Here is a 56,003-nt window from a genome sequence, read left to right on the forward strand (position 1 = left end):
GAAAAGTTTGAGCGCACGAAGCCGCACGTGAACATTGGCACGATTGGCCACGTTGACCACGGCAAGACGACGCTGACCGCAGCGATCACCATGACGCTGGCGGAAGTTGGCGGTGCAGTTGCCAAGGCCTATGACCAGATCGACGCAGCGCCGGAAGAAAAGGCCCGCGGCATCACGATCTCCACGGCCCACGTCGAGTACGAGACGGCCAACCGTCACTACGCGCACGTCGACTGCCCGGGTCACGCCGACTACGTCAAGAACATGATCACCGGTGCCGCCCAGATGGACGGCGCGATCCTGGTGTGCTCGGCCGCCGACGGCCCGATGCCGCAGACCCGCGAGCACATCCTGCTCGCCCGTCAGGTCGGCGTGCCGGCTCTGGTGGTGTTCATGAACAAGGTCGACCAGGTCGACGACGAAGAGCTGCTGGAACTCGTCGAGATGGAGCTGCGCGAGCTGCTGTCGTCCTACGACTTCCCGGGCGACGACATTCCGATCGTCAAGGGCTCGGCCCTGGCGGCTGTCGAAAACCGTGACGCTGCCATCGGCCGCGACGCTGTTCGCGCCCTGATGGACGCAGTCGACGCCTACATCCCGACCCCGGAGCGTCCGATCGACCAGCCGTTCCTGATGCCGATCGAAGACGTGTTCTCGATCTCCGGCCGTGGCACCGTGGTGACCGGGCGTGTCGAGCGCGGCATCGTCAAGGTTGGCGAGGAAGTCGAAGTCGTCGGCATCCGCGACACCCGCAAGACGACCGTGACCGGCGTTGAAATGTTCCGCAAGCTGCTCGATCAGGGCCAGGCTGGCGACAACATCGGCGCTCTGGTTCGTGGCGTTGGCCGCGAGGACGTTGAGCGTGGTCAGGTTCTGTGCAAGCCGGGTACGGTCAAGCCGCACAAGAAGTTCAAGGCTGAGGCCTACATCCTGACCAAGGAAGAAGGCGGCCGTCATACGCCGTTCTTCACGAACTACCGTCCGCAGTTCTACTTCCGCACGACCGACGTGACGGGCATCGTTGAACTGCCGGAAGGCACCGAAATGGTCATGCCGGGCGACAACATCTCTGTCGTCGTCACGCTGATCGTTCCGATCGCCATGGAAGACGGCCTGCGCTTCGCAATTCGTGAAGGCGGCCGTACCGTCGGCGCCGGCGTCGTTGCTTCCATCATCGAGTAAGGTGATGCTGGTGCCAGCTGCAGAGCTGGCACCGCCTAGTCCCTGATTTTGCTTGCCTAACTGGCAAGGCAGGGGCTAAACACTAGCGAGATAGGGCGGTGGTTCGCCATCGCCCGTGCAGGGGTATAGCTCAGTTGGTAGAGCGGCGGTCTCCAAAACCGCAGGTCGCGGGTTCGAGCCCTGCTGCCCCTGCCATTTTGTTCTTGCAGATTGGCCGCCGAGGCCTTAAAGAGGACCACTCGGGCGGGGCGCGCGGATGATTCTGCGCGCCCGCTCGTCGTGAAAAAATCGGGACCGGAATGGCCAAGACCAATCCATTTACGTTTATCCAGCAGGTGCGCTCCGAGGCTTCGAAGGTTATCTGGCCGACCCGCCGGGAAACCGTCGTCACGACCATCATGGTGTTCCTGATGGTTCTCGTCGCCTCGATATTCTTCCTGGTGGCCGATCAGCTGATGAGCTGGGGTGTCAGTCTGTTGCTCGGCCTCGGCAACTGACGACCGGTAACCTCGATACAAGATGCGGATCTGATCTCATGCCCAAGCGCTGGTACATTGTGCACGCCTATTCCAATTTCGAGAAGAAGGTGGCCGATTCCATTCGCGAAAAAGCCGCGCAGAAGGGCTTGTCCGATCTCTTCGAGGAAATTCTCGTTCCGATGGAGAAGGTCGTTGAGGTGCGCCGGGGTCGTAAGGTCGATGCCGAGCGCAAGTTTTTCCCGGGCTATGTCCTGGTGAAGATGGATATGACCGACGAGGCGTTCCATCTCATCAAGAACACCCCGAAGGTCACCGGTTTCCTCGGCGCCGAACAGAAGCCGATGCCGATCTCGGAAAAGGAAGCCCTGCGCATCCTGAACCAGGTCCAGGAAGGCGTCGACCGTCCGAAGCCGTCCGTGAGCTTCGAGGTCGGCGAGCAGGTGCGTGTGTCCGACGGTCCGTTCGCGTCCTTCTCCGGCCTTGTCGAGGAAGTTGATGATGAGCGTGCGCGTCTCAAGGTGGCGGTTTCGATCTTTGGTCGTCCGACCCCGGTTGAACTTGAATTCGGTCAGGTCGACAAGCTCGGCTGACCCGAACGGCAGCCCGCGTGGCTGCAGCAGGCGGAGTTCCGCCTGCCAGTAAAGGGTGGCAGGAAAAGCGGGCCTTCGCCGGGCCGCCAATCCATACCACCACTCCTGAACGCCGGTCGCCCGGCATGCTTAATAGGAGAGCAGTATGGCGAAGAAAATTGAAGGTTACATCAAGCTGCAGGTGGCTGCTGGTTCTGCCACGCCGTCGCCCCCGATCGGTCCGGCGCTGGGTCAGCGCGGCCTCAACATCATGGAGTTCTGCAAGGCGTTCAACGCCCAGACCCAGGATATCGAGAAGGGCGCTCCGTGCCCGGTCGTCATCACGTATTTCTCTGACCGCTCCTTCACCTTCGAGATCAAGACAGCTCCGGTGAGCTTCTTCCTCAAGAAGGCCGCAGGCATCAAGTCCGGTTCCAAGACCCCGGGCAAGGGAACTGTCGGTTCGGTGACCAAGGCGCAGGTTCGCGACATCGCTCTGGCCAAGATGAAGCATCTCAACGCCAACGATGTTGAGGCTGCAATGCTCATGGTTGAGGGTTCTGCCCGTTCGATGGGCCTCGAGGTCACGGAGTAAGTACAATGGCGAAGATTGGTAAGCGCATCCGTGCGGCTCGCGAAGGCATCGACCGCAACAAGACCTACGCCCTGAATGACGCCCTGGTCATGATCAAGGACCGGGCCAAGGTGAAGTTCGACGAGACCGTCGAAATCGCCATCAACCTGGGCGTTGATCCGCGTCACGCCGACCAGATGGTCCGCGGCGTCTGCGTGCTGCCGAACGGCACCGGCAAGACGGTTCGCGTCGCCGTGTTCGCACGTGGCGACAAGGCTGACGAAGCCAAGGCTGCTGGTGCCGACATCGTCGGTGCAGAAGAGCTGGTCAACGAAGTCCAGGGCGGCAAGATCGATTTCGATCGCTGCATTGCGACCCCGGACATGATGCCGCTCGTCGGCCGCCTCGGTAAGGTTCTCGGCCCGCGCGGCCTGATGCCGAACCCGAAGGTTGGTACGGTGACCCCGGACGTGGCTTCGGCCGTGCGTGACGCCAAGGGCGGCGCAGTGCAGTTCCGCGTCGAGAAGGCTGGTATCATCCACGCCGGCATCGGCAAGCTGTCGTTCTCCCAGGATGCCCTGGTCGAGAACATCCGCGCGCTGCTAGATGCCGTCCAGAAGGCAAAGCCGTCCGGCTCCAAGGGTCAGTACCTGCGCCGCGTCGCGCTGTCCTCGACCATGGGCCCGGGCGTCAAGGTCGAGCTGGCCTCGATCAACGGCTAAGCCGCAACGAAGTTCCCCCCGGTAACCCCGGGGGGATCTGGCCCGACCGCAAGGCCGGGTCATCCCTGTCCGAGACTGCAGGTGCCGGGAAACCGGTTTAAGCCGAATGGGCCTGCATAGATGGGTAAGAACAGAGGTTTCATCGCCCAAAAGGCGTCAGAACCCGTTCGAACCAACTGCCTTGCCGCGCTGCCTGCGAGGCGAGGGGGGACAGGAACCCTGAGCGTCGTCTCGCGTGTGGTCCGGACAACCGGCCCTGGCGCGGAACGGCAAAGGCAAACCGGTGGCGGCAACGCCACCAATTGGAGTAGGCAAGTGGAAAGAGCGGAAAAGCACGAGTTCGTGACGTCCCTCAACGAAGTGCTGTCTGGCACTACGGTTGTGGTCGTTGCGCACTATGCGGGTCTCTCGGTTGCCCAGATGACCGCCCTGCGGTCTAAGGTGCGCGAATCCGGCGGGTCCGTCAGAGTTGCCAAGAACCGCCTTGTGAAACTTGCCCTTCAAGGCACTGAACTGGAGCACATCGGCGGCCTGTTCAAGGGCCCGACCCTGATCGCGTTTTCAAACGATCCGGTCGCGGCCCCGAAGGCAATGGTCGAATTCGCCAAGACGACGGACAAGTTCGTCATCCTCGGCGGTGCTCTGGGTAAGACCAACCTGAATGCGGAAGGCGTCAAGTCTCTCGCCACGATGCCGTCGCTCGATGAGCTGCGTGCACGCCTGGTGGGCATGATCCAGACCCCTGCAACCCGTATCGCCCAGGTTGTCAACGCTCCGGCCGGGCAGCTTGCCCGCGTCTTCGGCGCGTATGCCAAGAAGGACGAGGCCGCATAAGGCGCCCCACCCAAACAACACTGTCTGTAAAAAGACTATTGGTTCGAACGTAAGGTAAATAAAATGACTGATCTGAACAAGCTGGTCGAAGACCTGTCCGCACTGACCGTCATGGAAGCTGCTGAGCTGTCCAAGATGCTCGAAGAGAAGTGGGGCGTGTCCGCCGCTGCTCCGGTGGCCGTTGCTGCCGTTGCCGCTGCTCCGGCTGCTGCCGTTGAAGAACAGACCGAATTCGACGTCGTCCTGGCTGACGCTGGCGACAAGAAGATCAACGTGATCAAGGAAGTCCGTGCGATCACCGGTCTCGGCCTGAAGGAAGCCAAGGAACTCGTCGAAGGCGCCCCGAAGGTTGTCAAGGAGCAGGTCTCCAAGGCTGAAGCTGAAGACCTGAAGAAGAAGCTTGAAGAAGCTGGCGCTAAGGTCGAACTGAAGTAATCGACTTCAGATGAAATCGCGGTCCCGGGGCTCCCGGGACCGCATATCCAGCCCCGGCGGGTGCCACCCGTTTCCGGGGCGTCAGTCCCAGATAGGGGACGGTTATCCGAAGCGCCTGGACCCAGTGGGTCCGATTGGATAAGGGGCGTTGCGGACAGCCGTCACCCAGGCGATGCGAGGAGCGACAATGACTCTTACGTTCAACGGTCGCAAGCGTGTCCGGAAGTTTTTCGGATCGATCCGCGATGTCACGGCCATGCCCAACCTCATCGAGGTGCAGAAGGCTTCGTACGACCAGTTCCTGCAGGTCGACGAGCCCAAGGGCGGGCGTGGGGATGAAGGCCTCCAGGCGGTCTTCAGTTCCGTATTCCCGATCTCCGATTTTGCCGGCACGGCTTTGCTCGAATTCGTGAAGTATGAATTCGATACCCCCAAGTACGACGTTGACGAGTGCCGTCAGCGTGGCATGACCTTTGCTGCCCCGCTGAAGGTGACGCTCCGCCTCATCGTGTTTGATGTCGATGAAGACACCGGCGCCAAGTCCGTCAAGGACATCAAGGAGCAGGACGTCTACATGGGCGACATGCCCTTCATGACGCACAACGGCACCTTTGTCGTCAACGGCACCGAGCGTGTGATCGTCTCGCAGATGCACCGCTCGCCGGGCGTATTCTTCGATCATGACAAGGGCAAGACACACTCTTCCGGCAAGTTGCTGTTTGCTGCCCGCGTGATCCCGTATCGCGGGTCCTGGCTCGACATCGAGTTCGACGCCAAGGACATCGTCTATGCGCGTATCGACCGCCGCCGCAAGATCCCGGTTTCCTCCCTGCTGATGGCGCTCGGCCTCGACGGCGAAGAAATCCTGAACACCTTCTATGAGCGCGTCGAATACAAGCGGTCGGGCAAGGGCGCCTGGCGCATGCCGTTCGATGGCGATCGCCTGAAGGGCAATAAGACCTTCTATGATCTGGTCGACGCCGACACCGGCGAAGTCGTGATCGAGGCTGGCCGCAAGGTCACCGCGCGCACGATCAAGCAGCTGGTCGAAAAGGGCGTGACCGCGCTGAAGGTCACTGACGAGGACCTGCACGGCCAGTATCTGGCCGAGGACGTCGTCGACTACGTGACCGGTGAGATCTACGCCGAAGCCGGCGACGAGATCACCGCGAAGATGCTCGATGAACTGGTGCAGCGTGGCTATGAAGAGCTGTCCGTGCTCGACATCGACCATGTCAACACCGGTCCGTATATCCGCAACACGCTGACCGTTGACAAGAACGAGTCGCGTGAGGACGCGCTCTTCGACATCTATCGCGTCATGCGTCCGGGCGAGCCGCCCACGCTGGACAGCGCCGAGGCGATGTTCCAGTCGCTGTTCTTTGACGCAGAGCGCTATGACCTGTCGGCCGTCGGCCGCGTCAAGATGAACATGCGTCTTGATCTCGACTGCCCGGACACCGTGCGCACCCTGCGCAAGGAGGACATCCTTGCCGTCATCAAGCTGCTGCTGGCCCTGCGTGATGGCCGCGGCGAGATCGACGACATCGACAACCTCGGCAACCGCCGCGTCCGCTCTGTCGGCGAGCTGATGGAAAACCAGTACCGCGTCGGCCTCTTGCGCATGGAACGTGCGATCAAGGAGCGCATGAGCTCCGTCGAGATCGACACGGTGATGCCGCAGGATCTGATCAACGCGAAACCGGCGGCTGCCGCCGTGCGCGAGTTCTTCGGTTCCTCGCAGCTGTCGCAGTTCATGGACCAGACCAACCCGCTGTCCGAAGTGACGCACAAGCGCCGCCTGTCGGCCCTTGGACCTGGTGGTCTGACCCGCGAGCGCGCCGGCTTCGAAGTCCGCGACGTGCATCCGACGCACTACGGCCGTATCTGCCCGATCGAGACGCCGGAAGGCCCAAACATCGGTCTGATCAACTCGCTGGCGACCTTTGCCCGTGTCAACAAGTACGGCTTCATCGAAAGCCCGTACCGCAAGGTGAAGGACGGCGTCGTATCGAATGACGTGGTCTATCTGTCGGCCATGGAAGAGGCGAAGCACTACGTCGCCCAGTCCAACGCCCAGATGGACGAGACTGGCCGCTTTGTGAACGAACTGGTCACCTGCCGTCACGCCGGTGAAAACATGCTCGTTCCGTCCGAGCGCGTTGACCTTATGGACGTGTCGCCGAAGCAGCTCGTATCTGTTGCAGCCGCGCTCATTCCGTTCCTTGAGAACGATGACGCGAACCGCGCGCTCATGGGCTCGAACATGCAGCGTCAGGCCGTTCCGCTGGTTCGCGCCGAAGCTCCGTTCGTCGGCACCGGCATGGAGCCGATCGTGGCCCGTGACTCCGGCGCTGCCATCGGTGCGCGCCGCGGCGGTGTGGTCGATCAGGTCGATGCGACTCGTATCGTTATCCGCGCCACGGAAGATCTCGATCCGTCCAAGTCGGGCGTCGACATCTACCGCCTGATGAAGTTCCAGCGTTCGAACCAGAACACCTGTATCAACCAGCGTCCGCTGGTGCGGGTGGGCGACGTGATCGGCAAGGGCGACATCATCGCCGACGGCCCGTCGACCGATCTGGGTGATCTGGCGCTCGGCCGCAACGTGCTCGTCGCGTTCATGCCGTGGAACGGCTACAACTTCGAGGACTCCATCCTCCTGTCCGAACGCATCGTGTCTGATGACGTCTTCACCTCTATCCACCTGGAAGAGTTTGAAGTCGCCGCCCGTGACACCAAGCTTGGGCCGGAAGAAATCACGCGCGACATCCCGAACGTTTCGGAAGAAGCGCTGAAGAACCTCGACGAAGCCGGCATCGTCTACATCGGCGCCGAAGTGAAGCCGGGCGACATCCTCGTCGGCAAGATCACGCCGAAGGGCGAAAGCCCGATGACGCCGGAAGAAAAGCTCCTGCGCGCCATCTTCGGCGAGAAGGCTTCTGACGTGCGCGACACGTCCCTGCGCCTGCCGCCCGGCGTGACCGGAACGGTCGTCGAAGTCCGCGTGTTCAACCGTCACGGCGTCGAAAAGGACGAGCGTGCGATGGCCATCGAGCGCGAGGAAATCGAGCGCCTGGCCAAGGACCGTGATGACGAGCAGGCCATTCTGGACCGCAACGTCTACGGCCGCCTGGCAGAGATGCTGCGTGGCAGGACCGCCATCTCCGGTCCGAAGGGCTCGAAGAAGGACACGGTTCTCTCCGGCGAAGTGCTGGCCGAGTTCCCGCGGTCGCAGTGGTGGCAGTTTGCCGTGGACGATGAAAAGTTCATGAGCGAGATCGAAGCCCTGCGCGGTCAGTATGACGAGAGCCGCAAGCGTCTCGAACAGCGGTTCATCGACAAGGTCGACAAGCTGCAGCGCGGTGACGAGCTGCCCCCGGGCGTCATGAAGATGGTCAAGGTCTTCGTCGCCGTGAAGCGCAAGATCCAGCCGGGCGACAAGATGGCCGGCCGCCATGGTAACAAGGGTGTGGTCTCCAAGATCAACCCGAACGAGGACATGCCGTTCCTCGCCGATGGCACTCATGTGGACATCGTTCTGAACCCGCTCGGCGTGCCTTCGCGCATGAACGTTGGTCAGATCCTTGAAACCCACCTGGGCTGGGCCTGTGCGGGCATGGGTCGCAAGATCGGCGAACTCTATGACGAGTATCGCAAGTCGGGCGAAATCCAGGCGCTGAAGGGCCAGATCGTCGAGATCTATGGCGACAACATCAAGGGCGATGCGGTCAAGGACTACGACGACCAGAGCGTCGTGCTTCTGGCAGAGCAGGTCCGTCGGGGTGTGTCCATCGCAACGCCGGTGTTCGACGGTGCGCATGAGCCTGACATCGTCGACATGCTGAACATTGCCGGTCTCGATCCGAGCGGGCAGTCGACGCTGTATGACGGGCGCACGGGTGAAACCTTCGATCGCAAGGTCACCGTGGGCTACATCTACATGCTCAAGCTGCACCACCTGGTGGACGACAAGATCCACGCCCGTTCGATCGGACCTTACTCGCTCGTGACCCAGCAGCCGCTGGGTGGCAAGGCGCAGTTCGGCGGCCAGCGCTTCGGTGAAATGGAGGTCTGGGCACTCGAGGCCTATGGTGCAGCCTATACGCTGCAGGAAATGCTGACGGTGAAGTCGGATGACGTCGCCGGGCGTACCAAGGTCTACGAGGCTATCGTTCGCGGCGACGACACGTTCGAGGCGGGCATTCCGGAGAGCTTCAACGTTCTCGTGAAGGAAATGCGTTCGCTCGGTCTCAATGTCGAACTGCAGCAGAACGAACTCTTGAACAATGACGAGCCCGCGGCTGACGCGGCGGAGTGAACTCCGCGGGCATGACAACGATTGATACAAGATATACCGTGCCGGGTAAGGGGAGCGGGCTGTTCAGCCCGCTCCCTATCCGCGCATCGAAGGAGAGAGCCCATGAATCATGAGGTCATGAACCTGTTCAACCAGCAGGCTCCCGCGCAGACCTTCGACCAGATCCGGATCTCCCTCGCCAGCCCCGAAAAGATCATGTCGTGGTCTTTTGGCGAGATCAAAAAGCCGGAAACGATCAACTACCGTACGTTCAAGCCTGAACGCGACGGTCTGTTCTGTGCGCGCATCTTTGGCCCGATCAAGGACTACGAGTGCTTGTGCGGCAAGTACAAGCGCATGAAGTACAAGGGCGTCATCTGCGAAAAGTGCGGCGTGGAAGTCACGCTGTCGCGCGTGCGCCGTGAGCGCATGGGCCATATCGAGTTGGCCGCTCCGGTGGCGCACATCTGGTTCCTGAAGTCGCTGCCGTCGCGCATCGGCCTTCTGCTGGACATGACGCTCAAGGATCTGGAGCGCGTCCTGTATTTCGAGAACTATGTCGTTCTCGAGCCGGGTCTGACCCCGCTGAAGCAGCATCAGCTGCTCTCGGAAGAAGACTATCTGACGGCGCAGGACGAGTACGGCGAGGACAGCTTCACCGCCATGATTGGCGCGGAAGCGATCCGCGAGCTTCTGATGGCGCTCGACATGGACCGCGAAAGCGAGCGCCTGCGTGTCGAGATCGCCGAGGCAACGACCGAGCTGAAGCCGAAGAAGCTGGCCAAGCGCCTGAAGATCATCGAAGCCTTCCAGCAGTCCGGCAACCGGCCTGAATGGATGATCATGACCGTCATTCCGGTCATTCCGCCGGATCTTCGCCCGCTGGTTCCGCTGGATGGCGGCCGGTTCGCGACATCGGATCTGAACGATCTGTACCGCCGCGTGATCAACCGCAACAACCGCCTGAAGCGCCTGATCGAGCTGCGTGCGCCGGATATCATCATCCGCAACGAAAAGCGCATGCTGCAGGAATCCGTTGACGCCCTGTTCGACAACGGCCGCCGTGGCCGTGTGATCACCGGTGCCAACAAGCGTCCGCTGAAGTCGCTGTCCGACATGCTCAAGGGCAAGCAGGGCCGCTTCCGTCAGAACCTGCTCGGCAAGCGCGTCGACTATTCCGGCCGTTCGGTCATCACCGTGGGCCCGGAACTGAAGCTGCACCAGTGTGGTCTTCCGAAGAAGATGGCACTGGAGCTGTTCAAGCCGTTCATCTACTCGCGTCTCGACGCCAAGGGCTTCTCTTCGACTGTGAAGCAGGCGAAGAAGCTGGTGGAGAAGGAGCGTCCGGAAGTCTGGGATATCCTCGACGAGGTGATCCGCGAACATCCGGTGCTGCTGAACCGCGCGCCGACGCTGCACCGTCTGGGCATCCAGGCTTTCGAGCCAACCCTGATCGAGGGCAAGGCGATCCAGTTGCACCCGCTCGTCTGCTCGGCCTTCAACGCCGACTTCGACGGTGACCAGATGGCCGTGCACGTTCCGCTCTCGCTGGAAGCTCAGCTCGAAGCGCGCACGTTGATGATGTCGACCAACAACATCCTGCATCCGGCGAACGGTGGCCCGATCATCGTTCCCTCGCAGGACATCGTTCTTGGCCTCTATTACCTGTCGATCATGGCGGAGAAAGAGCCGGGCGAGGGCATGGTGTTCGGCAACATGGGCGAGCTTCAGCACGCCCTGGCCAACAAGGTCATCACGCTGCACACCAAGATCCGTGGCCGCTTCAAGACCGTGGATGCCGATGGCAATCCGGTTTCGCAGATCCATGAGACCACCCCTGGCCGCATGATGATCGCCGAACTGCTGCCGAAGCATTTCGAGGTTCCCTTCGACACCTGCAACAAGCTGATGACGAAGAAGGAAGTCTCGCGGATGATCGACACCGTCTACCGCGCCTGCGGTCAGAAGGAGACGGTCATCTTCTGCGATCGGATCATGCAGCTCGGGTTCGTCAACGCCTGCCGCGCCGGCATTTCGTTCGGCAAGGACGACATGGTGATCCCGGAGACCAAGCAGAAGCTGGTCGGCGAGACGGCCGCGATGGTTGCCGAGTACGAGCAGCAGTACAATGACGGTCTGATCACCCAGGGTGAGAAGTACAACAAGGTCGTTGACGCCTGGGCCAAGTGCACCGACCGCGTCGCCGACGAGATGATGAAGCGCATTCAGGCGGTTCAGATCGACGAGGAGACTGGTCGTCAGAAGCCGATGAACTCGGTCTACATGATGTCGCACTCCGGTGCGCGTGGTTCTCCGGCCCAGATGAAGCAGCTGGCCGGTATGCGCGGTCTGATGGCCAAGCCGTCGGGCGAGATCATCGAAAACCCGATCATCTCGAACTTCAAGGAAGGCCTGTCGGTTCTCGAGTACTTCAACTCCACTCACGGCGCCCGCAAGGGTCTGGCCGATACGGCGTTGAAGACCGCGAACTCGGGTTACCTGACCCGCCGTCTCGTCGACGTGGCGCAGGACTCGATCATCATCGAGCGGGATTGCGGTTCGGAGAACGGCATTACCGTGCAGGCGATTGTCGATGCCGGCCAGGTTATCGCCAGCCTTGGACAGCGCGTCCTCGGCCGTACGGTGGCGGAAGACGTGTTCAACCATGCGACCGGCGAGATCATCGTCCCGCGTGGCCGGATGATCGACGAGAAGGACGTGGAAGTGATCGAGGCTGCCAAGGTGCAGCAGATCAAGATCCGCTCCGTGCTGACCTGCGAGACCGAGACCGGCGTTTGCGGCACCTGCTATGGCCGTGACCTGGCACGCGGTACGCCTGTCAACATGGGTGAGGCTGTCGGCGTTATTGCCGCGCAGTCGATCGGTGAGCCGGGTACCCAGCTGACCATGCGTACCTTCCACATCGGTGGTACGGCCCAGGTGGTGGACTCGTCCTTCATCGAATCCAACGTCGATGGCACGATCCGCATGCGCAATCGGTCGGTGGCGCGCGACAGCGATGGCAACCTCATCGCCATGGTCCGCAACATGTCGATGGTCGTTGTCGACAGCGATGGCAACGAGCGCGCCGTGCACCGCATCACATATGGCTCCAAGCTGCATGTCGATGATGGTGATGCGGTCAAGCGTGGCCAGCGCATTGCAGAGTGGGATCCGTATACCCGTCCGATGCTGTCGGAAGTGGATGGCGTGGTCGACTTCGAGGACCTCCTGGACGGTGCATCGGTACAGGAAACGACCGACGAGGCGACCGGCATCACCAAGCGCGTCGTCATTGACTGGCGTACGTCGCAGCGTGGCCAGGACCTGAAGCCGGCCGTCGTGGTCAAGACCGAGAACGGCACAATCGCCAAGGTGGCCCGTGGCACGGACGCGCGTCTGCTCCTGTCCGTGGACGCCATTCTCTCGGTTCAGCCGGGCAGCCGTGTGAAGGCAGGTGACGTGCTCGCACGTATCCCGCTGGAAAGTGCCAAGACCAAGGACATCACCGGTGGTCTGCCGCGCGTGGCGGAACTGTTCGAAGCCCGTCGTCCGAAGGATCACGCGATCATCGCCGAGATCAGCGGTACCATCCGCTTCGGCCGCGACTACAAGAACAAGCGTCGCGTGATCGTCGAGCCGAATGACGAGGGGATGGAACCGGTTGAATACCTGATCCCGAAGGGCAAGCACTTCCACCTGCAGGAAGGTGATGCCATCGAGAAGGGCGAATACATCCTCGACGGCAACCCGGCCCCGCATGACATTCTTGCGGTCAAGGGCGTCGAGGCGCTGGCGGCCTATCTCGTCAATGAGATCCAGGAAGTCTACCGGCTCCAGGGCGTGGTGATCAACGACAAGCACATCGAGGTGATCGTTCGCCAGATGCTGCAGAAGATCGAGATCACCGATTCCGGCGAGACCGAGTTCTTCCCCGGCGAACAGGTTGACCGGATCGACTTCGAGGAAGTCAACGAGCGCATCGTTGACGAGGCGAAGACACCGGCCAAGGGCGTGCCGGTTCTCCTTGGTATCACCAAGGCGAGCTTGCAGACCCGTTCGTTCTTCTCTGCCGCCTCCTTCCAGGAGACGACGCGCGTCCTCACCGAGGCCGCCGTCAATGGCAAGACCGATCCGCTGGTCGGCCTGAAGGAGAACGTAATCGTCGGCCGTCTGATCCCCGCCGGCACAGGCGGCGTGATGAAGCGGATCCGCCAGATCGCGACGCACCGCGACGATCTCATCCTGGACGAGCGCCGCAAGCGCTCCGATGGCAGCGCGGCCGAAGGCCTGCTGGAAGATCTGTCCGGCGCGGCCGAGTAAGTCAGATCATCTGGAAAGGCCGCCGCACTGGCGGCCTTTCTTTTTGACAAACAGGGAGGCCGCGATGGCTATGAATGACAATGACGCCGCCGACGAGCCGATCGTCTTTATCGTTGTCGGTCGGGTGTGGGAGGATCAGGAGGGTGCTTCCCAGGATGCCATCGCCGTGCATGTGCTGCTGACGGGCCCCGATGAAGAGACGGCCATCCAGCGGGCGCTGGAAGCGCTGTCGGCCAATGGCTATGCGCTTGCCGAACTCGATCAGATCGGCGTGCTGGCCGGTGAGCCCGACGACGAGACATATGACGATGCCTATCAGGATGCGCTCGATGGCAATGTCGCCGTGATCGCCTTCAAGAGCGAGTAGACCGTTCACCCGGACTGCGGATAGAGGCCCTGCGCTCAGCGCGGGGCCTTTTTGCTGTCTTGGGGGCAGGGACTCAGGCGCTGCGCCCAGGGCGAGCCTGGAGCAGCTTCTGGCATGCGTGAATCAGGCATTTACGCCCCTGCTGCGATTCCTGGGGCAGGGACTCAGTCAGCGTTAACCAGCAAAGCAAAAAGCAGGACCAGAATCAGCGCAAATGCGGGGGTGTCCGGCGAATCTGCCTTAATAATGGGGTGGCTGCGCCGCATGGCTGACCTGCGCCGGGTGACGGTCCACTCCGCCGAGGGACATAAAATTGCGTGAAACACGGGCAAAAGTGGGCATTAATGCTCTATGTGACGGACGTGGCCTGGAAATCAGGCTCTGTCGGAGCCAGAGCCCTCGAGCCCAAGGAATTCCTGAGATTTCCCTTGACGTGAGGCGGGGGCGTGGGTAGTTTCCGCGCATCCCGATGGCAGGCGGTAAGTCCTGATGTGTTCCAGCGACCTAGCAAGGAACCTGAAAACTTAAACGCTGCCGGGTTCAAAGGCGAATACGCGTCGATTGCATGACCGCGAGTAACATCGTGGTCCTCTGGTTTTCGCAGCGCCTCCCATGCCGTTTGGCATGGCTGAGGCGCGATTCCGTTTGACTGGAATCTGCGAGAAGCAGAGTTGCAGATGAATTTTGGATGGCAAAGGTAAAGGGCACAGAATGCCGACCATCAACCAGCTGATCCGCAAGCCGCGGAAGGACCCGCCGAAGCGGAACAAGGTGCCGGCCATGCAGGCCTGCCCGCAGAAGCGTGGCGTGTGCACCCGTGTTTACACGACGACGCCGAAGAAGCCGAACTCGGCGCTTCGTAAGGTCGCCAAGGTGCGTCTGACCAATGGCTTCGAAGTCATCGGCTACATTCCGGGCGAAGGCCACAACCTGCAGGAACACTCTGTCGTGATGATCCGCGGCGGCCGCGTCAAGGATTTGCCGGGCGTTCGCTACCACATCATCCGCGGCGTGCTCGACACGCAGGGCGTCAAGAACCGTAAGCAGCGTCGTTCGAAGTACGGCGCGAAGCGGCCGAAGTAAGGAGCGTTAGATGTCCCGTCGTCATAGCGCCGAGAAGCGTGAAATCATTCCGGACCCGAAGTTCGGTGACATCATCGTCACGAAGTTCATGAATTCCATCATGTACGATGGCAAGAAGTCGACCGCTGAACGTATCGTTTACGGCGCCTTCGACGTCATCGAGAAGAAGGCACGTGTGAACCCGATCGAGGTGTTCCATGCCGCTCTCGAGAACGTCATGCCGCAGGTGGAAGTTCGCTCCCGCCGCGTCGGTGGTGCAACCTACCAGGTTCCCGTAGAAGTTCGTGCTGATCGTCGCCAGGCCTTGGCGATCCGCTGGCTGATCAATGCGGCCCGCAATCGCAACGAGACCACGATGGTTGACCGTCTGTCGGGCGAAGTCCTCGACGCCGCCAACAACCGTGGCTCGGCCGTCAAGAAGCGCGAAGATACGCACCGCATGGCGGACGCGAACCGCGCCTTCTCGCACTACCGCTGGTAATCCTAGAGTTAAAGGGCTGACGCCATGTCTCGTACGCACAAGATCGAGGACTACCGCAACTTCGGCATCATGGCTCACATTGATGCCGGCAAGACCACGACCACCGAGCGTATCCTGTTTTACACGGGTAAGAGCCACAAGATCGGTGAAGTCCATGACGGCGCTGCCACCATGGACTGGATGGAACAGGAACAGGAACGCGGCATCACCATCACGTCGGCCGCGACCACCGCTTTCTGGAATGAAAAGCGCCTGAACATCATCGACACCCCGGGTCACGTGGACTTCACCATTGAGGTGGAGCGCTCCCTGCGCGTGCTTGACGGTGCGGTCGCCCTTCTGGATGCGAACGCTGGCGTCGAGCCGCAGACCGAGACCGTGTGGCGCCAGGCGGACAAGTACCGCGTGCCGCGCATGATCTTCGTCAACAAGATGGACAAGCTCGGTGCGGACTTCTACCGCTGCGTCGAGATGGTCAAGACCCGTCTGGGTGCCAAGCCGATCTGCGTGCAGATCCCTGTAGGTGCCGAGAACGAGTTCGCCGGTGTTGTCGATCTGATCAAGATGAAGGCTCTGATCTGGCGCGATGAAACCCTGGGCGCTGCCTGGGATGAAGTCGAGATCCCGGCTGACCTCGTCGACAAGGCCAAGGAATTCCGCGACCTCATGATCGAGACGGCTGTCGAGGTCGATGAGGCTGCTATGGAAGCCTACCTGGAAGGCGTCGAGCCGGACAACGAGACGCTGCATGCTCTGATCCGCAAGGGTACGATCAACGCAGACTTCATTCCGATCTTCTGCGGCTCGGCCTTCAAGAACAAGGGCGTTCAGCCGCTGCTGGATGGCGTTGTGGCCTACCTGCCGTGCCCGCTGGACGTTCCGGCGATCAAGGGCATCGACCCGAAGACCGAGGGTGAAGTGACCCGCAAGTCCTCGGACGAAGAGCCGCTGTCCATGCTGGCGTTCAAGATCATGAACGACCCGTTCGTCGGTTCGCTTACCTTCTGCCGTATCTACTCGGGCGTTCTGAGCAAGGGCACGTCCCTGCAGAACACCGTTAAGGACAAGAAGGAGCGCGTCGGCCGCATGATGCAGATGCACTCCAACAGCCGTGACGACATCGAAATCGCCTATGCAGGTGACATCGTTGCCATCGCAGGTCTGAAGGACACCACGACGGGTGACACCCTGTGTGACCCGACCAAGCCGGTGATCCTGGAGCGCATGGAATTCCCCGAGCCGGTGATCGAGATCGCCGTCGAGCCGAAGACCAAGGGCGACCAGGAAAAGATGGGCCTCGCGCTCAACCGCCTGGCTGCTGAAGATCCGTCCTTCCGCGTCAAGACCGACGAGGAAAGCGGCCAGACGATCATCGCCGGCATGGGTGAACTTCACCTCGACATCATCGTCGACCGCATGCGTCGTGAATTCAAGGTGGAAGCCAACATCGGCGCTCCGCAGGTGGCCTATCGCGAGACGATCACCCGCCGTGCCGAAGTGGACTACACCCACAAGAAGCAGACCGGTGGTACCGGCCAGTTCGCCCGCATCAAGCTGGTGATCGAGCCGAACGAAGTTGGCGCAGGCTATGCCTTCGAAAGCTCGATCGTCGGTGGTTCGGTTCCGAAGGAATACATCCCGGGCGTCACCAAGGGCATCGAGAGCGTCATGTCCTCGGGTCCGATCGCCGGCTTCCCGATGGTCGACATCAAGGCGACCCTCACGGATGGTGCGTATCACGATGTGGACTCCTCGGTCCTGGCCTTCGAAATCGCCGCACGCGCCGGTTTCCGTGAGGGCATTGCCAAGGCTGGTCCGAAGCTGCTCGAACCCATCATGAAGGTCGAGGTCGTAACCCCGGCTGACTACATGGGCGACGTCATCGGCGACCTGAACTCCCGCCGTGGGCAGATCAACGGTACGGAAGATCGTGGTGTCGTCACCGCGATCACCGCGATGGTCCCGCTGGCCAACATGTTTGGCTACGTGAACAACCTGCGCTCGATGTCGCAGGGCCGCGCTCAGTACTCGATGGTCTTCGATCACTACGAGCAGGTGCCGCAGGCCGTGGCCGACCAGGTTCAGGCGAAGTACGCCTGAACCACCCACCGTCTTTGACAAGAAATTAAAGAAAGCGGAGCAATCCGATGGCAAAAGAAAAGTTTGAGCGCACGAAGCCGCACGTGAACATTGGCACGATTGGCCACGTTGACCACGGCAAGACGACGCTGACCGCAGCGATCACCATGACGCTGGCGGAAGTTGGCGGTGCAGTTGCCAAGGCCTATGACCAGATCGACGCAGCGCCGGAAGAAAAGGCCCGCGGCATCACGATCTCCACGGCCCACGTCGAGTACGAGACGGCCAACCGTCACTACGCGCACGTCGACTGCCCGGGTCACGCCGACTACGTCAAGAACATGATCACCGGTGCCGCCCAGATGGACGGCGCGATCCTGGTGTGCTCGGCCGCCGACGGCCCGATGCCGCAGACCCGCGAGCACATCCTGCTCGCCCGTCAGGTCGGCGTGCCGGCTCTGGTGGTGTTCATGAACAAGGTCGACCAGGTCGACGACGAAGAGCTGCTGGAACTCGTCGAGATGGAGCTGCGCGAGCTGCTGTCGTCCTACGACTTCCCGGGCGACGACATTCCGATCGTCAAGGGCTCGGCCCTGGCGGCTGTCGAAAACCGTGACGCTGCCATCGGCCGCGACGCTGTTCGCGCCCTGATGGACGCAGTCGACGCCTACATCCCGACCCCGGAGCGTCCGATCGACCAGCCGTTCCTGATGCCGATCGAAGACGTGTTCTCGATCTCCGGCCGTGGCACCGTGGTGACCGGGCGTGTCGAGCGCGGCATCGTCAAGGTTGGCGAGGAAGTCGAAGTCGTCGGCATCCGCGACACCCGCAAGACGACCGTGACCGGCGTTGAAATGTTCCGCAAGCTGCTCGATCAGGGCCAGGCTGGCGACAACATCGGCGCTCTGGTTCGTGGCGTTGGCCGCGAGGACGTTGAGCGTGGTCAGGTTCTGTGCAAGCCGGGTACGGTCAAGCCGCACAAGAAGTTCAAGGCTGAGGCCTACATCCTGACCAAGGAAGAAGGCGGCCGTCATACGCCGTTCTTCACGAACTACCGTCCGCAGTTCTACTTCCGCACGACCGACGTGACGGGCATCGTTGAACTGCCGGAAGGCACCGAAATGGTCATGCCGGGCGACAACATCTCTGTCGTCGTCACGCTGATCGTTCCGATCGCCATGGAAGACGGCCTGCGCTTCGCAATTCGTGAAGGCGGCCGTACCGTCGGCGCCGGCGTCGTTGCTTCCATCATCGAGTAAGTGGCTGGCTTTTCTGCCCTTCGCCTGATGCGAAGGGCAGGGGAGCTGCCTAATCGGGAAATCTGAAATGAACGGTCAGAATATCCGGATCCGCCTCAAGGCATTCGATCACCGTATTCTTGATGCTTCCACCCGGGAGATCGTGAACACGGCGAAGCGGACCGGTGCGCAGGTGCGGGGACCCGTGCCGCTGCCGACGCGGATTGAGAAGTACACCGTGCTTCGCGGTCCGCATATCGACAAGAAAAGCCGTGATCAGTTCGAGATGCGCACGCATAAGCGCCTTCTCGACATCGTCGATCCGACCCCGCAGACGGTTGATGCTCTGATGAAGCTCGATCTGGCGGCCGGTGTCGACGTTGAGATCAAGCTCTGAGTCGGATCAAAGGGGATACGCCAATGCGTTCTGGAGTGATCGCTCAGAAGGTGGGCATGACGCGCATCTATAATGATGCTGGCGAGCATGTTCCGGTCACTGTGTTGCGGCTGGAAAAGTGCCAGGTCGTTGCTCATCGTACTGAGGAAAAGAACGGCTATACCGCGCTGCAGCTTGGCGCCGGTGCAGCTAAAGTAAAGAACACGCCGAAGGCGATGCGCGGACATTTCGCCGTTGCCAAGGTCGAGCCGAAGCGCACGATCGCCGAATTCCGCGTCAGCCAGGACAACCTGATTGACGTTGGTTCGGAGATCACTGCCGACCACTATATCGCAGGTCAGTTCGTCGACGTGACGGGCACCTCGATTGGTAAGGGCTTTGCCGGTGTCATGAAGCGCCACAACTTCGGTGGTGGCCGCGCTTCGCACGGTAACTCGGTGTCTCACCGCGCGCACGGTTCGACCGGCCAGCGGCAGGATCCGGGCAAGGTGTTCAAGGGCAAGAAGATGGCTGGTCATATGGGCGATGCCCGCGTGACCACGCAGAACCTCAAGGTTGTCCGGACGGACGTGGAGCGCGGTCTGATCATGATCGAAGGCGCTGTCCCGGGTTCGAAGGGCGGCTGGATCCTGGTTCGCGACGCCGTCAAGAAGGCGCTGCCGGAAGGCGTGCCGGTTCCGGGCGCATTCCGGGCCGTCGACGCGGCAGCCTCGGGCAAGGAGAGTGAGTGATGGAACTTGAGGTCAAAACCCTCGAAGGTTCGGCCGCCGGTTCGATCACGGTGTCGGACGAGATCTTTGGTCTCGAGCCGCGCACGGATCTGATCCACCGCGTGGTGCGCTGGCAGCTTGCCAAGCGCCAGGCTGGTACGCACAAGACCAAGGGCCGGTCTGAAGTCTCTGGTACCACGAAGAAGTTCGTGCGCCAGAAGGGTTCGGGCGGCGCCCGTCACGGCAACCGCAAGGCACCGCAGTTCCGCGGCGGTGGTAAGGCTTTCGGTCCGGTTGTGCGTGATCATGCCCATGATCTGCCGAAGAAGGTTCGTGCACTGGGTCTTGCCCATGCACTGTCTTCCAAGATCAAGGCTGGTTCGCTGATCATCGTCGAGGACGCCAAGGCGGCCGAGGCAAAGACCAAGATGCTGAAGGAAAAGTTCGGCAAGCTGGGTCTGGCCAACGCGCTGTTCATTGACGGCTCGGAGATCGACATGAACTTCGCGCTTGCAGCCCGCAACATCCCGTCCATCGACGTTCTGCCGGTTCAGGGCATCAACGTCTATGACATCCTGCGTCGCAACACCCTGGTCCTGACCAAGGCTGCGGTGCTGGCCATCGAGGAGCGGTTCAAATGAGCAAGGTCGCTCACTACGACAAGATCGTCAGCCCGGTGATTACCGAGAAGGCGACCATGGCTGCCGAGCAGAATAAGGTGGTCTTCAAGGTGGCCCAGACGGCGACCAAGCCGGAGATCAAGGCAGCGGTCGAGGCCCTGTTCGGGGTCAAGGTCACTGCAGTGAACACGCTGGTTCGCAAGGGTAAGGTCAAGCGTTTCCGCGGCCGTATCGGCCAGCAGTCTGACTACAAGAAGGCTGTCGTGACGCTTGCTGAAGGTCAGTCCATCGACGTGACCACCGGGCTCTGAGGCGGGGACAGGAAAAAATGGCACTCAAGACATTTAACCCCACGTCCCCCGGCCGGCGCCAGCTGGTTCAGGTGGACCGCGCCGATCTTTGGAAGGGCAAGCCGGTCAAGACTTTGACCGAAGGCTTGAACAAGACCGGCGGCCGTAACAACCGCGGTCGTCTGACGGCCCGCAATGTCGGTGGTGGTCACAAGCGCAGCTATCGTCTGGTGGATTTCAAGCGTCGCAAGTTCGACGTTGCAGCCACCGTCGAGCGGCTCGAGTACGATCCGAACCGCACCGCCTTCATCGCACTCATCCGCTATGAAGATGGTGAACTGGCTTACATCCTTGCGCCGCAGCGCCTCGCCGTAGGTGACAGTGTCGTCGCCGGTCAGGCTGTCGACGTGAAGCCGGGCAACGCGATGCCGCTGGCCTCTATCCCGGTCGGCACCATCGTGCACAACGTGGAACTCAAGCCGGGCAAGGGCGGTCAGATCGCTCGCTCTGCCGGTGCCTTCGTTCAGATCGTCGGTCGCGACCAGGGCTATACCGTCCTGCGCCTGATGTCCGGCGAGCAGCGCCGTGTCCTGGGTACCTGCATGGCGTCGATTGGCGCCGTGTCCAACCCGGACCATGGCAACATCAACCTGGGCAAGGCCGGTCGTTCCCGCTGGCTTGGCATTCGTCCGCATACTCGCGGTGTTGCCATGAACCCGGTTGACCATCCGCACGGTGGTGGCGAAGGCCGCACCTCGGGTGGCCGTCATCCGGTTACCCCGTGGGGCAAGCCGACCAAGGGCAAGCGCACGCGTCGCAACAAGTCTACGGCGAAATTCATCGTTCGTAGCCGTCATGCGCGCAAGAGTTAAGAGGTACGGATCGTGACACGTTCGATCTGGAAAGGTCCGTTTGTCGACGGGTATCTGCTGAAGAAGGCGGACAAGGTTCGCGAGACTGGCCGCAACGAGGTCATCAAGACCTGGAGCCGCCGCTCGACAATCCTGCCGCAGTTCGTCGGCTTGACCTTCGGCGTCTACAACGGGCAGAAGCACGTTCCGGTGCTGGTGTCTGAAGAAATGATCGGTCAGAAGCTCGGCGAGTTCTCGCCGACCCGGACCTACTACGGGCATGGCGCCGACAAGAAGGCGAAGAGGAAGTAACGATGGGCAAGCCGAAGCGTGAGCGGACGCTCGCCGACAACGAGGCCAAGGCGGTCACGCGCATGCTGCGCGTCTCCCCGCAGAAGCTGAACCTCGTGGCGGCTGCTATCCGCGGCAAGAAGGTCGGATCCGCAATTGCGGACCTGACGTTCTCCCGCAAGCGCATCGCAGGTGACGTCAAGAAGACCTTGATGTCGGCGATTGCGAATGCCGAGAACAACCACGACCTGGACGTGGATCGCCTGGTCGTCGCCGAAGCCCATGTGGGCAAGGCGTTCGTCATCAAGCGTTTCCATGCCCGTGCGCGCGGTCGGGCTGGCCGGATCGAGAGACCGTTCTCGAACCTGACCATCGTTGTCCGTGAAGTCGAGGAGACTGCCTGATGGGACACAAAGTTAACCCGATCGGCATGCGCCTCGGGATCAACCGCACCTGGGACTCGCGCTGGTACGCAAACAAGGGCGAGTACGGCAAGCTTCTCCATGAAGATTTTCGCATCCGCGAATATCTGATGGCCGAGCTGAAGCAGGCTGCGGTGTCCAAGATCGTCATCGAACGCCCGCACAAGAAGTGCCGCGTCACCATTCACTCGGGTCGTCCGGGCGTGGTGATCGGCAAGAAGGGTGCGGACATCGAGAAGCTTCGCAAGAAGCTCGCTTCGATCACAAGCTCGGAAGTGCACATCAACATCGTTGAAGTGCGCAAGCCGGAAATCGACGCGACCCTCGTGGCCGCTTCCATCGCACAGCAGCTGGAGCGCCGCGTTGCGTTCCGCCGCGCGATGAAGCGTGCGGTCCAGTCGGCCATGCGTCTCGGCGCCCAGGGCATCCGCATCAACTGCGGCGGCCGTCTCGGTGGCGCGGAAATCGCCCGCCTGGAGTGGTATCGTGAAGGCCGTGTGCCGCTGCACACCTTGCGCGCTGACATCGATTATGGCACAGCGACCGCTCACACCGCTTATGGTGCTTGCGGCGTCAAGGTCTGGGTCTTCAAAGGTGAGATCCTCGAGCACGATCCGATGGCGTCTGAGCGCCGGGCGACCGAAGGCTCGGAATCGAATCAGGGTGATCGCGGCCAGCGCCGGGATCGGGATCGGGGTCGCGAGCGCACTGCCTGATTAGGCAGGGTCGCGTTACGCAAGAAACGAGAGAAAAACGATGCTGCAACCGAAGCGAACGAAGTTCCGCAAGCAGCACAAGGGCCGCATCCATGGCCTCGCGAAGGGCGGGACAGACCTGAACTTCGGCGAGTTCGGCCTCAAGGCCGTCGAACCGGAGCGTGTCACCGCGCGCCAGATCGAGGCAGCCCGTCGTGCCATCACCCGTCACATGAAGCGTGCGGGTCGCGTGTGGATCCGGATTTTCCCGGATGTGCCAGTTTCGTCCAAGCCTGCGGAAGTCCGCATGGGTAAGGGCAAGGGTGCTCCGGATTACTGGGCTTGCCGTGTCAAGCCGGGCCGGGTCATGTTCGAGATCGACGGTGTGCCTGAGGATATTGCCCGCGAGGCAATGCGCCTTGGTGCTGCCAAGCTGCCGATCAAGTGCCGGTTCATCCAGCGGATCGCCGAGTAAGGCAGCCAGGAGATTTTGAGCCATGAAGGCAAGTGATGTAAGGGCCAAGACCCTCGACGAGCTCCGCACGGAGCTCGAAGGCCTCAAGAAAGAGCAGTTCAACCTGCGCTTCCAGAAGGCAACGGGTCAGCTCGAGAACACCGGACGCGTGCGGCAGGTTCGCCGCGACATCGCCCGGATCCAGACGATCATGCGCGAAAAGCGCGTGGGCGAAAACGCGTAAGGAGACGACCATGCCAAAACGCATCCTGCAGGGCACCGTTGTCAGCAACGCGAATGACAAGACGGTGACGGTTAAGGTGGAGCGTCGCTTCACCCATCCGCTGCTGAAGAAGACCGTCCGTCGCTCGAAGAAATATCGGGCGCATGACGAAAGCAACAACTGCCAGGTTGGCGACTCTGTTCAGATTGAAGAGTGCGCGCCGATCTCCAAGACGAAGCGTTGGACCGTGGTCGTTTGACCACGGCCCTGTTTGACATCCGGCGCCCGTGGCAGGAGCGTCGTGGATAGAATAAGGCGGCCAAGTCATGATTCAGATGCAAACAAACCTCGACGTGGCGGATAATTCCGGCGCCCGTCGTGTCATGTGCATCAAGGTGCTCGGCGGCTCGAAGCGGAAGTATGCCCGCGTTGGCGACATCATCGTTGTCAGCATCAAGGAAGCTATTCCGCGCGGCCGCGTCAAAAAGGGCGACGTGATGAAGGCGGTCGTCGTGCGTACGGCGAAGGACATTCGCCGTCCCGACGGCAGCGTGATCCGGTTCGACCGCAACGCGGCGGTCCTGGTCAACAACAACAAGGAGCCGATTGGCACCCGTATCTTTGGACCGGTGCCGCGCGAGCTCCGTGCGAAGAACCACATGAAAATCATTTCGCTCGCGCCGGAGGTGCTCTGATGGCTGCGAAAATTAAAAAAGGCGACACGGTTGTCGTGCTTGCCGGTCGTGACAAAGGCAAGACCGGCGTAGTGCTGCAGATGTTGCCGACCGATAGCAAGGCCGTCGTTCGCGGCGTCAATGTTGTCCGCCGGCACCAGCGCCAGACGCAGACCCAGGAAGCAGGCATCGTGGCAAAGGAAGCTCCGATCCACCTGTCCAACCTGGCGGTAGCTGATCCGAAGGACGGCAAGCCGTCGCGCGTCGGGTTCAAGGTTCTGGAAGACGGCCGTAAGGTCCGTGTAGCCAAGCGTTCGGGAGACCAGATCGATGGCTGACACCAATTACGTTCCGCGGATGAAGGCGCACTACAATGATGTAGTGCGCAAGCAGCTGCAGGAAAAGTTCAACTACACCAACCCGATGCAGATCCCGTCGCTTGAGAAGATCGTTCTCAACATGGGCGTCGGCGAGGCTGTTGCGGACAGCAAGAAGGCCAAGATCGCGGCCGATGACCTGGCTCTCATTGCCGGTCAGAAGCCCGTGATCACCAAGGCGGCCAAGTCCATCGCGACCTTCAAGGTTCGTGAAGGCATGCCGCTGGGTGTGAAGGTCACCTTGCGCCGGACGCAGATGTTTGAATTTCTGGATCGCTTGATCACCATCGCGCTTCCGCGCGTTCGTGACTTCCGCGGCCTGAACGCCAAGAGCTTTGATGGACGTGGCAACTATGCCATGGGCATCAAGGAACACATCGTGTTCCCCGAGATCGAGTACGACAAGGTCGACCAGATCTGGGGCATGGACATCGTGGTCTGCACAACTGCGCAGACTGATGACGAAGCGCGCGAGCTGCTGCGCGCGTTCAACTTCCCGTTCCGCAAATAACGCGGACATACGGGAAAGGAACGAGGAACGACGATGGCGAAGAAGAGCGCGATCGAGAAGAACAAGCGGCGCGAACGTCTTGTTAAGAAATACGCGGTCAAGCGGGCAACTCTGAAGGCGAAGGCCAATGACGAGTCCCTGTCCCTTGAAGAGCGCTTCGCGGCCCGGCTGCAGCTTGCAGCCTTGCCGCGTAACTCGGCTCCGAGCCGCATTCGCAACCGGTGTGAAGTCACCGGTCGCCCGCGCGGCTTCTATAGGAAGCTGAAGATGTCGCGCGTTGCGTTGCGTGAACTGGGTTCCCAGGGCAAGATCCCGGGCCTGGTCAAGTCGAGCTGGTAAGGAGAAGCTGCGATGGCGATTTCCGATCCGTTGGGTGATATGATCACCCGCATCCGGAATGCCCAAATGCGCGGCAAGAACAAGGTTTCAACACCTGGTTCCAAGCTGCGCCAGCATGTACTTGATGTCCTGGCCAAGGAAGGGTACATCCGGGGTTATTCGACGGTCGAATTCGAGGGCGGCAAGTCCGAGCTCGAAATCGAACTGAAGTATTTCGATGGCCAGCCGGTCATCCGCGAAATCACGCGGATCTCCAAGCCGGGCCGTCGGGTATACTCGTCGGTCAAGAACATTCCGCACGTGGCAAATGGCCTGGGCGTGTCGATCCTGTCGACACCGCGCGGCGTCATGGCTGACCATCAGGCGCGGGATGAAAACGTAGGTGGTGAGGTTCTCTGCCGCGTCTTCTGACGCGGCCGAGTGCTTTCTTTGTTTCTGACAAGGTTGATCAGATGTCTCGAATTGGCAAGAAGCCAGTCCCCGTGCCAAGCGGGGTAACGGCAACGATCAACGGCCGGATGATCGAGGTCAAGGGCCCGAAGGGACAGCTGTCCCTCGAGCTCAATGACAATGTTTCGGCCGAGATTAACGAGGGTGGCATTTCGGTGCAGCCCGTCAACAAGAGCCAGACGGCGCGTGCCATGTGGGGCATGTCGCGGACGCTGGTTCAGAACCTGGTCACGGGTGTATCGCAGGGCTTCGAACGCAAGCTCGACATCACCGGTGTGGGTTACCGTGCGCAGGTCCAGGGCAGCAATCTTCAGCTTGCTCTCGGTTATTCGCATGACGTGGTCTATCCGATCCCGGCTGGCATCGAAATCCGGTGTCCGAAGCCGACGGAAATCTACATCTCCGGCATTGACCGGCAGGTTGTAGGCCAGGTCGCTGCGAACATCCGCGAGTATCGCGGTCCCGAGCCGTACAAGGGCAAGGGCATCCGCTATGCGGGCGAATACATCGTCCGCAAAGAAGGCAAGAAGAAGTAACGGGACCGGATCATGGCGAACAGCAAAATTGCTTTCGAACGGCGTCGCGATCGCGTCCGTCGTTCGATCCAGAAGGTCGCGAACGGTCGTCCGCGTCTTTCTGTATTCCGGTCGTCGAAGCAGATCTATGCCCAGATCATCGACGATCAGAAGGGGCACACGGTTGCCTCCGCTTCAACGATCGAAAAGGATCTGCGGAGCAGCCTGAAGACGGGCGCCGACGTTGCAGCAGCTGCTGCCGTTGGCAAGCTTGTCGCCGAGCGCGCTTTGGCCGCCGGTGTCAAGCAGGTCGTGTTCGACCGTGGCGGGTATCAGTATCACGGGCGCGTCAAGGCGCTTGCCGATGCGGCTCGCGAGGGCGGACTTGAATTCTGACCAGCGCCCGTTGGCGCTCTGAAGAACGGAAGACTAATAATATGGCGAGACAGGACACACGGGAGCGCGATCGCGAAGAGCGCGACAGCGAGTTCGTCGACAAGCTCGTACACATCAACCGCGTCGCTAAGGTGGTCAAGGGTGGCCGCCGGTTCGGTTTTGCCGCGCTCGTCGTCGTCGGTGACCAGAAGGGCCGCGTTGGCTTCGGACATGGCAAGGCACGTGAAGTGCCGGAAGCCATCCGCAAGGCAACCGAGGCAGCCAAGCGCGCCATGGTGCGCGTGCCGCTGCGCGAAGGCCGTACCCTTCATCACGATGTCGAGGGCCGTCATGGCGCCGGCAAGGTGATCCTGCGTGCGGCTCCGGCCGGTACGGGTATCATCGCTGGTGGCCCGATGCGCGCCGTGTTCGAGACCCTCGGGGTCCAGGACGTTGTGGCGAAGTCGCTGGGGTCCTCCAACCCCTACAACATGGTGCGTGCAACCTTTGCCGCCCTCACCAAGGAAGACAGCCCGCGCTCCGTCGCGGCCCGTCGTGGCCTTAAGGTGTCGGCGATCCAGGCGCGCCGCCGTGACAACGATGATGCGGTGGCGGTTGGCGCCGAGGCTTGAACCTCGGCACTTCGCACACCAGTTGAACGAGGGGTAGTTCCATGGCGAACACCGAAAAGACCATTACGGTCGAACAGATCGGAAGCCCGATTCGCCGTCCGGCGTATCAGCGGGCGACCCTGATCGGTCTCGGCCTGAACAAGATGCACCGCCGCTCGACGCTGCAGGACACTCCTGAAGTGCGCGGCATGATCCACACGGTCCGGCATCTCGTCCGCGTCGTCGAAGAAGCGTGACGGGCCAGGAGTTAAGATCAATGAACCTCAATGATCTCCGGGACAATCCCGGTTCCACCAAGAACCGCACCCGCGTAGGCCGCGGTATCGGTTCTGGTAAGGGCAAGACCGGTGGTCGTGGCGTGAAGGGGCAGAAGTCCCGTTCGGGCGTTGCGATCAAGGGCTTCGAGGGTGGCCAGATGCCTCTGCATCGCCGTCTCCCGAAGCGCGGTTTTACCAATATCTTTGCCAAGGACTTCAACATCGTGTCGCTGGCCCGTATCCAGCAGGCGATCGATGACGGCAAGCTCGATGCCAATGCGGTCGTGACCGTCGAGGCACTCAAGGCTGCCGGTGTCCTGAAGCGTCTTCGGGACGGCGTTCGCCTCTTGGCTGACGGCGAGCTGAAGGCTGCAGTGTCCTTCGAGATCGCCGGCGCGTCCAAGTCGGCTATCGAAGCAGTCGAAAAGGCCGGCGGCAAGGTCGTCGTGCTTGGAGCTCAGGCCGAATAGGCCTGGGCTTCCCCCTTTATCGGACAGCAACCTTCCGGAGCACGGCATGGCATCGGCTGCCGAACAACTTGCGGCAAATCTCAATTTCTCAGCCTTCGCAAAGGCTGACGAACTCAAGAAGCGCATCTGGTTCACACTGGGGGCGCTTTTGGTTTATCGGCTTGGCACTTACATCCCGCTGCCAGGCATCAACCCGGATGCCTTTGCCCAGGCCTTCAACCAGGCCCAGTCTGGCATCATCGGCATGTTCAACATGTTCGCCGGCGGTGCCGTCGAGCGCATGGCTATCTTCGCCCTCGGCATCATGCCGTATATCTCCGCATCGATCATCATGCAGCTGATGACGACGGTCGTTCCGTCGCTCGAAGCCATGAAGAAAGAGGGAGAGCAGGGCCGCAAGACGATCAACCAGTACACCCGCTTCGGCACGGTGCTGCTGGCCATCGTACAGTCCTACGGCATTGCCGTGGGTCTCGAGGGGGCCTCGAACGTCGTATCCGACCCGGGCATGTTCTTCCGCATCTCGGCAGTGATCACACTGACCGGCGGGACGATGTTCCTGATGTGGCTCGGCGAGCAGATCACCTCGCGCGGCATCGGCAACGGTATCTCGCTGATCATCTTTGCCGGGATTGTTGCCGGACTGCCGTCTGCTGTGGTGTCCACGCTCGAACTGGGCCGTCAGGGCGCGCTTGCGACCTGGATCATTCTCGGCGTGATCGTCCTTGCGATTGCCGTGATCGCGTTGATCGTGTTCATGGAGCGGGCACAGCGCCGGCTGCTGATCCAGTATCCCAAGCGCAACGTCGGCAACAAGATGTTCGAAGGCAACACGTCCTTCCTGCCCTTGAAGCTGAACACTGCCGGTGTGATTCCGCCGATCTTCGCGTCTTCGCTGTTGCTCGTCCCCGCAACCGTTGCAGGGTTCTCGGCCGGATCGGGGAATGAGTGGCTGACCACGATCACGACGCTGCTCGGTCACGGACAGCCATTGTACATGCTGCTGTATGCAGCCTTGATCGTGTTCTTCTGCTTCTTCTACACCGCGATCGTGTTCAATCCGACGGAAACAGCTGACAATCTCAAGCGCCATGGCGGTTTCGTGCCGGGCATCCGTCCGGGAGAGCGGACGGCCCAGTACATCGATTATGTCCTGACCCGCGTGACCGTTGTCGGTGCCATCTACATCACTCTTGTCTGTCTCTTACCCGAATTCCTTATTTCCGCGACTGGCGTTCCGTTCTATTTCGGTGGAACCTCGCTGCTGATCGTCGTGAGTGTAACCATGGACACTGTCTCTCAGATCCAGGGGCATCTGCTTGCGCATCAGTATGAAGGTCTTGTGAAGAAAGCGAAGTTGAGGGGGAAGCGGAGATGAGACTGATTCTGGTCGGACCGCCGGGGGCAGGGAAGGGCACACAGGCAACACGCCTTGTGGCGGAGCACGGTATCCCGCAGCTGTCCACTGGTGACATGCTTCGGGCGGCCGTCGCCGCCGGTACACCGATCGGTCTTGAGGCGAAGGCCGTGATGGATGCGGGGGGGCTGGTCTCCGACGAGATCGTCGTTGGCATCATCCGTGACCGTATTGCCGAGCCGGATGCCCAGAAGGGTTTCATCCTCGACGGCTTTCCGCGTACGCTTGCCCAGGCTGAAGCGCTGCGGGAAATGCTTGCCGGAAAAGGCATCGGCCTTGATGCGGTCATTGAGCTGCGGGTCGACCAGTCGAAACTCGTGTCGCGAATCATGAACCGGGCCGAGGAAACCAAGGCTGCCGGGTTGCCTGTTCGCAAGGACGATGACCCGGAAGTCTTCAAGCAGCGTCTCGAGGCCTATAACCAGGATACTGCGGCGGTCATCCCTTACTATGAGAGCAATGGTCTTCTGACCGTGATCGATGGCATGCAGTCCATCGATGCTGTCACGGCTGCCATTGCCGATGTTCTTTCGAAGCTTGACGAAAGCGTTGAGGTTCGTTAAAGGACGCGCTCTAATCCAAAAGATTATGTGCCGGCTCCGTCTCGTGCGGGGGCGGCACATTCTGTGCTGGTCAAGTCCGGCAAATTAACTCCCGCAGGGGCCGGGCTCCACCGGACGCGGGGAATACCAACCAGGCAGCCTTGTCGCTGCCCATAAATGGAGATGACCATGGCACGTATTGCTGGCGTCAACATTCCGACGAACAAGCGCGTTGTGATCGCGCTTCAGTATATCCACGGCATTGGCGCGAAGTTCGCCCAGGAAATCATCGAGAAGGCGAACATCGCTGCAGAGCGCCGTGTGAACCAGCTCACCGACGCTGAAGTGCTCGCCATCCGTGAGACCATCGACCGCGATTACCTCGTTGAAGGTGACCTGCGTCGCGAGACCGCGATGAACATCAAGCGTCTGATGGACCTTGGCTGCTACCGCGGCCTGCGTCACCGTCGCGGCCTTCCGGTCCGCGGTCAGCGCACCCATACGAACGCCCGGACCCGCAAGGGCCCTGCGAAGGCAATCGCCGGCAAGAAGAAGTAATCCGGCGCATTGCTGGTGGAGCCGCCGGAATTACGGCGGTGTCGAGATCGAAAGTAAGGATAGAAAATGGCTAAGGACACGACGCGCGTGCGTCGCCGCGAACGCAAGAACATCTCTTCTGGCGTCGCACACGTGAACTCCACGTTCAACAACACCATGATCACAATCACCGACGCCCAGGGCAACACGATCTCGTGGTCGTCCGCCGGCGCGCTCGGCTTCAAGGGTTCGCGCAAGTCGACCCCTTACGCCGCGCAGGTTGCCGCCGAGGACGCAGCCCGCAAGGCTGCCGAACATGGCATGCGGACCCTGGAAGTTGAAGTCCGTGGTCCGGGTTCGGGCCGTGAGTCCGCGCTTCGTGCCCTCCAGGCTGCCGGTTTCCTGATCACGTCCATCCGCGATGTGACGCCGATCCCGCACAACGGCTGCCGTCCGCGCAAGCGTCGTCGCGTCTGAGACCTTTGGTCTTGGGCATTGGTTTCCTCCAATGGCGAAGAATGGCCGGTAAATCCGGCGGGACAGCCGAAGGGGTATGAGCGTGACCATTCAGAAGAACTGGCAAGAACTTATCAAGCCGAACAAGCTGGAGGTGAAGGCGGGTGACAACCCGCGTTTCGTCGCCACCGTGATCGCCGAACCGCTGGAGCGTGGCTATGGCCTGACGCTGGGCAATGCCCTGCGCCGGATCCTTCTGTCGTCGCTTCAGGGCGCAGCGGTGACCGCGGTCCAGATTGACGGTGTGCTGCACGAGTTCTCGTCCATTCCGGGCGTGCGTGAAGACGTGACGGACCTGGTCCTGAACGTGAAGGAAATCGCGATCAGCATGCAGGGTGAAGGCCCCAAGCGCATGGTCGTGCGCAAGCAGGGCCCCGGTGTCGTGACGGCTGGTGATATCCAGACCGTCGGCGATGTCGAGGTGCTGAACCCGGACCTCGTGCTCTGCACGCTGGACGAGGGCGCCGAGATCCGCATGGAATTCACCGTCAACACGGGCAAGGGCTATGTTGCCGCCGACCGGAACCGTCCGGAAGACGCGCCGATTGGCCTGATCCCGGTCGACAGCCTGTATTCGCCGGTCAAGAAAGTGTCCTACAAGGTGGAGAACACCCGTGAAGGCCAGGTTCTTGACTACGACAAGCTGACGCTGACGGTCGAGACCGATGGTTCGATCAAGCCGGATGATGCCGTGGCCTATGCTGCGCGCATCCTGCAGGATCAGCTTTCGATCTTCGTCAACTTCGAAGAGCCGAAGCGCGAAGTGGCCGAGGACAGTGTCCCAGAGCTCGCCTTCAACCCGGCGCTCCTCAAGAAGGTGGACGAACTCGAATTGTCCGTTCGTTCGGCAAACTGCCTGAAGAACGACAACATCGTCTATATCGGCGACCTCATCCAGAAGACCGAAGCAGAGATGCTGCGCACTCCGAACTTTGGTCGCAAGTCGCTCAACGAGATCAAGGAAGTTCTCGCCCAGATGGGTCTCCACCTGGGTATGGACGTGCCGAACTGGCCGCCGGAGAACATCGAGGATCTCGCCAAGCGGTACGAAGATCATCAGTACTGAGGGCGCAAGCGCCCCGGTCCAGGTTCAACCAGGCGCGTCGCTGTGAGCGCCGCCTGAAGTCTAAAGTCAAAAGGAGAGGGCCATGCGCCACGGTAAATCCGGCCGCAAGCTCGGCCGCACATCGAGCCACCGCAATGCGATGTTTGCCAACATGGCAGCGTCGCTGATCGAACACGAGGCGATCGTCACGACTTTGCCGAAGGCAAAGGAAATGAAGCCGATCATGGACAAGCTTGTCACCCTCGGCAAGCGTGGCGACCTGCATGCTCGCCGCCAGGCGATCTCGCAGATCCGCGACGTTGCCATGGTGCGCAAACTGTTCGAAACCCTTGCTCCGCGCTACAAGGAGCGCAACGGCGGCTACACCCGCGTTGTCAAGGCCGGGTTCCGCTATGGCGACAGCTCGCCGATGGCTGTGATCGAACTGGTTGATCGTGACCAGTCTGCTCGTGGTGCGTCGGACCGGGCTCGCGTTGCCGCCGAGCAGGCTGCTGAAAACGCAGCGTAATATTCGGAAAGCAATTGCTTTTCGTAAAGGCGGGCCTCGGCCCGCCTTTTCTGTATTTTGGACCGGTAGTCATTCGACTTTACATTCTTAGGTTGTTTGCCGGTACGTTATCGCCTTGTTAAGGCCGATGGATTCATTCTCGTCCCCAATAAATCAATTTGGGGTTTGGTATCCATGACTGCCTCTTCTGGCCTGCCGAAGCAATCGAACCGAATTCTCCGGCTCTCCGTCATTATTCCCTCCTTGACCCTTGGACTTGTGCTAGCTGCCTGCACGGCCGTGGGGGTCATCGGCTATGTGAGTGGGCGGGATGGCCTGGAACAGGCGGCGCGGGCGGAACTTGAACTGGTGGTCAAATCCCGGCAGGCCTTGCTCAATGCAAAGATGGGCAACATCGGCGCGGATCTGACCAATGCTGCTACGAGTGCCGGCGCGGCCCTGATGATGAAAGATCTGGCCGGAACGCGGGTCAACATTGACACCGACATGCAGGCGATCAGGGAATACTATCAAGCCCCGGGCAGCACGGCCGCCGATCGGGCCGCGCGCATCGGTTCCGACAACAAGACCATGTATTCCTGGCGCCACAGCGAATTGCACAGCGCTTTCATGAATACATGGAAGCTTGGTGGCTACGGCGATATCTACGGTATCCTGCCGGATGGCTATGTTCTCTATTCTGTGACCAAGGGGGCTGATTTCCTGGCCTCCGTATCCGAAGGCGAAGTCGCATCGACGGGTTTGGCGCAGGCTTTCAATGCTGCTGTAAACAAGCCGTCCGGAACGCAGGCGATCACGGATTTTGCGCCCTACGGGCCAGCTGGCGATGCACCGTCCTTCTTCGTCGCCCAGCCGGTTGTCATTGAGACTTTTGGTGAGCAGAAGTTCATGGGTGTCATGGCGCTTCGCGTCGGGGCTGAACTCGTCGACAGCATCCTGTCGGACCGCGATGGTATGGGCAAAACCGGACAGAGCTATCTGGTGGGGCAGGGCGGGGTTGTCCTCTCCAACATGCCGCTCGCTGCTCAGCCGACGGCCCTCAGCGCCCGGACCGACGCGGCACCGGTTCTTTCCGCGCTCAACGGGACGGAGGCCAGTGGCGAGGTTCGCGGCAGCGACGGGATCGCGCGGATCGTGGTTGCTCGTCCGATCTCTTTCATGGGCAAGACCTATGCGGTTGTTGCGGAGAAGAGCCTGGACGAGGCCATGGCCTCCGTCACCGCGATGCGGGACCGGATGGTGCTGTGGACGCTGATCACCCTGGCGATTGCCGCTGTCGTTGCGCTCCTTTTCGCGCGCAGCATCACACGCCCGCTGACCACCCTTGTCGGCGCGCTTGAGTCCATTGCCAATGGAAATTTGGGTGAGGACATCAAGGCTGCCCGTCGCGGCGACGAGATTGGCGAGATCGGACGTGCCGTGGTTGCGATCCGCGAAAATGCCGCCGAAGAGCAGGAGCGCCGCACACGTGAGGAAGGCGAACGCGGCCGCACCATCGGGCAGCAGCGTAAGGCCATGCTGGCCACACTGGCTCAGGACTTCGAGGCAAGCGTCGGCAAGGTTGTCGCCGCCGTGTCGCAGTCAGCCCATTCCCTGCAGGATGCGGCCAAGGATGTGCAGCAGATGACGGCCGAGGCCGGGGATAGTGCTTCCCGGGCCGCGGACATGTCGAACCAGGCGATGGAAGAGGTGCAGTCGATCGCGTCTGCATCTGATCAACTGTCCGGGTCGATCCGCCAGATCAGTGAACTTATCCATCGGTCTTCGACGGTTGCCCAGACTGCGACTGTTCGTGCCCAGTCAACCAATGCCACCGTCCGCTCGCTTGCAGAAGCCGCCAATCGGATTGGCGAGGTCGTCACCCTGATTTCGGACATCGCCGACCAGACCAATCTCCTGGCGCTCAATGCCACGATCGAGGCCGCGCGCGCCGGAGAGGCCGGGCGCGGCTTTGCGGTGGTCGCCTCCGAAGTGAAAGAACTGGCCTCCCAGACCGGCAAGGCAACCGGCGAGATCCAGCAGCAGATTGACGCGATCCGCGCTGCGACGGATGACGCCGTCTCCGCCATTTCCGATATTCAGGAGACAATCAACGAGATCACCATGTCGGTAACCGAGGTGTCGTCTGCGGTCGAGGAGCAGAGCGCTGCCACGCAGGGCATTGCCAGCAACACCCAACGCGCCGCACGCGGCACGGCAGAAGTGTCGTCCAACATCCGGCGCGTCAACGAAGTGACCGATCGCACCGGGACGGCGGCGAGCGGATTTGTCGCCTCCGCTGACGAACTGTCGCAGCAGGCCAGCCATCTTGACCAGGAAGTGCGGGCCTTCCTGTCGCAGGTGCGGTCTGCCTGACCTCATCCGGCTGCGCTTGGCATTGCGCCGCCGCGTTCCTATCTGGCATGTATCGAATCCGGCCTTAGGGGCCGGATTCGTCGTTCTGGAAGGAGAGTGTCGATGCGACTGGCCAAAACGATTGCGTCGGGTCTGAAGCTGACCGCTTGTGCCGTCCTGGCGCTGGCGAGTGTCATGGCCGATCACGTCCCCGCGTTAGCGCAGGAGCGGGTGGTTCCGGTCTCCGAGGCGCAGATCACGCTGTCCTTCGCTCCAGTTGTCAGGGGCGTGGCTCCGGCCGTGGTCAACGTCTATGCAAGCCGCCTGGTGCAGCAGCCGGTATCGCCCTTCCTCGATGATCCCTTCTTCCGCCGCTTCTTCGGCGACCAGGTGCCCGGTGCCAACCGGCCGCGCCAGCGGATGGAGTCCTCGCTCGGCTCCGGTGTGATCATTTCCGCCGATGGGGTAATCATTACCAACCACCACGTCATCAAGGATGCGGATGAGGTGCGCGTCGCGCTTGCCGACCGGCGGGAGTTCGATGCCGATATCATCCTCAAGGACGAGCGGACGGATCTTGCCGTCCTGCGCATTCGCGACGGGCAGGATGGTTTTCCGAACGTCGAATTCGCAGACTCTGATTCACTGGCTGTCGGCGACATTGTCCTCGCTATCGGCAATCCCTTTGGGGTTGGACAGACGGTAACGCAAGGCATCATCTCGGCGCTGGCCCGCACCCGGGTCGGCATCACCGATTACCAGTTCTTCATCCAGACCGATGCGGCCATCAACCCGGGCAATTCGGGCGGGGCGCTGGTCGACATGCAAGGGCGTCTTGTCGGCATCAACACAGCGATTTTCTCGCGCGGCGGTGGTTCCAACGGCATCGGCTTTGCCATTCCGGCCAACATGGTCAAGTTCGTCGCCAATTCCGCCGTGACAGTCGGCAAGATCCAGAGGCCATGGCTTGGCGCCACCGTGCAGGTGGTCAGCGCCGAGATTGCAGAAGCGCTCGGCCTGGACAGGCCGCGCGGCGTGCTTGTGACCCAAGTATTTCCGGGTGCACCGGCGGACAAGGCCGGGCTCAAGGTGGGGGATCTGATCACCGCCGTCGATGGCGTCGAAGTGCTCGATCCGGATTCCTTCGGCTATCGCTTTGCGACCAAGGCAGTCGGTGGCGAGACACGCTTCACGCTGCGCCGGGGCGGCAAGGAGAGCGATGCTGTCGTTGCCTTGAAGGTGGCGCCGGAAACCACGCCGAGGGACGCAAGGCTGATCCGCAGCTACTCGCCCTTCGAGGGCGCAACGGTGATGAACCTGTCGCCGGCAGTGGCGGAAGAACTGGGTCTGGAAGCGCTTGAGCGAGGTGTGGTCATTGCCGAGGTTGCAGCGGGGTCGCCGGCGGCGCGGGTTGGCCTGCAGGTTGGCGATATCGTCCTTTCAGTCAACGAGGAGCGAATCGAAACCACTGCGATGCTTGAGCGGGCGTCCAAACGCCAGCCGCGTCTGTGGCGGCTGGATGTGAAGCGCGGCGGGGAAGTCTCTCGCCTCGTGTTGCGCAGCTAGGCCATGGGAGACCTGTTCGCCGCGCCCGAGGGTCCGAGCGGCCCGAGACCGCTTGCCGACCGGCTGCGCCCCCGTCGGCTGGAGGATGTCGTCGGGCAGGACCACCTGCTTGGGCCCGATGGCACGCTGTCGCGCATGCTGCGCACCCGGACGCTCGGATCGCTGATCTTCTGGGGACCGCCCGGAACCGGCAAAACGACGATTGCGCGGCTCTTGGCCGATGCCACGGATCTCGGCTTTGAACAGGTCTCTGCGATCTTCACCGGCGTTGCCGATCTGAAGAAGGTGTTCGAGACGGCAAGGGTGCGGCGGCTGGCCGGACGCGGAACGCTGCTTTTCGTGGACGAGATCCACCGCTTCAATCGGGCCCAGCAGGACAGTTTCCTGCCGGTAATGGAGGACGGCACGATCACGCTGGTGGGGGCGACGACGGAGAACCCGTCGTTCGAGCTCAACGCGGCGCTTTTGTCCCGCTCCCATGTGATGACCTTCCGCTCCCTGGACGCAGAGGCCATCGGCAAACTGCTGGACCGCGCGGAGAGCGAGGAAGGACGTCCGCTTCCGCTGGATGCCGAGGCGCGGGCTGTCCTGATCCGCATGGCCGATGGCGACGGCCGCTCGTCCCTGACGCTGGCAGAGGACGTCTGGCGGGCGGCCCAGCCGGGAGAGGTCTTTGATGCGGCCCGGCTGCAGGACATCGTGCAGCGGCGCGCCCCGATCTATGACAAGGGGCAGGACGGGCACTACAATCTCATATCTGCGCTGCACAAGTCCGTGCGCGGGTCTGATCCTGATGCGGCGCTGTACTGGTTCTGCCGCATGCTGGATGGCGGCGAGGGTCCGATCTATCTCGCCCGGCGCCTGATCCGCATGGCGGTCGAGGATATCGGCCTTGCCGATCCCCAGGCCCTGGTGCAGGCGAATGCTGCGCGCGATGCTTACCAGATGCTCGGCTCCCCGGAAGGGGAACTGGCGCTGGCGCAATGCGTCGTCTATCTCGCCACAGCGCCCAAATCCAACGGCGTCTATGTCGCCTACAAGGCGGCTGTTCGGGCTGCAAAGGCGAACGGGTCGCTGCTGCCGCCCAAACATATCCTGAATGCGCCGACCAAGCTGATGAAGGCCGAAGGCTATGGCGAGGGCTATGCCTACGATCATGATGCGCCGGACGGCTTCTCCGGTCAGGACTATTTCCCGGAAAGCATGGGCCGGCAGACCTTCTATGATCCGCCGGAACGCGGCTTTGAGCGAGAGATCCGCAAGCGGCTTGACTATTGGTCGCGGTTGCGTCGGGAGCGTCGCCGGGACTAGATTTCTCCGCTCTTAGCAAAGCCGAAATACCCGCCGTGGCTAGATAGGGCTGGAGGAGGAGGCGCGCCGGGGGGCGCAGCGTCCTTGGGATCGGGGGCCATCATGAAGCAGATCGAGATCCGCCTGGCGCTGGTCTTTTACGGCGGCGTGTCGCTGGCGATCTACATGCACGGGGTCAGCCGCGAGATCCTCAACCTGGTCAAGGCGTCGAGCTGCCATGGCGCGCGCGAGCCGCTTGACCTCGAGGATGAGGCAAGCTGCGCTCTGCTGTCTCCCACGACACGCGTCTATATCGCCCTGCTGCAAGCCTATGACCCCGACATCAATGTCCGGGTGGTCGTAGATACGATTGCCGGCGCATCCGCGGGCGGGGTGAATGGGGTCATGCTGTCCCGTGCCATCGCCCATGACCTGCCGCTGGATGACCATCGCAACCTGTGGCTTGAGAATGCCGATGTCACAAAGCTGGCGCAACCGCAGGACGGGCTGTCGAGATTCCTCAAGAGTGGCATGTCGCCGGTCATTGACCGGATGATCACCTCAGGCCTCAAGGCGCAGATCACCAGCGCCGAGACACGAGAGAAACTGCGGCTCCTGACCCAGTCGCGCTGGTTTACCCCGCCGTTCTCCGGCGAGCGCTACATCGGCTGGATGCTGGACGCCTGCCGCGAGATGGACAGGGACTGGCGCCCGAAGGCGACACTCGTCCCAAATGGCCAGACCCTCGACCTGTTTGTCACGCTGACGGACTACCATGGCCGCAGCCAGCGGATCCGCATCGACGAACCCGTCTATATCGATGAACGCGAACACCGCCGGATCCTGAAATTCTCCTGCCATCACCGGACGCCGGGCGTGCTGGACAGCCAGTTCACTCCGGCCTTCGCGCCGGCACATGTCTTTGCCGCAAGGGCGACCTCCAGTTTCCCGGGCGCCTTTCCGCCGGCGACAATCGGCGAGATGGACAAGGTTCTGGCCGAGCGTGGCGAGACCTGGGACACGCGCATGTCCTTCTTGACGAATATCCTCGGCGGAACCGAAGATGATCTGCTGCGCCGGGCTTTCGTTGACGGCAGCGTCGTCATGAACAAGCCCTTTGCGCCGGTGATCGCCGCGATCGGCGAACGTCCGGCAACGCGCGAAGTGGCCCGGCGCCTGGTCTATGTCGATCCTGTGCCATCGAGCGGCGAGCGCGGCAAACTGCCGGAAGGCGATAGCGTTCCGGGGTTTTTCCGGGTGATCCTGTCGTCTCTGGCCCATATTCCGCGCAATGAACCGATCGGCGATGATCTGCGTGCCATCGAGGCGCGAAACCGCCGCGCCCGCCGCCTCGCCGAGGTGATTGCCGATACCGAACCAATGGTGGAGCGGGAGGTCGGCCGGATCCTGCCGGATGCCGGCGACAAGCCGCTGACCATCGAGGAACTGACGCAATGCCGGACTGTGGCGAATGAAGCTGCGCATCGGCAGGCCGGCTACGCGCATCTCGGCTATCAGACGCTGAAGCTGCAGGCGTTGGCGGAGCGTGTTTCCAGCCTGATTGCGGCGTTGTCGGCGCGCGCGGGGGTGATCCTCCAGGAGGAGGATGTCATCGAGGCCATGCGGGCGTTTCTTCGCGATGCTTCTGTCGTGGAAGGGCAAAGCCACAGCCGATCGAAAGCGGAACCACAGGCACGCCCGGACCGGATCATTGCCTTCCTCAGGCTGCTTGATGTCGACTACCGCATCCGCCGTCTGCGGTTTGTCGTCCGTAAGCTGAACAGCTTCTACCAGTCGCGGGCGCATGAGGTTGCAGCCCAGAAGCCCGATGACCTCGATGCGTTGAAACGCGAACTCTATGAACAGATCGACAAGCTGCAAAATTGCTGGTCGGCGCAGTCCTATCCGTCCGAAATCGCCGAGGCTGCGGCCGAACTGGCGGTCGGAGGCAGCAGCATCGACCTGTCGCAACTCGAAGCGGTGATGGAGCAGATCGGCCGCCACATGGGGCTGGTCAATCTGGACCGGCTGCATGACGACGTCTTTGCGGTCATGTCGTTCACCTATCTTGTCCCGCTGCTGCGCCGCGAACTGACGCGCGCCTATATCGGCTTTGCCTTCTATGACCTGATCACGCTGCCGGTGTTCCAGCGCAATGACTTCTCCGAGGTCAACGAGACACTGGTCGACCGTATCAGCCCGCGTGACGCCAGTTCGTTGCTGGACGAAGGGTTCCAGTTGAAGGGCTCGGCGCTGAACACGTTTGGCGCCTTCTTCAACCGCTCCTGGCGCGAGCATGATTATCTCTGGGGGCGGCTGACCGCCGCCGATCGGCTGGTCGCCATTCTTCAGTCGTCCATTCAGGCGAAGCGTCTGCCGCAGGATCAGGTCCGTGGTCTGAGGCGACGGTTGTTCCTCGCCATTCTTGAGGAGGAGCAGCCGTTCCTCACCGCCGATCCGGAGCTGATCCCCTCGATCGAGGCTATGATTGCCAGCCGCCTCGGCAGCGATTGACCGATGACCGGCACTTGCGTTCACCGTCTGCTGTGGCATTGAGAGGTTGCCGGCGCCAATGCGTCGCCAGCATGGTGAGGTGAGGACAGGGCGTGGACTATCTTCTGGTGATGCTTGGCGGTGCGATTGGTGCAGGGCTAAGACATGGCGTGAACACCCATGTGCCACGCCTGCTTGGCACAGGTTTTCCTTATGCGACGCTGACCGTAAATGTTCTGGGTTCGCTGGTCATGGGCCTGTTCATCGGCTGGCTGACGCGCCAGACCGGCGGGCTGCCAACCGGTCTGCGGTTGTTCTTTGCGACCGGAATTCTTGGCGGGTTCACCACCTTCTCAGCCTTTTCCCTGGACGTTTCAGCGCTTTGGGAGCGGGGCGATACGCATCTGGCATTGATTTATGTGCTCGCCTCTGTCGTCGTTTCCATTGTCGCGCTGTTTGCCGGTCTGGCCCTGGCGCGCGCCATCAGTTGAGGCTTTCTGAGGAATTCCTTTGCCAATTTGCCCTTGCGCGCTTATGAGAGGCGCAATGACAAAAGGCTGTGGCAGACCACGGTCGGGCATCGCTTTTTAACGGCCCGGCTGCGACACTGGTCACAGCGCTGGACAGCGTCCGGTCTGGCGGCATGGGCTGCAAGGGCTGCCGCGTCACAATGAGATCCGTATGTCTGGTATTGAACTGAAAACCGTGTCCGCCGACGAGGCCGGCATGCGCCTTGACCGTTGGTTCAAGGTGCACTTCCCTGGCCTTGGCTTTGGTCATCTGCAGAAGCTCCTGCGCACTGGGCAGGTGCGTGTCGATGGCAAGCGCGCTGACAGCGCCACCCGGCTTGCCGTCGGGCAGAGCGTGCGCATTCCGCCGCTTGGCATCGAGCTGAAGGCCGATGACCGGATGAACGCGCGGCCGAAGTCGAGCAAGCTGATTGATGACGACCGCAAGGCTGTCGAGGACATGATGCTGTTCGAGGACAGCATGGTGATGGTGCTGAACAAGCCGGTCGGTCTGGCCGTGCAGGGCGGTTCGGGCCTGAAGCGCCATCTTGATGGCATGCTCGATGCCTTCACCGACAGCAAGGGCAACAAGCCGCGTTTGGTGCATCGTCTCGACCGCGAGACCTCCGGCATCATCCTGGTGGCCAAGACCCGTCAGGCGGCACAGGAACTGACCAAGAACTTCCGCCATCGCAATACGCGCAAGATCTACTGGGCGATGCTCGCCGGTGTTCCGCGCCCGCGCCAGGGCCGCATCTCCACCTTCCTGGCTCGCGACGAGAGCGAGGAGCGGATGAAGATCGCCCGCCATGGCGAGGACGAGGCGCAACATGCCGTGTCGCTCTATAATGTGGTCGAGCAGTCGGCACAGAAACTGTCATGGGTGACCATGAAGCCGGTGACGGGCCGCACGCACCAGCTGCGCGCGCATGCGGCGCATATCGGCCATCCGATCATCGGCGACGACAAGTATTTCAACATCGAGAACTGGGAGCTGCCCGGCGGCATCCAGAACCGCCTGCATCTGCTGGCACGCCGGATCATCATCCCGCATCCCTCCGGTCACGGGAAGATCGACGTGTCGGCGCCGCTGCCGCCGCACATGCAGCAGACCTGGAACCTCCTGGGATTCGACGTGGGCGACTATGTCGAGGAGCAGGACGAAGTCGACTGAGTCGCCGTCTCCCCGGCCTGAGGCATGGACCATACCGGTATGTATCTCATCCTGTTTGATTGCGATGGCACGCTGGTCGACAGTCAGGAGACCATTCTGCACGGGCTCGAGGTCGGGTTTGCTGCCGCAGGCCTTCCCATGCCCGGCAGGCGGGAGGCCCTGGCCATCGTCGGTCTGTCGCTGGAACGGGCCTTTGCGCAACTGGTTGGCCCCGAGCATCAGGACAAGGTGCTGCAGATGGCCGCCGCCTACCGGGCCTCGAAACGGGAGCGGCGGGAGTTGGGGCTGGACTTTGATCCGCTGTATCCCGGTGCACGCGAGGTCGTCGAGCGGCTTGGCGCCCGCAGCGACGTATTGCTTGGCCTTGCCACCGGCAAGGCGCGGCGTGGCGTGGCGCATCTTCTCCAGGTTCATGATCTGGAGGGACGTTTCATCACCATCCAGACGGCCGATACGAGCCCGTCAAAGCCCCATCCCGACATGATCCTGCGGGCTGTTGCCGAGACAGGCGCCGAGCTTGACCGGACCGTGATGATCGGTGACACCAGCTTCGACATGCAGATGGCGCGTGCCGCCGGGGCTCATGCGATTGGCGTCACCTGGGGCTACCATGATGGTGACTTGCTCGCGGCCGCCGGTGCGGATCTGATCATTGATACATTTGCGGCCCTGGAAAGCGCGCTGGCTAGCCAGCTCGGCTGGGCCATGGAGAAAGCCTGATGCGCGATATTTTCGAGGATCTGAGCGCGGATCTTGCCAAATATGATCCGGTTGAGCGGGCCCGGGAACTGTCCCGGCGGGATCTGCCCAAGCGCTTCTACACAACAGTCGGCATTGCCGAGGTTGAAGGCGGCTTTGCCGTCACGCTGGATGGTCGCCAGGTCAAGACACCGGCCCGCAACCTGCTTGCCGTCCCGGCCCGGGCGCTGGCTGAAGCTGTCGCCGCCGAGTGGGAGGCGCAGGAAACCGTCATCAACCCCGGTGTCATGCCGCTGACCCGCATGGCAAATGCGGCCATCGATGCCGTTTCCATCCGCTTCACCGAGGTTGCCGACGAGATTGCCCGCTATGCCGGCAATGATGCGCTCTGCTACCGGGCCAGCGATCCGGAGCGTCTGGCCGAACGCCAGCGCCTGACCTGGGATCCGCTGCTGGAAAGGGTAGGGGGAGCCCTAGGCGGCCAGTTCCGCCTGATCGCCGGTGTGACCCATGTGGCGCAGGAGGAGGCACTGGTCGCGGCCTATCGCCGGGCACTCGATGACTTCACGCCGCTGCAACTGGCTGCCCTGCACACGGTGACCTCGATCACCGGGTCTGCCGTCATCGGCTTCCTTTTGGCGCGCGGTGAACATCCCGCCGAATCCCTCTGGGCGGCGGCGCATGTGGATGAAGACTGGAACGCGGAACTGTGGGGCGAGGATGACGAAGCCCGGCGCATCCGGACCTTCAAGCGCAGCGAGTATGATGCCGCGGCGCTGATCCTGGCTGCCGTCCGCTCCGCTTGACCGGTTAACCGCAACGGCCTTGCCGCAGCATCCGGCGCATGACGGACCAGACCAGACCAGACCAGACCAGACCGGCTGCGTCCCCTGATCAGATCTCGAATTCCTCGATCTCCGTGAAGGCCTTGCGCAGGGCGCTCGACCAGGCGGCTGACAGGGTCTGGAAATACGGATCGTCCTTGTGGATCCGCTTCTGGCGCTTGGTCGTGAAACTGTCCGTGTTGTAGAGCATTAGGTCGATGGGCATGCCGACGGACAGGTTGGACCGCAAGGTGCTGTCGAAGGACAGCAGCACCAGCTTGGCGGCCTCGCCCAGCCGCATGTCACGGCGCGTCACCCGGTCGAGGATCGGCTTGCCGTATTTGTGCTCGCCGATCTGGAAGAACATCGTATCCGACGTTGCCTCGATGAAATTGCCCGCCGAATAGATCTGGAACAGGCGCGGCTCCTCGCCCTTGATCTGCCCGCCGAGGATCATCGTCAGGAAGAAGCTTTCCGCATTGGTTGCCAGCGCCTCGCCGTCGAGGGCCCGCACATCCCGCACCGCCTGTCCAATCAGCCGGGCGGCCTGGAACATGGTGTCGACGGTCATGAGGTTGACCGGATTGAGCGTCGGCGAAGCAATCTGCTCGCTCAGGATGGTGACCACGGACTGGGTGATGGCGAGGTTGCCGGCGGTCAGCAGCGTGAAGCAGCGCTCGCCTGGCAATTCCCAAGTGTGCAGCTTCTTGAAGCAAGCGATGTTGTCCACGCCCGCATTGGTGCGCGTGTCGGCGGCGAACACCAGCCCCCGGTCCAGTTTTAGTCCGACGCAGTAAGTCACGTATCGTCTGCCTCTGATAGCGGCGGCCCGGATGGCGCGGCTATTGCTGCTGTTGTTGCCCTTCCGCCCGGAGGACATCCACCTCGACGTGGAGGTTCTCCTCCTTGCCGCCAAACCGGATGCCGCGGATCGGTGAAGCGGAGCGCGAGTCTAGCCCCAGCGTCAAGCGGATATAGCGATCCGTGGGGCACAAGCCGTTGGAGACATCGAACCCGACCCAGCCGAGGCCCTCGAGCCAGGCCTCGACCCAGGCGTGATGGGCCTCGGATTCCTGCTGCTCCTCCAGATACAGGTAGCCCGAGACGTAGCGTGCCGGGACCCCGGCCGCACGTGCGGCGGCAATGAAGATGTGGGCGTGATCCTGGCAGACGCCTTCGCCGGCGGCCAGGGCCTCGATGGCGGAGGCATGGGTTTCGGTCACCCCGATGCGATAGCCGACCTTGTCGCGGATGGCGTGCATCAGGGCATGGCAACCGGAGATCTGGTCATCGGATGTGATCAACTGCGACAGTTTGCGGATTGCCGGGTTGGCTTCGGTCAGCGACGTGACGCGGGTGTAGATCCGCACAGGCGCCTCGCCGGTCTCATGACCGATGACGCCTGCAAGATCAGCTGTTTCCACCTCGCCAGAGGCCGTAATCTCGACCTCCTCAATCGGCAGGCTGGAGGAGATCATGTGCACCAGGTTGCCGAAGGCGTCGTGATAGGCAGTGGCCCGGTCCATGCCCGGCGCCGTGATGGACCAGTTGAGAATCCGCTGGCTGGCACAGTCCGGCGGGGTCAGCCGCAGCTGCTGCATCGCATTGGCGAGCGGGCTGTCATAGCGGTAACGGGTGGTATGGCGAACTGTGAGGCGCATGATCAGGGTTCCTCGGGCCGTGTCGGCAGGCCTCAGGCGAAATTGTAGTCGCGCGCGAGCCGGTCGGCGAACTTGTTGTTTCGCAAGGTGAAGTCGCTCAGGAATTCGTGCAGGCCACTGTCGAAGATGCCCGCCATCGAGCCGCTGCGCAGCTGTTCGTGGATGACTGCAGCCTGCGCCGAACTGGGCATCTCGTCACCATAGAACGCGGTGAGGTCAGCCATGGTTCCCGTGATCCAGTCGTAGCAATGGGCCAGCGAGCGCGGCATTTCCCGGCGCAGGATGAGGAAGTCGGCGACGTTCACGCCCTTGATGCGCGGGTCGGAATAAGCAAAGCGATAGCTTCTGAGGCCCGACATGACGCGCAGGATCGACGTCCACTGGTGGTGATGCGCGTTGCCGCCCACGTCGGTGTCCGGCAGGAAGATCCAGTAGCGCGTGTCCAGCACCCGGGCCGTGTGGTCGGCACGCTCGACAAAGTGGCCAAGCTGCGAAAAGTGGTAGCCATCGTCGCGCAGGATCGTTCCCAGCAGCGCGCCACGGAACAACAGCGCGCGCTGGCCGATCCAGGCCAGAAACTCCGGCAGCTTGTCCTGGGACACGGTCTGCGGCTTGACGTCGGCAAACTCGATCCAGGTGGTGTTGATCGCCTCCCACATGTCGGAGGTGATGCCGGTGCGCACCGAGCGGGCATTGTTGCGGGCGGTCTCCAGCCCGCAATGGATCGAGGACGGATTGGTCTTGTCGAACAGCATGAAGTTGACGACGCCGCGCTGGGAGATCTCGCCAACCTTTTCCAGATAGGCAGTTTCGCAGCCCGCACCGACAAGAACAGAGCGCCAGTCGCCGGCAGGATCGGTGCCGAGGTGCGGCAGCATGGCGGTGCGCCAGGCCGCTTCCAGCAGCTTGGCAGTGTTGTGCGCGCGCTCCTGATAGCGCGACATCCAGAACAGGGAGGAGGCGGTACGGCCAAGCATGCGATCAGTCCTCCAGAACCCAGGTATCCTTGGTGCCGCCACCCTGGCTGGAATTGACCACCAGGGAGCCATTCTTCAGTGCCACGCGGGTCAGTCCGCCCGGCGTGATGCGCACCTGATCGCCGATCAGCACGAAGGGGCGCAAATCGACATGGCGCGGGGCAACGCCCGAGGCCACATGCGTCGGGCAGGCGGAAAGCGCCAGCGTCGGCTGGGCGATGTAGTTGGTCGGATTGGCCTTGAGGATCTCGCGGAAGGCGGCGATTTCCCGTTTCGAGGCGGTCGGTCCGATCAGCATGCCGTAGCCGCCCGAGCCATGCACCTCCTTGACGACGATGTCGGCCAGGTTGTCGAGCACATAGGCAAGGTCGTCGGCGCGTGAGCAGTTCCAGGTCGGCACGTTGTTCAGGATCGGCTTTTGTCCGGTGTAGAACTCGATGATGTCCGGGACATAGGCGTAGATCGCCTTGTCGTCGGCAATGCCGGTGCCCGGCGCATTGCAGATCGTCACCGTGCCGGCACGGTAGGCGTCGAACAGGCCCGGCACGCCCAGCATCGAATTCGGCCGGAAGGTGAGGGGATCCAGGAACGCGTCGTCGATGCGGCGGTAGATGACATCCACCTGCTTCGGCTTGCGCGTGGTGCGCATCCAGACCTTGCCATTGTCGACAAAGAGGTCACGGCCTTCGACCAGCTCGACACCCATCTGGTCGGCGAGGAAAGCGTGCTCGAAATAGGCCGAGTTGTAGATGCCCGGGGTCAGGATGCAGATGGTCGGATCCCCGTTCGTCCCCTCCGGTGCAACGCTCTCCAGCGTCTGGCGCAAGAGTTCCGGGTAGTGTTCGATGGGTGCGACCCGGTGCATCTGGAAGAGGTCCGGGAACATCCGCATCATGGTTTCGCGGTTCTCCAGCATGTAGGACACGCCGGAGGGCGTGCGGGTGTTATCCTCAAGAACATAAAAGTCATTCTCGCCGACGCGAACGAGATCAGTGCCAATGATATGAGAATAGACGCGCCGCGCCGGGGTGAAGCCGACCATCTCTGGCAGGAAGGCTGCGTTCTGGATGATCAGGTCGGCAGGGATGCGGCCGGCGCGGATGATCTCCTGGCGGTGATAGATGTCGTGCAGGAAGGCATTGAGAGCGCGCACGCGCTGGTCGATGCCGGCCGAAAGACGCCGCCACTCGCCGGCCGAGAGGATGCGCGGGATCGGGTCAAAGGGAATGAGCCGTTCGGTCGCTGCCTGCGCGCCATAGACGGCGAAGGTGATGCCAAGGCGGCGGAAGATGGTTTCGGCCTCGCGGTTCTTGCGCGACAGGAAGCCTTTCGGCTGCTTGTCCAGCCAGTCTGCAAGCCGGGCATAGGCCGGGCGGACCGTGCCATCCAGTCCCAGCATTTCGTTGAACACCACCCGTTCTGCGGCCATGTTCTCCCCCGTCGTCGTTTGCCGATCATTTAGGCAAGCATTGCAAATCACTTGGGTCTGCAAAAGCGCAATCTTCACGCTTGCCTGCCTTCCCTTTAGGCACAATGTCGGGCTTGCCTGAATGTCCATCACCCGGTAGGAGCCCGGCGTCCATCTTTGTGCTGACTTTCCGGGCTTTGCGCGCTCATGATAGACCGATGGCAAAGCACGTCATGCCAAAGGGGCACACCATGAAGGAAATCCTGGCCGAACTGGAACACCGGCGCGAAACCGCGCGGCTCGGCGGCGGATTGAAGCGCATCGCCGCCCAGCACGCGCGGGGCAAGCTGACGGCCCGCGAGCGCATCGACATTTTCCTCGACGAAGGGTCGTTCGAGGAATTCGACATGTTCAAGCAGCACCGCTGCACCGACTTCGGCATGGACGAGGCGCATATCCCGGGGGATGGCGTTGTCACCGGCTGGGGCACGGTCAACGGCCGTGTCGTCTACGTCTTTTCCAAGGATTTCACGGTCTTCGGCGGATCGCTGTCCGAAACCCATGCCCAAAAAATCATCAAGATCCAGGACATGGCGCTGCAGAACCGGGCTCCGATCATCGGGCTGTTTGATGCCGGTGGCGCGCGCATCCAGGAAGGCGTTGCCGCGCTGGCCGGCTATGGCGAGGTGTTCCAGCGCAACGTGATCGCCTCGGGTGTGATCCCGCAGATCTCGCTGATCATGGGGCCCTGCGCCGGCGGCGATGTCTATTCGCCGGCGATGACCGACTTCATCTTCATGGTGCGCGACACGTCCTACATGTTCGTGACCGGTCCGGATGTGGTGAAGACCGTGACCAATGAAACGGTGACGGCCGAGGAACTGGGCGGGGCAAGCGTCCACACCACCAAATCCTCCATCGCCGATGGCGGGTTCGACAATGACGTCGAGGCGCTTCTGGAAATGCGCCGCCTCATCGACTTCCTGCCGATGAACAACGCGGCCGACGTGCCGGAAGTCGATTGCCACGATGATCCCTCGCGGCTCGATCTCAGCCTCGACACGCTGATCCCGAACAATCCGAACAAGCCCTATGACATGAAGGAACTGGTGCTGAAGACCGTCGACGAGAGCGACTTCTTTGAGATCCAGGCCGGATTTGCCAAGAACATCATCACCGGTTTCGGCCGCATCGAGGGACGGACGGTCGGCATCATCGCCAACCAGCCGATGGTGCTTGCGGGCGTTCTGGACAGTGACGCCAGCCGCAAGGCCGCGCGGTTCGTGCGCTTCTGCGACTGTTTCAACATCCCGATCGTCACCTTCGTCGACGTTCCGGGCTTCCTGCCTGGCACGGCGCAGGAATATGGCGGGCTGATCAAGCACGGCGCCAAGCTGCTGTTTGCCTATGCCGAAGCGACCGTTCCGAAAGTCACCGTCATCACCCGCAAGGCCTATGGTGGGGCCTATGACGTGATGAGCTCCAAGCACATCGGCGGCGACATCAACTACGCCTGGCCGACGGCCGAGATTGCGGTGATGGGGGCCAAGGGCGCAGTCGAGATCCTGTACCGCTCGGAACTCGCCGACAAGGACAAGATCGCCAAGCGGACCAAGGACTACGAGACCCGCTTCGCCAATCCCTTCGTCGCAGCCGAGCGCGGCTACATCGACGAGGTGATCATGCCCCATTCAACCCGCAAGCGCGTCTCCCGCGCGCTTGCCTTGCTCAGGGCGAAGAAAGTGGCAATGCCGCTGAAGAAGCACGACAACATTCCGCTCTGAGCGGCAAAGCCGGGCCGGGCGTCACAACGCTGAATGAAAAAGGGCGGATCCGGGGATCCGCCCTTTTTTGAGACAAGGCACCGTCATTCCGGACAAGGTGAGCATGAGCGAACCGAAGATCCGGAATCCAGCTCTTCAGTGCGAGCGTGAGCGAGCTCACAGCAATGATGATCTCAAAGTCTCCGCTACATCTGGTTTGTCGCGCTCCGCGCGGCTGATTTCTGGATCCCGGGTCAGGCCCGGGACAGGTCCCGGCTCGGCACTTCGCTTGCGCTCAGTTGGGCCGGGATGACGTGCTGGGGCGGTCGAATGAAAAAGGGCGGCTCCGGGGATCCGCCCTCAGGCTGGTGACAAACCCTCGATGGTCATCCCGGACGCAGCGAAGCGGAGATCCGGGACCGGCGAGCCAAGGTCTCTCCGGGGTTAATTTATTGAAATAAAGAAACCTCGCCTCTCCGGTCCCGGCTCGGCGCTGCGCTTGGCCGGGATGACGGAGGTGAGGTCGAGGTTTGTTATCAAGCTCAAGGGCGGATCCAGGGATCCGCCCTTTTTTGATGTCTGCACGCGTCTGTCAGGCCTTCAGGCGGCCTTGACGGAGGTTTCGGACACGAAGGCTTCGATGGCTTTCTGCAGCACGCTTGCGCGCTGGTTGAGGGTCTGGGCCTCGTCCTGCAGCTTGTCGGCGAGACGGCTGTTGTCCTGGGTCATCGAGCCGACCTGGTTGACCGACTGGGTCAGGGTGTCGGTGTTGTGGGTCGAGACCTGGGCAGCGCGGGCGATTTCACCGGTTGCCTCTTCCTGCTGGGCGATCGAGAAGGCGAGATCTTCAACGAAGCCCTGCATTTCGGTCAGGATGCCGTTGATCGAGTTGATCGACGAGACCGAGCTGGTGGTCGAGCTCTGGATCGCCTCGATCTGGGTGCGGATGTCGTCGGTTGCCCGGGCAGTCTGGTTGGCGAGCGTCTTCACTTCGGCGGCCACGACCGCGAAGCCCTTGCCGGATTCGCCGGCGCGGGCGGCCTCGATGGTGGCGTTGAGGGCCAGGAGGTTTGTCTGTTCGGCAATATCCTGGATGAGGCCGATGACGGTGCCGATGCTCTCGGCCATCTTGTCGAGCCGCTCCATGTTGGTGCTGGCTTCGGACGAGACCGAACTTGCAGCGCCGATGCGGGTTTTCACATGGGTGATGCGCGAGGTGATCTCGGACAGGGACGAGGTCAGCTCGGTGGTCGCAGATGCCACCGTCTGGGCGGCGGAGCCGGCCTCGGACGTTGCCACCAGCGAGCGGCGGGACTGTTCATCCGTTGCGCTGGCCGAGTGCTTGAGCTGGCCGGAGATGCCCTGAAGATCCTTCACCGAGCCGGACAGATCGCCAAAAATACCGGCGACGCGTTCATTGAAGGACATGGCGATGTTGCGCCGTTCGGCTGCGATGCGCTGATTGACGGCAGCGGCCTCCTCGGCTTGGCGGCTTTCCATCGCCCGCTTCTCGATCAGCGACTGACGGAAGCTCTCAAGGGCGGTCGCCATGTCGCCAATTTCGTCGCCGCGCCCCAATCCTACGATCTGTCGATCGATCGAGCCACCGGCAATCGCGCTCATGTCCTCGCCCAGCCTGTTCATGCTGCGCAGCATGCCGAAGTAGATCATGGCGACAAGACCCATCAGGGTCGCCAGCGTCAAAGCGATTGAAATGTTCAAGATCAGGCTGGCGAAATTATCTTCGGCCTGCGCAATCTCGATGGCTGTCTGGGTGCGCTGTTCCATCATCTGGTAGAACTTGTCGACCGGCTTCATGATGTTGGCCTTGAAGCCATGGTATTGCGTGCTGTGCAGCATCTTGATCGGCTTGGCCGGATCGTCGGCCGCGATCGGCTTGCCGTCCTTGTCGAGGCCCTTGACGTAGTTCATCGCCTCGACCTCAAGGTTGACGAGGCCGTCAGAGTTTTTCTTGGCCTCATCCAGCAGCGCCAGTTCTGCCTGCGTGAAGCCCGCTTCGACCATCCGGTCCAGCAGCGCGCCAGTCTCGCCGTCCGGGCGCGGCTTTGCAGTACCGGCGGCAACAAAGTCCCAATAGATGCGGTGATAGTCCTGTGGCGTTGGCTTCTCGCCGTTGCGGATGGCCAGGATCGCGTTGTATTGCGCCTCATACTGGGCATCGCCCGTCACCACATAAGTCCGTGCAAGGCGCGTCAGGTCATCCGAACTCTGGCGCAACTCGTCGGCCAGCAGGTAGGACTGGTACTTGCCCTCGATGGCCTGTTCGAGGTGGAGATTTGCACTCTTCGATTGCTGCAGCGCAAACACGAGGCCGGCGCCCGATGCCGCAGAGATGCCGGCTGCTACGAAGACTAGTGTGGAAATCCGCATTACAATCTCTCCGGGAAATCAATTTTCCGTAAGGTAAGATTGCGTGCGCCGCGTAAATGAACGATTAAATTTCAAAAATTTGAAAATTGTAGAACGAGAGAATTTTCGATACTGGTTGCATTGTTTGATTGAAAAAATCTTAGATTGATTTGGTGTTTCGGTTTTATGTAGTTCTCCATTTTTTACTTATGGAGAAATTGGCATATTTGTCTCATTCTATGTATTCGCAAACTCTGAGTAATGGCTATGTGTGCGCTGCAGTAGGGGTTTCGGCTTTATTGTCATTATTCTCATGTCTTCGTCATCTTTAGTTGTCAAAAAGTCGCCCTCGGCGACTGAAAAGCGGTTCTTCGCACTGGAAGCCAATCTGGCATTGCGGTGCGTCGCGGGTCTTTTCATAGGCTGGGACGGCATCTTCCCAGCTGTCGCAATAGGCGCGGCTGGTGACAAAGCGGTCATATGTGTTCCGTCCGGTGGTGAAGACGACCGCGCCGTTTCGGGCGAGTGTCTGCTGCGCCTCGCGGCAGGTCATCTGCCGCAGGTCCGGCCTGGCCAGACTTGCCGTGGTTGTGGCGAAGAGCGCTGTCAGTGCAACGGCAATGCAGGCGACAGTTGGCCGGGTTGCTGAACGAGGCGATGGGATGGGCATGGGCTGCTCCAATAAACGACGTCTGCAACCGACCGGCCATCAAACTGTGAAGGCCGGACCCTGGACCAGACTACATCTCTAAGATAAGCGGCAAACGGCCGACAGTAAGGCCCCGGCGTTAACTTTCGCGTGTGCGCTCGATCTCGACGCTGGCCCTGCCCGAGGAAATCGGCAGTGGTGCGCCCGGCTTGTGCACGCGGATGCGCACCTTCTCGATGCGCGGGTCAGCGGCCAGAACGGCTTCGGCAATCGCGCCGGCGAGACGCTCGATCAGCTTGAAGCGCGAACCCGTAACAACGCCCTCGATGATCTTCGTCAGTGACCCGTAACAGACGGTGAGGGCGTAATCGTCTTCGCGGCTGGCTGGCCCAAGATCCATCCAGCAGGCAAGGTCGACATGAAACCGCTGGCCGAGCCGGGTCTCTTCCTCATAAAGCCCATGATAGGCAAAAAAGGCGAGATCCTCGAGATAGATGACGTCCATGCGTCCGGCTCCTGCAATGACGGGCGGGCAAAGGCGGGCAGGGGCCCGCGCCGGCGGGGGCGCAGGCGCCTGCGTCATAGGCCAGAGGCTTGCAGAAATCCAGTCGCAGCTTGCGTGTGGTTCAATTCAGATGCGCACGCGCTTCAGGAACTGCGTCCCGGCGCGCAGGGCGAGCCTTTCAGCACCTCGCGAACACCGCGCAGGGAGAATTGCGAATAGCTCTCGTCTGCGAAGCGCACGGCGAGGTTCTTTGCCGCTTCCAGTTTCTTCCAGAGCATTTCCGACCGGTCGGCACAGGCCGGGCAGTCCGATTTCACATAACCTTGTTCATCGGCTGTGACGTCAAAGGCCGAGCGGTCGAGCACGATCTTGATCGTCTTGCGAGCCGGGGCGTTGTGGCCCTTGATGTCGATGTCGAGGATCGCGCCGGCAAGACCGCGCGCCGGATTGCACCAGATGATGAAATGGGAGCCATCCTCTGTGGAGGTGAAGTATTTTTCATAGCCCTTCACCGTTTCATGGCGCCAATAAAGCTCGTCCGCGAAGGCTGCCGTTGCAGATGTCATGGTCAGTGCCGCCGCTGCGGCAAGGATTATTCCCCTCATTGGGTCCCCCGTATTTTTCTCCATAGGCACATTCTTCGATATTTACTAAAAAAATCTTCGCCGACCGCAGATTGACCCCGCGGAATCCACGCGCTCAAGTGGCGCTCTGACTGTTAGTCAAGATGAGGGGAGTCATCCTTTGGTGATATTGCGCGGCAGGTGGACAAGCGCCTACAACCAGATCACCCAACACCAGTAAGCCAATCAATAGGCGGGGGCAGACGCGCATGTTTTCCAAGATCCTGATCGCGAACCGCGGCGAAATCGCATGCCGTGTCATCAAGACCGCGCGGCGGATGGGGATCAAGACCGTTGCGGTCTATTCGGATGCGGACAAGGACGCGCTGCACGTGGAAATGGCCGATGAGGCCGTACACATCGGGCCTGCTGCCGCGGCAGACTCCTACCTCGTGATGGACAAGATCATCGCCGCCTGCAAGGCGACCGGCGCCGAGGCCGTGCATCCGGGCTATGGCTTCCTGTCCGAACGTGCCGCCTTCCCGAAAGCCCTGGCGGACGCCGGAATTGTCTTCATCGGCCCGAACCCCAAGGCCATCGAGGCGATGGGCGACAAGATCGAATCGAAGAAATTCGCCAACGCTGCCAAGGTCAGCACCGTGCCGGGCTATCTCGGGGTCATCGAGACGCCGGAACATGCGGTGGAGATTGCCACCGAGATCGGCTTCCCGGTCATGATCAAGGCCTCGGCCGGTGGCGGCGGCAAGGGCATGCGCATTGCCTGGAACGCCGGCGAGGTGCACGAAGGCTTCGCGCGCTCCAAGTCGGAAGCCGCCTCGTCCTTCGGCGATGACCGCGTGTTCATTGAGAAGTTCATCCAGAACCCGCGCCACATCGAGATCCAGGTGCTGGGCGACAAGCACGGCAATGTCATTTATCTCGGCGAGCGCGAATGCTCGATCCAGCGCCGCAACCAGAAGGTCATCGAGGAGGCCCCGTCGCCGCTGCTCGATGAAGCCACCCGCCGCGCCATGGGCGAGCAGGCCGTGGCGCTTGCCAAGGCCGTCAACTACGACAGCGCCGGCACGGTGGAATTCGTCGCCGGTCAGGACAAGAGCTTCTTTTTCCTTGAGATGAACACCCGCCTGCAGGTGGAGCATCCGGTGACCGAACTCATCACCGGCATTGACCTTGTCGAGCAGATGATCCGCGTCGCCTATGGCGAGAAGCTGGCGATTGCGCAGGCCGATGTGAAGCTGAACGGCTGGGCGGTCGAGAGCCGCATCTATGCCGAGGATCCCTATCGCAACTTCCTGCCGTCCATCGGCCGTCTCGTGCGCTACAGCCCGCCGGAAGAGAAGTCGGAAGACGGCGTGACCGTGCGCAACGACACCGGCGTCGTCGAGGGCTCGGAAATCTCGATGTTCTACGACCCGATGATCGCCAAGCTCGTCACCCATGCGCCGACACGCTTGGAGGCGATCGAGGCCATGTCGGAAGCGCTCGACGCCTTCTATGTCGATGGCATCCAGCACAACGTGCCGTTCCTGACCTCGCTGATGAGCCATCCGCGCTGGCGCGCCGGCACGTTGTCGACCGGCTTCATCGTCGAGGAATATCCGGATGGCTTTACGCCGGCAGTTCCGGATGCCGAGGCCAAATCGGTCCTGGCGGCGGTGGCGCTGACCATGGAAACCCTGCGCCGCGAACGCCTGGACCATCTGCCGGGCCGGCTGCGTCCGCACACGGGTGCCGTGCGCGAGCAGTGGACCGTGAAGATCGGCAAGGATTACATCCCGGTCCGCATCACTGAGGGCTATCCGGCAGCACCGCTTGAAATGGATGTCTCCGTCGACGGCGGTGATGTCGTCACGGTCACTTCGGACTGGGTGCCGGGTGACCGGCTGTGGCGCGGCTCCATCGGGGACCGCCGCGTGGTGGTGCAGGTACGCCCCGTCACTTCCGGCTACCGGCTCGACTGGCAGGGCTTCTCCGTCATTGCCAAGACCATGACCCCGCGCACGGCGGAACTCGACGCCCTGATGCCGGAAAAGCTGCCGCCGGACACTTCGAAGTTCCTGCTGTGCCCGATGCCGGGTCTCGTCGTCTCCGTCATGGTCAGCGAAGGCCAGGACGTGAAGGCCGGCGAGGCGCTCGCCATCGTCGAGGCGATGAAGATGGAAAACGTGCTTCGCGCCGAACGCGATTGTGTTATCAGCGAGATCAAGGCCAAGCCCGGCGACAGTCTCGCCGTCGATGCCGTGATCATGGAGTTTGAATGACGCCAGGCGCGAAGGGGATCGACACGGTCCTGTTCGATCTGGACGGGACGCTGACCGATCCCTTTGTCGGCATCACCCGCTCGATCCAGTATGCCCTTGAGAAGCTCGGCACGCCGGTCCCGGCGGCCGAG

60 protein-coding genes and 1 tRNA gene (1 of these 61 running past the window's edge) are annotated in these 56,003 nt (G+C 61.6%); 53 read left to right on the plus strand and 8 right to left on the minus strand.

The window, feature by feature from the left end; all coding sequences use genetic code 11:
- The 50 genes from tuf (C8348_RS20340) to C8348_RS20585 form a co-directional block, all read left to right on the plus strand.
- A partial coding sequence (gene tuf, locus C8348_RS20340) for an elongation factor Tu (protein ID WP_106755144.1) occupies window positions 1-1,182 on the plus strand: 1,182 nt, incomplete at its 5' end.
- Between the two features lie 119 nt (window positions 1,183-1,301).
- Window positions 1,302-1,377: transfer RNA gene (locus C8348_RS20345), tRNA-Trp, on the plus strand.
- 104 nt (window positions 1,378-1,481) lie between these two features.
- Window positions 1,482-1,679 (plus strand): preprotein translocase subunit SecE, encoded by a 198-nt coding sequence (gene secE, locus C8348_RS20350; protein ID WP_106755145.1) that lies wholly within the window; start codon window positions 1,482-1,484, stop codon window positions 1,677-1,679.
- A 38-nt stretch (window positions 1,680-1,717) separates the two neighbouring features.
- On the plus strand, window positions 1,718-2,251 hold the full coding sequence (gene nusG / locus C8348_RS20355) for a transcription termination/antitermination protein NusG (RefSeq protein WP_106755146.1): 534 nt from the start codon (window positions 1,718-1,720) through the stop codon (window positions 2,249-2,251).
- A 145-nt stretch (window positions 2,252-2,396) separates the two neighbouring features.
- Window positions 2,397-2,825 (plus strand): 50S ribosomal protein L11, encoded by a 429-nt coding sequence (gene rplK / locus C8348_RS20360; RefSeq protein WP_106755147.1) that lies wholly within the window; start codon window positions 2,397-2,399, stop codon window positions 2,823-2,825.
- A gap of 5 nt (window positions 2,826-2,830) precedes the next feature.
- Window positions 2,831-3,526 carry a 50S ribosomal protein L1 gene (gene rplA / locus C8348_RS20365; protein ID WP_106755148.1) on the plus strand — a complete coding sequence of 232 codons (696 nt, stop codon included), beginning with the start codon at window positions 2,831-2,833 and terminating at the stop codon, window positions 3,524-3,526.
- A 315-nt stretch (window positions 3,527-3,841) separates the two neighbouring features.
- Window positions 3,842-4,360: a 50S ribosomal protein L10 gene (rplJ, locus tag C8348_RS20370; protein WP_106755149.1), complete on the plus strand. Its 519-nt coding sequence runs from the start codon at window positions 3,842-3,844 to the stop codon at window positions 4,358-4,360.
- A 63-nt stretch (window positions 4,361-4,423) separates the two neighbouring features.
- Window positions 4,424-4,795 (plus strand): 50S ribosomal protein L7/L12, encoded by a 372-nt coding sequence (rplL, locus tag C8348_RS20375; RefSeq protein ID WP_106755150.1) that lies wholly within the window; start codon window positions 4,424-4,426, stop codon window positions 4,793-4,795.
- A 187-nt stretch (window positions 4,796-4,982) separates the two neighbouring features.
- On the plus strand, window positions 4,983-9,116 hold the full coding sequence (rpoB, locus tag C8348_RS20380; protein WP_106755151.1) for a DNA-directed RNA polymerase subunit beta: 4,134 nt from the start codon (window positions 4,983-4,985) through the stop codon (window positions 9,114-9,116).
- Between the two features lie 102 nt (window positions 9,117-9,218).
- The gene (gene rpoC / locus C8348_RS20385; protein ID WP_106755152.1) at window positions 9,219-13,418 is read left to right on the plus strand and encodes a DNA-directed RNA polymerase subunit beta'; all 4,200 of its coding nucleotides are present in this window, start codon (window positions 9,219-9,221) and stop codon (window positions 13,416-13,418) included.
- Between the two features lie 64 nt (window positions 13,419-13,482).
- On the plus strand, window positions 13,483-13,785 hold the full coding sequence (locus tag C8348_RS20390) for a regulator (RefSeq protein ID WP_341871600.1): 303 nt from the start codon (window positions 13,483-13,485) through the stop codon (window positions 13,783-13,785).
- Window positions 13,786-14,496: 711 nt separating this feature from the next.
- The gene (gene rpsL, locus C8348_RS20395) at window positions 14,497-14,868 is read left to right on the plus strand and encodes a 30S ribosomal protein S12 (RefSeq protein ID WP_106755153.1); all 372 of its coding nucleotides are present in this window, start codon (window positions 14,497-14,499) and stop codon (window positions 14,866-14,868) included.
- Window positions 14,869-14,878: 10 nt separating this feature from the next.
- Window positions 14,879-15,349 (plus strand): 30S ribosomal protein S7, encoded by a 471-nt coding sequence (rpsG, locus tag C8348_RS20400; RefSeq protein ID WP_106755154.1) that lies wholly within the window; start codon window positions 14,879-14,881, stop codon window positions 15,347-15,349.
- Between the two features lie 24 nt (window positions 15,350-15,373).
- Window positions 15,374-17,449 (plus strand): elongation factor G, encoded by a 2,076-nt coding sequence (fusA, locus tag C8348_RS20405; protein ID WP_106755155.1) that lies wholly within the window; start codon window positions 15,374-15,376, stop codon window positions 17,447-17,449.
- A gap of 47 nt (window positions 17,450-17,496) precedes the next feature.
- Window positions 17,497-18,687, plus strand: a complete 1,191-nt coding sequence (gene tuf, locus C8348_RS20410; RefSeq protein ID WP_106755156.1) for an elongation factor Tu — start codon at window positions 17,497-17,499, stop codon at window positions 18,685-18,687.
- A 67-nt stretch (window positions 18,688-18,754) separates the two neighbouring features.
- Complete coding sequence (gene rpsJ / locus C8348_RS20415; RefSeq protein WP_013652482.1) at window positions 18,755-19,063, plus strand: 30S ribosomal protein S10; 309 nt, start codon at window positions 18,755-18,757, stop codon at window positions 19,061-19,063.
- A 23-nt stretch (window positions 19,064-19,086) separates the two neighbouring features.
- Window positions 19,087-19,794, plus strand: coding sequence for a 50S ribosomal protein L3 (rplC, locus tag C8348_RS20420; RefSeq protein WP_106755157.1), 708 nt, complete (start codon window positions 19,087-19,089; stop codon window positions 19,792-19,794).
- On the plus strand, window positions 19,794-20,414 hold the full coding sequence (rplD, locus tag C8348_RS20425) for a 50S ribosomal protein L4 (protein ID WP_106755158.1): 621 nt from the start codon (window positions 19,794-19,796) through the stop codon (window positions 20,412-20,414). Before rplC ends, rplD begins: the two co-directional genes overlap by 1 nt.
- A complete protein-coding gene (locus C8348_RS20430) occupies window positions 20,411-20,704 on the plus strand; it encodes a 50S ribosomal protein L23 (protein WP_106755159.1) in 294 nt (97 codons plus the stop codon). Before rplD ends, C8348_RS20430 begins: the two co-directional genes overlap by 4 nt.
- 17 nt (window positions 20,705-20,721) lie before the next feature.
- The gene (rplB, locus tag C8348_RS20435; protein WP_106755160.1) at window positions 20,722-21,555 is read left to right on the plus strand and encodes a 50S ribosomal protein L2; all 834 of its coding nucleotides are present in this window, start codon (window positions 20,722-20,724) and stop codon (window positions 21,553-21,555) included.
- A gap of 12 nt (window positions 21,556-21,567) precedes the next feature.
- The gene (gene rpsS / locus C8348_RS20440; RefSeq protein WP_106755161.1) at window positions 21,568-21,846 is read left to right on the plus strand and encodes a 30S ribosomal protein S19; all 279 of its coding nucleotides are present in this window, start codon (window positions 21,568-21,570) and stop codon (window positions 21,844-21,846) included.
- A gap of 2 nt (window positions 21,847-21,848) precedes the next feature.
- A complete protein-coding gene (rplV, locus tag C8348_RS20445; RefSeq protein WP_106755162.1) occupies window positions 21,849-22,229 on the plus strand; it encodes a 50S ribosomal protein L22 in 381 nt (126 codons plus the stop codon).
- On the plus strand, window positions 22,229-22,963 hold the full coding sequence (gene rpsC / locus C8348_RS20450) for a 30S ribosomal protein S3 (RefSeq protein WP_106755163.1): 735 nt from the start codon (window positions 22,229-22,231) through the stop codon (window positions 22,961-22,963). Before rplV ends, rpsC begins: the two co-directional genes overlap by 1 nt.
- A 40-nt stretch (window positions 22,964-23,003) precedes the next feature.
- The gene (gene rplP, locus C8348_RS20455; protein WP_106755164.1) at window positions 23,004-23,417 is read left to right on the plus strand and encodes a 50S ribosomal protein L16; all 414 of its coding nucleotides are present in this window, start codon (window positions 23,004-23,006) and stop codon (window positions 23,415-23,417) included.
- 22 nt (window positions 23,418-23,439) lie between these two features.
- Entirely contained in the window at window positions 23,440-23,640 is a 201-nt protein-coding gene (gene rpmC / locus C8348_RS20460; protein WP_106755165.1) for a 50S ribosomal protein L29, read from the plus strand.
- A 10-nt stretch (window positions 23,641-23,650) separates the two neighbouring features.
- Window positions 23,651-23,878 carry a 30S ribosomal protein S17 gene (gene rpsQ / locus C8348_RS20465; RefSeq protein ID WP_106755166.1) on the plus strand — a complete coding sequence of 76 codons (228 nt, stop codon included), beginning with the start codon at window positions 23,651-23,653 and terminating at the stop codon, window positions 23,876-23,878.
- 67 nt (window positions 23,879-23,945) lie between these two features.
- Window positions 23,946-24,314, plus strand: coding sequence for a 50S ribosomal protein L14 (gene rplN / locus C8348_RS20470; RefSeq protein WP_013652493.1), 369 nt, complete (start codon window positions 23,946-23,948; stop codon window positions 24,312-24,314).
- Window positions 24,314-24,631 carry a 50S ribosomal protein L24 gene (gene rplX, locus C8348_RS20475; protein WP_106755167.1) on the plus strand — a complete coding sequence of 106 codons (318 nt, stop codon included), beginning with the start codon at window positions 24,314-24,316 and terminating at the stop codon, window positions 24,629-24,631. The genes rplN and rplX overlap by 1 nt, the downstream gene beginning before the upstream one ends.
- Window positions 24,624-25,181 carry a 50S ribosomal protein L5 gene (gene rplE, locus C8348_RS20480; protein WP_106755168.1) on the plus strand — a complete coding sequence of 186 codons (558 nt, stop codon included), beginning with the start codon at window positions 24,624-24,626 and terminating at the stop codon, window positions 25,179-25,181. Before rplX ends, rplE begins: the two co-directional genes overlap by 8 nt.
- A gap of 33 nt (window positions 25,182-25,214) precedes the next feature.
- Entirely contained in the window at window positions 25,215-25,520 is a 306-nt protein-coding gene (rpsN, locus tag C8348_RS20485; RefSeq protein WP_106755169.1) for a 30S ribosomal protein S14, read from the plus strand.
- Between the two features lie 12 nt (window positions 25,521-25,532).
- On the plus strand, window positions 25,533-25,931 hold the full coding sequence (rpsH, locus tag C8348_RS20490) for a 30S ribosomal protein S8 (RefSeq protein WP_106755170.1): 399 nt from the start codon (window positions 25,533-25,535) through the stop codon (window positions 25,929-25,931).
- Between the two features lie 41 nt (window positions 25,932-25,972).
- A complete protein-coding gene (rplF, locus tag C8348_RS20495) occupies window positions 25,973-26,506 on the plus strand; it encodes a 50S ribosomal protein L6 (protein ID WP_106755171.1) in 534 nt (177 codons plus the stop codon).
- A gap of 12 nt (window positions 26,507-26,518) precedes the next feature.
- On the plus strand, window positions 26,519-26,881 hold the full coding sequence (gene rplR, locus C8348_RS20500) for a 50S ribosomal protein L18 (protein ID WP_106755172.1): 363 nt from the start codon (window positions 26,519-26,521) through the stop codon (window positions 26,879-26,881).
- Window positions 26,882-26,922: 41 nt separating this feature from the next.
- Window positions 26,923-27,492, plus strand: coding sequence for a 30S ribosomal protein S5 (gene rpsE, locus C8348_RS20505; RefSeq protein WP_106755173.1), 570 nt, complete (start codon window positions 26,923-26,925; stop codon window positions 27,490-27,492).
- A gap of 41 nt (window positions 27,493-27,533) precedes the next feature.
- Window positions 27,534-27,728, plus strand: coding sequence for a 50S ribosomal protein L30 (rpmD, locus tag C8348_RS20510; protein ID WP_106755174.1), 195 nt, complete (start codon window positions 27,534-27,536; stop codon window positions 27,726-27,728).
- A gap of 20 nt (window positions 27,729-27,748) precedes the next feature.
- Window positions 27,749-28,219: a 50S ribosomal protein L15 gene (gene rplO / locus C8348_RS20515; protein WP_106755175.1), complete on the plus strand. Its 471-nt coding sequence runs from the start codon at window positions 27,749-27,751 to the stop codon at window positions 28,217-28,219.
- Between the two features lie 46 nt (window positions 28,220-28,265).
- The gene (secY, locus tag C8348_RS20520; RefSeq protein WP_106755176.1) at window positions 28,266-29,597 is read left to right on the plus strand and encodes a preprotein translocase subunit SecY; all 1,332 of its coding nucleotides are present in this window, start codon (window positions 28,266-28,268) and stop codon (window positions 29,595-29,597) included.
- Entirely contained in the window at window positions 29,594-30,199 is a 606-nt protein-coding gene (locus C8348_RS20525; RefSeq protein ID WP_106755177.1) for an adenylate kinase, read from the plus strand. Before secY ends, C8348_RS20525 begins: the two co-directional genes overlap by 4 nt.
- A 168-nt stretch (window positions 30,200-30,367) precedes the next feature.
- The gene (gene rpsM / locus C8348_RS20530; RefSeq protein ID WP_106755199.1) at window positions 30,368-30,736 is read left to right on the plus strand and encodes a 30S ribosomal protein S13; all 369 of its coding nucleotides are present in this window, start codon (window positions 30,368-30,370) and stop codon (window positions 30,734-30,736) included.
- 66 nt (window positions 30,737-30,802) lie between these two features.
- On the plus strand, window positions 30,803-31,192 hold the full coding sequence (gene rpsK / locus C8348_RS20535) for a 30S ribosomal protein S11 (protein WP_106755178.1): 390 nt from the start codon (window positions 30,803-30,805) through the stop codon (window positions 31,190-31,192).
- A gap of 76 nt (window positions 31,193-31,268) precedes the next feature.
- A complete protein-coding gene (locus C8348_RS20540; protein ID WP_106755179.1) occupies window positions 31,269-32,297 on the plus strand; it encodes a DNA-directed RNA polymerase subunit alpha in 1,029 nt (342 codons plus the stop codon).
- A gap of 82 nt (window positions 32,298-32,379) precedes the next feature.
- Window positions 32,380-32,805: a 50S ribosomal protein L17 gene (rplQ, locus tag C8348_RS20545; RefSeq protein WP_106755180.1), complete on the plus strand. Its 426-nt coding sequence runs from the start codon at window positions 32,380-32,382 to the stop codon at window positions 32,803-32,805.
- 174 nt (window positions 32,806-32,979) lie between these two features.
- Window positions 32,980-35,160, plus strand: a complete 2,181-nt coding sequence (locus C8348_RS20550; RefSeq protein ID WP_106755200.1) for a methyl-accepting chemotaxis protein — start codon at window positions 32,980-32,982, stop codon at window positions 35,158-35,160.
- Between the two features lie 102 nt (window positions 35,161-35,262).
- Window positions 35,263-36,705, plus strand: coding sequence for a DegQ family serine endoprotease (locus tag C8348_RS20555; protein ID WP_106755181.1), 1,443 nt, complete (start codon window positions 35,263-35,265; stop codon window positions 36,703-36,705).
- A 3-nt stretch (window positions 36,706-36,708) separates the two neighbouring features.
- Window positions 36,709-38,016, plus strand: coding sequence for a replication-associated recombination protein A (locus tag C8348_RS20560; RefSeq protein WP_106755182.1), 1,308 nt, complete (start codon window positions 36,709-36,711; stop codon window positions 38,014-38,016).
- Window positions 38,017-38,118: 102 nt separating this feature from the next.
- A complete protein-coding gene (locus C8348_RS20565; RefSeq protein WP_106755183.1) occupies window positions 38,119-40,509 on the plus strand; it encodes a patatin-like protein in 2,391 nt (796 codons plus the stop codon).
- A 92-nt stretch (window positions 40,510-40,601) separates the two neighbouring features.
- A complete protein-coding gene (gene crcB / locus C8348_RS20570; RefSeq protein ID WP_244294083.1) occupies window positions 40,602-40,979 on the plus strand; it encodes a fluoride efflux transporter CrcB in 378 nt (125 codons plus the stop codon).
- A gap of 190 nt (window positions 40,980-41,169) precedes the next feature.
- A complete protein-coding gene (locus C8348_RS20575; RefSeq protein WP_106755184.1) occupies window positions 41,170-42,171 on the plus strand; it encodes an RluA family pseudouridine synthase in 1,002 nt (333 codons plus the stop codon).
- 39 nt (window positions 42,172-42,210) lie between these two features.
- Entirely contained in the window at window positions 42,211-42,891 is a 681-nt protein-coding gene (locus C8348_RS20580) for an HAD-IA family hydrolase (protein WP_106755185.1), read from the plus strand.
- On the plus strand, window positions 42,891-43,676 hold the full coding sequence (locus tag C8348_RS20585) for an ATP12 family chaperone protein (RefSeq protein ID WP_106755186.1): 786 nt from the start codon (window positions 42,891-42,893) through the stop codon (window positions 43,674-43,676). The genes C8348_RS20580 and C8348_RS20585 overlap by 1 nt, the downstream gene beginning before the upstream one ends.
- Before the next feature lie 88 nt (window positions 43,677-43,764).
- Here C8348_RS20585 and C8348_RS20590 read toward each other — a convergent pair whose 3' ends face one another.
- Genes C8348_RS20590 through C8348_RS20605 form a run of 4 tightly spaced genes read right to left on the minus strand, consistent with a single transcriptional unit; the run spans window position 43,765 to window position 47,761 of the window.
- Window positions 43,765-44,496 (minus strand): proteasome-type protease, encoded by a 732-nt coding sequence (locus tag C8348_RS20590; RefSeq protein WP_106755187.1) that lies wholly within the window; start codon window positions 44,494-44,496, stop codon window positions 43,765-43,767.
- Window positions 44,497-44,536: 40 nt separating this feature from the next.
- Complete coding sequence (locus C8348_RS20595) at window positions 44,537-45,355, minus strand: transglutaminase family protein (RefSeq protein ID WP_106755188.1); 819 nt, start codon at window positions 45,353-45,355, stop codon at window positions 44,537-44,539.
- Between the two features lie 32 nt (window positions 45,356-45,387).
- Entirely contained in the window at window positions 45,388-46,332 is a 945-nt protein-coding gene (locus C8348_RS20600) for an alpha-E domain-containing protein (protein ID WP_106755189.1), read from the minus strand.
- Window positions 46,333-46,336: 4 nt separating this feature from the next.
- Window positions 46,337-47,761 carry a circularly permuted type 2 ATP-grasp protein gene (locus C8348_RS20605; RefSeq protein WP_106755190.1) on the minus strand — a complete coding sequence of 475 codons (1,425 nt, stop codon included), beginning with the start codon at window positions 47,759-47,761 and terminating at the stop codon, window positions 46,337-46,339.
- Window positions 47,762-47,991: 230 nt separating this feature from the next.
- Here C8348_RS20605 and C8348_RS20610 point away from each other — a divergent pair, with 230 nt between their 5' ends.
- Window positions 47,992-49,524, plus strand: a complete 1,533-nt coding sequence (locus C8348_RS20610) for an acyl-CoA carboxylase subunit beta (protein WP_106755202.1) — start codon at window positions 47,992-47,994, stop codon at window positions 49,522-49,524.
- Window positions 49,525-50,103: 579 nt separating this feature from the next.
- Here the strand turns inward: C8348_RS20610 and C8348_RS20615 are convergent.
- The 4 genes from C8348_RS20615 to C8348_RS20630 all read right to left on the minus strand — a co-directional run bounded on the left by C8348_RS20615 (window position 50,104) and on the right by C8348_RS20630 (window position 53,593).
- Complete coding sequence (locus C8348_RS20615) at window positions 50,104-51,894, minus strand: methyl-accepting chemotaxis protein (protein WP_106755191.1); 1,791 nt, start codon at window positions 51,892-51,894, stop codon at window positions 50,104-50,106.
- Window positions 51,895-52,201: 307 nt separating this feature from the next.
- Window positions 52,202-52,543: a hypothetical protein gene (locus tag C8348_RS20620; RefSeq protein WP_106755192.1), complete on the minus strand. Its 342-nt coding sequence runs from the start codon at window positions 52,541-52,543 to the stop codon at window positions 52,202-52,204.
- 118 nt (window positions 52,544-52,661) lie between these two features.
- On the minus strand, window positions 52,662-53,027 hold the full coding sequence (folB, locus tag C8348_RS20625; protein ID WP_106755193.1) for a dihydroneopterin aldolase: 366 nt from the start codon (window positions 53,025-53,027) through the stop codon (window positions 52,662-52,664).
- Between the two features lie 143 nt (window positions 53,028-53,170).
- Window positions 53,171-53,593 carry a hypothetical protein gene (locus tag C8348_RS20630; protein ID WP_157950493.1) on the minus strand — a complete coding sequence of 141 codons (423 nt, stop codon included), beginning with the start codon at window positions 53,591-53,593 and terminating at the stop codon, window positions 53,171-53,173.
- 266 nt (window positions 53,594-53,859) lie between these two features.
- On the opposite strand from C8348_RS20630, the gene C8348_RS20635 reads away from it, so the two are divergent.
- On the plus strand, window positions 53,860-55,872 hold the full coding sequence (locus tag C8348_RS20635; protein WP_106755195.1) for an acetyl-CoA carboxylase biotin carboxylase subunit: 2,013 nt from the start codon (window positions 53,860-53,862) through the stop codon (window positions 55,870-55,872).
- On the plus strand, window positions 55,869-56,003 hold the beginning of the coding sequence (locus C8348_RS20640; RefSeq protein ID WP_106755196.1) for an HAD hydrolase-like protein. The gene runs 546 nt beyond the window's last position; 135 of the gene's 681 nt are visible here — the first part of the coding sequence; it begins with the start codon at window positions 55,869-55,871; the stop codon falls past the right edge of the window. The genes C8348_RS20635 and C8348_RS20640 overlap by 4 nt, the downstream gene beginning before the upstream one ends.

Source organism: Pannonibacter carbonis (genome assembly GCF_003012935.1).
Lineage (GTDB): Bacteria > Pseudomonadota > Alphaproteobacteria > Rhizobiales > Stappiaceae > Pannonibacter > Pannonibacter carbonis.

Excerpts from the sequence above, each read along its gene's own strand:
- rplQ (WP_106755180.1), top strand. The coding sequence starts at position 32,380 with ATGCGCCACGGTAAATCCGGCCGCAAGCTCGGCCGCACATCGAGCCAC.
- rplO (WP_106755175.1), top strand. The coding sequence starts at position 27,749 with ATGAACCTCAATGATCTCCGGGACAATCCCGGTTCCACCAAGAACCGC.
- rpsQ (WP_106755166.1), top strand. The coding sequence starts at position 23,651 with ATGCCAAAACGCATCCTGCAGGGCACCGTTGTCAGCAACGCGAATGAC.
- rplA (WP_106755148.1), top strand. The coding sequence starts at position 2,831 with ATGGCGAAGATTGGTAAGCGCATCCGTGCGGCTCGCGAAGGCATCGAC.
- C8348_RS20575 (WP_106755184.1), top strand. The coding sequence starts at position 41,170 with ATGTCTGGTATTGAACTGAAAACCGTGTCCGCCGACGAGGCCGGCATG.
- rpoC (WP_106755152.1), top strand. The coding sequence starts at position 9,219 with ATGAATCATGAGGTCATGAACCTGTTCAACCAGCAGGCTCCCGCGCAG.
- tuf (WP_106755156.1), top strand. The coding sequence starts at position 17,497 with ATGGCAAAAGAAAAGTTTGAGCGCACGAAGCCGCACGTGAACATTGGC.
- C8348_RS20600 (WP_106755189.1), bottom strand. The coding sequence starts at position 46,332 with ATGCTTGGCCGTACCGCCTCCTCCCTGTTCTGGATGTCGCGCTATCAG.
- C8348_RS20525 (WP_106755177.1), top strand. The coding sequence starts at position 29,594 with ATGAGACTGATTCTGGTCGGACCGCCGGGGGCAGGGAAGGGCACACAG.
- rplL (WP_106755150.1), top strand. The coding sequence starts at position 4,424 with ATGACTGATCTGAACAAGCTGGTCGAAGACCTGTCCGCACTGACCGTC.
- rplC (WP_106755157.1), top strand. The coding sequence starts at position 19,087 with ATGCGTTCTGGAGTGATCGCTCAGAAGGTGGGCATGACGCGCATCTAT.
- rpmD (WP_106755174.1), top strand. The coding sequence starts at position 27,534 with ATGGCGAACACCGAAAAGACCATTACGGTCGAACAGATCGGAAGCCCG.
- rpsK (WP_106755178.1), top strand. The coding sequence starts at position 30,803 with ATGGCTAAGGACACGACGCGCGTGCGTCGCCGCGAACGCAAGAACATC.
- rpsC (WP_106755163.1), top strand. The coding sequence starts at position 22,229 with ATGGGACACAAAGTTAACCCGATCGGCATGCGCCTCGGGATCAACCGC.
- C8348_RS20585 (WP_106755186.1), top strand. The coding sequence starts at position 42,891 with ATGCGCGATATTTTCGAGGATCTGAGCGCGGATCTTGCCAAATATGAT.
- C8348_RS20620 (WP_106755192.1), bottom strand. The coding sequence starts at position 52,543 with ATGCCCATCCCATCGCCTCGTTCAGCAACCCGGCCAACTGTCGCCTGC.
- rplE (WP_106755168.1), top strand. The coding sequence starts at position 24,624 with ATGGCTGACACCAATTACGTTCCGCGGATGAAGGCGCACTACAATGAT.
- C8348_RS20630 (WP_157950493.1), bottom strand. The coding sequence starts at position 53,593 with ATGACATCTGCAACGGCAGCCTTCGCGGACGAGCTTTATTGGCGCCAT.
- rplX (WP_106755167.1), top strand. The coding sequence starts at position 24,314 with ATGGCTGCGAAAATTAAAAAAGGCGACACGGTTGTCGTGCTTGCCGGT.
- C8348_RS20430 (WP_106755159.1), top strand. The coding sequence starts at position 20,411 with ATGAGCAAGGTCGCTCACTACGACAAGATCGTCAGCCCGGTGATTACC.
- rpsG (WP_106755154.1), top strand. The coding sequence starts at position 14,879 with ATGTCCCGTCGTCATAGCGCCGAGAAGCGTGAAATCATTCCGGACCCG.
- rpoB (WP_106755151.1), top strand. The coding sequence starts at position 4,983 with ATGACTCTTACGTTCAACGGTCGCAAGCGTGTCCGGAAGTTTTTCGGA.
- C8348_RS20635 (WP_106755195.1), top strand. The coding sequence starts at position 53,860 with ATGTTTTCCAAGATCCTGATCGCGAACCGCGGCGAAATCGCATGCCGT.
- rplF (WP_106755171.1), top strand. The coding sequence starts at position 25,973 with ATGTCTCGAATTGGCAAGAAGCCAGTCCCCGTGCCAAGCGGGGTAACG.
- C8348_RS20560 (WP_106755182.1), top strand. The coding sequence starts at position 36,709 with ATGGGAGACCTGTTCGCCGCGCCCGAGGGTCCGAGCGGCCCGAGACCG.
- C8348_RS20615 (WP_106755191.1), bottom strand. The coding sequence starts at position 51,894 with ATGCGGATTTCCACACTAGTCTTCGTAGCAGCCGGCATCTCTGCGGCA.
- rplK (WP_106755147.1), top strand. The coding sequence starts at position 2,397 with ATGGCGAAGAAAATTGAAGGTTACATCAAGCTGCAGGTGGCTGCTGGT.
- rplV (WP_106755162.1), top strand. The coding sequence starts at position 21,849 with ATGGGCAAGCCGAAGCGTGAGCGGACGCTCGCCGACAACGAGGCCAAG.
- rpsJ (WP_013652482.1), top strand. The coding sequence starts at position 18,755 with ATGAACGGTCAGAATATCCGGATCCGCCTCAAGGCATTCGATCACCGT.
- rplN (WP_013652493.1), top strand. The coding sequence starts at position 23,946 with ATGATTCAGATGCAAACAAACCTCGACGTGGCGGATAATTCCGGCGCC.
- C8348_RS20595 (WP_106755188.1), bottom strand. The coding sequence starts at position 45,355 with ATGCGCCTCACAGTTCGCCATACCACCCGTTACCGCTATGACAGCCCG.
- secE (WP_106755145.1), top strand. The coding sequence starts at position 1,482 with ATGGCCAAGACCAATCCATTTACGTTTATCCAGCAGGTGCGCTCCGAG.
- rpmC (WP_106755165.1), top strand. The coding sequence starts at position 23,440 with ATGAAGGCAAGTGATGTAAGGGCCAAGACCCTCGACGAGCTCCGCACG.
- rplP (WP_106755164.1), top strand. The coding sequence starts at position 23,004 with ATGCTGCAACCGAAGCGAACGAAGTTCCGCAAGCAGCACAAGGGCCGC.
- C8348_RS20390 (WP_341871600.1), top strand. The coding sequence starts at position 13,483 with ATGGCTATGAATGACAATGACGCCGCCGACGAGCCGATCGTCTTTATC.
- folB (WP_106755193.1), bottom strand. The coding sequence starts at position 53,027 with ATGGACGTCATCTATCTCGAGGATCTCGCCTTTTTTGCCTATCATGGG.
- C8348_RS20555 (WP_106755181.1), top strand. The coding sequence starts at position 35,263 with ATGCGACTGGCCAAAACGATTGCGTCGGGTCTGAAGCTGACCGCTTGT.
- rplR (WP_106755172.1), top strand. The coding sequence starts at position 26,519 with ATGGCGAACAGCAAAATTGCTTTCGAACGGCGTCGCGATCGCGTCCGT.
- rpsL (WP_106755153.1), top strand. The coding sequence starts at position 14,497 with ATGCCGACCATCAACCAGCTGATCCGCAAGCCGCGGAAGGACCCGCCG.
- rpsM (WP_106755199.1), top strand. The coding sequence starts at position 30,368 with ATGGCACGTATTGCTGGCGTCAACATTCCGACGAACAAGCGCGTTGTG.
- nusG (WP_106755146.1), top strand. The coding sequence starts at position 1,718 with ATGCCCAAGCGCTGGTACATTGTGCACGCCTATTCCAATTTCGAGAAG.
- C8348_RS20565 (WP_106755183.1), top strand. The coding sequence starts at position 38,119 with ATGAAGCAGATCGAGATCCGCCTGGCGCTGGTCTTTTACGGCGGCGTG.
- C8348_RS20580 (WP_106755185.1), top strand. The coding sequence starts at position 42,211 with ATGTATCTCATCCTGTTTGATTGCGATGGCACGCTGGTCGACAGTCAG.
- rpsH (WP_106755170.1), top strand. The coding sequence starts at position 25,533 with ATGGCGATTTCCGATCCGTTGGGTGATATGATCACCCGCATCCGGAAT.
- C8348_RS20540 (WP_106755179.1), top strand. The coding sequence starts at position 31,269 with ATGAGCGTGACCATTCAGAAGAACTGGCAAGAACTTATCAAGCCGAAC.
- C8348_RS20610 (WP_106755202.1), top strand. The coding sequence starts at position 47,992 with ATGAAGGAAATCCTGGCCGAACTGGAACACCGGCGCGAAACCGCGCGG.
- fusA (WP_106755155.1), top strand. The coding sequence starts at position 15,374 with ATGTCTCGTACGCACAAGATCGAGGACTACCGCAACTTCGGCATCATG.
- C8348_RS20605 (WP_106755190.1), bottom strand. The coding sequence starts at position 47,761 with ATGGCCGCAGAACGGGTGGTGTTCAACGAAATGCTGGGACTGGATGGC.
- rplD (WP_106755158.1), top strand. The coding sequence starts at position 19,794 with ATGGAACTTGAGGTCAAAACCCTCGAAGGTTCGGCCGCCGGTTCGATC.
- secY (WP_106755176.1), top strand. The coding sequence starts at position 28,266 with ATGGCATCGGCTGCCGAACAACTTGCGGCAAATCTCAATTTCTCAGCC.
- rpsN (WP_106755169.1), top strand. The coding sequence starts at position 25,215 with ATGGCGAAGAAGAGCGCGATCGAGAAGAACAAGCGGCGCGAACGTCTT.
- C8348_RS20550 (WP_106755200.1), top strand. The coding sequence starts at position 32,980 with ATGACTGCCTCTTCTGGCCTGCCGAAGCAATCGAACCGAATTCTCCGG.
- rpsE (WP_106755173.1), top strand. The coding sequence starts at position 26,923 with ATGGCGAGACAGGACACACGGGAGCGCGATCGCGAAGAGCGCGACAGC.
- rplB (WP_106755160.1), top strand. The coding sequence starts at position 20,722 with ATGGCACTCAAGACATTTAACCCCACGTCCCCCGGCCGGCGCCAGCTG.